The following is a 57,671-nucleotide window of genomic DNA, read 5'->3' as shown; positions in this document are numbered from 1 at the left end:
CGCCTTGATCGCGGCGGGCAGCGAGCCGGTATGGCCCACCATGTCCGGGTTGGCGAAATTCAGGACGATGAGGTCGAAGCGGCCGGATTCGATGGCGGCGACGACCTTGTCGGTCAGTTCCGGCGCCGACATTTCCGGCTGCAGGTCGTAGGTCGCGACCTTGGGCGAGGCGACGAGGATGCGTTCCTCGCCCTCGAACGGCGTCTCCCGCCCGCCGTTCAGGAAGTAGGTGACGTGCGGGTATTTCTCGGTTTCCGCCGCGCGCAGCTGGCGCTTGCCGGCGCGGGCGACCACCTCGCCGAGCAGGTCGTCCATCCGCTGCGGCGGGAACAGCGTGTGCATGAAATGCGCGAGATCGTCGGAATAGGTCACCATGCCGAGCGCGGCGGCGAACCGGATATGCCGGGCCTGCTCGAAGCCGTCGAAGCCAGGATCGAGCAGGGCGGAGAGGATCTCGCGCACGCGGTCGGCGCGGAAATTGGCGCAGAGCAGGCCGTCGCCGTCGCGCATGCCCTCGTAGTCGCCGATCACGACCGGCTTGACGAACTCGTCCGTCACCCCCTCCGCATGGCTTACCTTCACCGCGGCGACCGGATCGTCGGCATGGCTCCCCTTGCCCTCGGTGAACAGGTCGAAGGCGAGGCGGACGCGCTCCCAGCGGTTGTCACGGTCCATCGCGTAATATCGGCCGATCACGGTCGCGATTTCCGCCCCTTTCGGCAGCGCGTCGCGCAGCCAGGCGAGGCAGTCCGGCGCGCTTTCCGGCGCCGTGTCCCGCCCGTCGGTGATGGCGTGGACGAAGACGGGAATGCCGGCCTGCGCGACCGCGCCGGCAAGGGCTGCGACATGGCGCTGATGCGCGTGCACCCCGCCCGGAGAGACGAGGCCGAGCAGATGGCAAGCGCCACCCGATTCGCGCAGCGCGTCCACGAAGCGGCGCAGGTCGGCGTTCTCGGCCAGCGAGCCGTCCTCGATCGCGCTGTCGATCCGGGGCAGTTCCTGCATGACCACCCGGCCGGCGCCGATATTGGTGTGGCCCACCTCGGAATTGCCGATCTGACCCTCGGGCAGGCCGACATCGCGGCCGCAGGCGCTGAGGAAGGCGTGCGGCGACTCCCGCCAGAGACGGTCGAAATGCGGCGTGTTCGCCAGGGCCACGGCGTTGTCGGCGCGGTCCTCGCGCCAGCCGAACCCGTCGAGTATCGTCAGCATCACCGGCCTGGTCATCGCACTCTCCCTCATCTGCCGCCCGCAGATGGACAGAGGCGCTTGCGCGGGTCAAGCGCGGTTCCGATCCGGCGCCGGCACCTCTATATAGGCCGAATGCTGATCGATTCTCATTGCCATCTCGACTACTTCACCGAGGCCGAGCGTCCCGCCGTCATCGCCCGCGCGCACGAGGCCGGGGTCGGGCGGATGGTGACCATCGGCACCTCGATGCGCCAATCGGAAACCGCGATCGCCATCGCCGAGAGCGATCCCAGCGTGTTCGCCTGCATCGGCGTGCATCCGCACAATGCCGGCGGCGATGCGGGCGTGCCCAGCCCGGAGGCGATCGCCGAGATGACGCTGCATCCCCGGGTGATCGGCATCGGCGAATCCGGGCTCGACTATTTCTACGACAAGGCGCCGCGCGCGGTTCAGGCGGAGAATTTCCGCGCCCATATCCGCGCGGCGCAGATGACCGGCCTGCCTCTTGCCATCCATGCCCGCGACGCGGATGACGACGTCGCCACCATGCTGGAGGACGAGCACGCGAAGGCGCCATTCCTGTTCCTGCTGCATTGTTTTTCCTCGGGCCGGGGGCTGGCCGAGCGGGCGCTGGCGATTGGCGGGTTCCTTTCCTTCTCCGGCATCCTGACCTTCCCGAAATCGGCGGAACTGCGCGAGATCGCGCGCGACATTCCGCGCGAGCGGCTGCTGGTGGAAACCGACTCGCCCTATCTCGCCCCGGTGCCGTTCCGCGGCAAGCGCAACGAGCCGGCGCACACCGTCCACACCGCCAGGGTGCTGGCGGAGGTGAAGGGCATGGGAATGGCCGAGATGGCCGATCTCACCACCGCGAATTTTCGCCGCCTGTTCGTCAAGGCTTCATGAGGTTCACGCTCACGCTGCTCGGCACCGGCGGCTCGGCCGGGCTGCCGCAGATCGGCGGCCCGGATGGCGGCGGCGACTGGGGGCAATGCGATCCGGCGGAGACGCGCAACCGCCGCACCCGCGCGAGCGTGGTCTTCAGCGCCGCCGACGGGCAGCGCATCCTGGTCGATACCGCGCCGGAAATCCGCCTGCAGCTTACCGACAACCGGATCGACCGGATCGACGCGGTGATCATCACCCATCCGCACGCCGACCATATCGCCGGGCTGGACGACATCCGCATCCTCAACCGTCTCCGCGGCACGCCGATCGACGCCTATACGGACGAGCGCACCTGGGCGGAGCTGCGCCAGCGGTTCGACTACGCGTTCCGGCCCTGGGAGCCGCCCGGCTTCTTCCGCCCGGTGCTGCGCACCCACACGATCCTGCCCGGCGAGACCAGGACCATCGCCGGCCTGCCGGTGCGCTTTATCCGGCAGGATCACGGCTTCATTCCCTCGCTCGGGCTGCGCGTCGGCAATGTCGCCTACTGCCCGGACGTGGTGCGCTTCACGCCCGACCAGTTCGCCTTGCTGGAGGGGGTGGACACCTGGATCATCGACTGTTTCACACGGCGCGGACCGCACCCGACACATGCCCATCTCGACCAGGTGATCGAATGGGCGACGGCGCTGCGCCCGCGCCGCACCATCCTGACCCATATGGGGCTCGACATGGATTACCGCACGCTGTGCGACACGCTGCCCGCCGGCTTCGAGCCCGCGTTTGACGGCATGATCATCGAGGGAGACGCACCATGACGCATGAAGAGAAACTCGACCGGCTGGCCGAGGTCGCCGTCCGCATCGGCGTCAACGTGCAGACCGGCCAGGAGCTGATCGTCAACGCGCCGATCGAGGCGCGCGACCTGGTGGACCGGATCGCGACCCATGCCTATCGCGCCGGCGCGGCGCTGGTGATCCCCTTCTTCGCGGACGACCTGATCCAGCGTGCCCGGTTCCGCGAGGCGAGCGAGGACAGTTTCGATTTCGCGCCGGCCTGGCTGTACGAGGGGGTGGCGAAGTCGATCGACGAGGGCGCGGCGATGCTGACCGTGGTCGGCACCGACCCGATGCTGCTCGCGGATTGCGACCCGGCGCGGATCGGCCGCGCCCAGCGCGCGATGGCGCGGGCGATGAAGCCGGTGCGCGGCCTGATCAGCGGTTTCGCCACCAACTGGTCGATCCTGTCCTTCGCAACACCGGGCTGGGCGAAATCGGTCTTCCCCGGCGATCCCGACCCGGCCGCGCGTCTGTGGGATGCGATCTTCGAGGTCTGCCGAATCAACGAGGCCGATCCGGTTGCCGCCTGGCATGCCCATGTCGCGACCCTGCGGGCGCGGTGCGACGCGCTGAACGCCCGCCGCTTTGCCGCGCTGCACTTCAGCGGGCCCGGCACCGACCTGGAAGTCGGCCTGGCCGACGGGCATCTCTGGGCGGGCGGGTCCGCGACATCGAAGGATGGCACCGCCTGCATGCCGAACATGCCGACCGAGGAAGTGTTCACCATGCCGCATCGCGAGCGGGTGAACGGCAGGGTGCGGGCGAGCAAGCCGCTCGTGCATGGCGGCGCGCTGATCGAGGACATCGAGGTGCGGTTCGAGGCGGGGCGGATCGTCGAGGCGAAGGCGAGGCGGGGCGAGGACGTGTTCCGCGCCCTGATCGCGACCGACGAGGGGGCGAGCCGCCTCGGCGAGGTGGCGCTGGTGCCGGATGCCTCCCCGGTATCGCGCTCGGGGCTGATCTTCCGCAACACGCTATTCGACGAGAACGCGGCGAGCCACATCGCGCTCGGCCAGGCGCTGGCGCTCAACATGGAAGGCGGTTGCGATGCCGCCCGCGGCGCCAATGAAAGCCTCATCCATGTCGACTGGATGATCGGCTCGGCGCTGATGGACGTCGATGGCGTGAACGCCGACGGCACCATCACGCCGGTGATGCGCGGCGGCGCCTTCGTGATCTGAGCGCCGGCTGGCGCGATCAGAGCCGGCGGACGGTGTAGGCGGCTTCCAGCGCCTCGGTGATCGAGCGGCCATGGGCGGCGTCGCGCGCCTCGAACATCACTTCGAGATGCGCGGCCTGCACGGTCGGCGAGGCGAACTGGCGCTGGTGCACGACCTCGATGATGTTGCCGCCCTGATCGCCGATGCGGGCGGCGATGTCGGCCAGCACGCCGGGGCGGTCCGGGATTTCCATCAGCACCTTCACGATCCGCCCGTCGCGCATCAGGTTGCGCAGTAGCGTGTTGGCGAGGACGCGGGTGTCGATATTGCCGCCGCAGATCGGCAGGGCGAGCCGGCGGCCGGCGAAGCGCTGCGGGAAGGTCAGCACCGCGGCGAGGGCGGCGGCGCCGGCGCCCTCGGCGACGATCTTGCCGCTCTCGGCCAGCATCGCGATCGCCTGCTCGACCGCCGCTTCCGGCACGACCAGAACCTCGACCTCGTGTTCCTTCAGCAGCGCGAGCGGCAGCTGGCCGATATCGCGCACCGCGATGCCCTCGGCGATGGTCGCGCCGCCGACCTTGACCTCCTGGCCCGCGAGCGCCTGGGCAAAGCCGGCATAGCTTTCGACCTCGACGCCGAGGATCTCGACGCCGGGGCGCAGCGCCCGCGCCGCCACCGCGCAGCCGGAGATGAAACCGCCGCCGCCGGTCGGGATCACCAGCGCGTCGAGATCCGGCAGGTCATGGATCACCTCGAGGGCGAGCGTGCCCTGGCCGGCAATCACGTCCGCGTCGTCGTAGGGGTGGACGAAGACCAGGCCTTCGCGGGCGGCGAGTTCATGGGCGTGGGCGGCGGCCTCGGCGAGGGTTTCGCCGTGCAGCACCACCTGCGCGCCCCAGGCCCGGGTGCGGGTGACCTTCGTGGTCGGGGTGAAGCGCGGCATCACGATGGTGGCGCGGATGCCGGCGAGCTGGGCGTGGCGCGCCACCGCCTGGGCGTGATTGCCGGCCGACATCGCGATCACGCCGGACTTGCGCTCGGCCTCCGTCAGCAGGGCGATGCGGTTTGCCGCCCCCCGTTCCTTGAAGGCGCCGGTGGCCTGCAGGTTCTCGAGCTTGAGATGGATGTCAGCACCGGTCGCGCGCGAGAGCGCGTCGGCGCGGACCAGCGGCGTGCGCAGCACCGCGCCGGCGATCCGGCCGGCCGCCGCCTCGATATCGGCGAGGGTGACCAAGGCCTCAGCCGAACCGGACGGCGAGGATCTCGTAGCTGCGGTCGCCGCCGGGGGCGGGCACCGAAACGGTGTCTCCCGGCTTCTTGCCGATCAGCGACTTGGCCAGCGGCGAGGTGACGGAAATCCGCCCGGCCTTGATGTCCGCCTCGTGGACGCCAACGATCTGGTAGGTGACTTCCTTGTCGCTCTCCTCGTCGATGAGCTCGACATGGGCGCCGAACTTCACCGTGTCGCCCGACAGGGTGGACGGATCGATCACCTCGGCGGCGGAAATGATTTCCTCGAGTTCGGCGATCCGACCCTCGATGAAGGACTGGCGCTCGCGCGCGGAATGGTATTCCGCGTTTTCCGAAAGGTCGCCGTGGCTGCGGGCCTCGGCAATCGCCCGAATGATCGCCGGCCGCTCCTCGGACTTGAGGTGGCGCAGCTCGGCTTCGAGATTCTGCAGTCCGGGCCCGGTCATCGGGAATTTTTGCACGGCAGTTCCTTCAGTCAGGTTAAGCCAACAGGCGTAAGGATGAGCGAAAAAGTCGCGGGCCGGAGGACTCCGGCGCCACGATCATCGGAACGATTGCGGAAAATACGACTGAAGCGGCGCGACTTCAAGGCTGCCCGCGGCAAGGGCGGCAATGGCGTGCGAGGCCGCCCGCGCGCCGGCGATGGTCGTGTAGTGCGGCACGCCGTGGTTCAGCGCCTGGCGGCGGATGTCGAAACTGTCCGCCACGGTCTGCGCGCCGGAGGCGGTGTTGATCACCAGCTGAACCTCGCCGGAGCGGATCGAGTCGACGCAGTGCGGCCGGCCCTCCAGCACCTTGTTCACCGCCCGCGCGGCGATGCCGGCTTCGGAAAGATGCGCGGCGGTGCCACGGGTCGCCATGATCTCGAAGCCGAGATCGACGAAGCGGCGGGCGATCGCGAGGATCGCCGGCTTGTCGGAATCCCGCACCGAGAGGAACACCGTGCCCGCCTGCGGCAGCTTCACACCGGCGCCGAGCTGGGCCTTGGCGAAGGCGCGGGCGAAGCTGACATCCAGCCCCATCACCTCGCCGGTGGACTTCATCTCGGGGCCCAGCAGCACGTCGACGCCGGAGAAGCGGGCGAAGGGGAACACCGCTTCCTTCACCGCAACGTGACTGCGCATCACGCTGTCGTCCAGCCCGAAGGAGGCCAGCGCCTCGCCGGCCATCACCCGCGCGCCGATCTTTGCCACCGGCACACCGGTCGCCTTGGCGACGAAGGGCACGGTGCGCGAGGCGCGCGGATTGACCTCCAACACGTAGACGTTCTCGCCCTGGATCGCGAACTGCACGTTCATCAGCCCGATAACATTGAGCGCCTTCGCCATCGCCTCGGTCTCGGCGCGCAGTTCGGCGACGATGGCGGGCGAGAGCGAATAGGGCGGCAGCGAGCAGGCGGAGTCGCCGGAATGGATGCCGGCCTCCTCGATATGCTCCATCACGCCGGCGACGTAGACGCTCTGGCCGTCCGCGATGCAGTCGACATCGACCTCGATCGCATCGTTCAGGTAGCGGTCGATCAGCACCGGGTTGGTGCCGGAGACCACCACCGCCTCGCGCATGTAGCGGCGCAGGCTGGCGAGGTCGTAGACGATTTCCATCGCCCGGCCGCCGAGCACGTAGGAGGGGCGGATGACGACGGGGAAGCCGATCCGCTCGACGATCGCTTCCGCCTGCTCGGCCGAGCGGGCCAGCCCGTTTTCCGGCTGGCGCAGGCCGAGCGAGCGCAGCAGGTCGTGGAAGCGCTCGCGGTCCTCCGCGGCATCGATCGCGTCGGCCGAGGTGCCGAGGATCGGGATGCCGGCCTCGGCGAGGGCCTGGCTGAGCTTGAGCGGCGTCTGCCCGCCATACTGCACGATGCAGCCGAGCAGCGTGCCGCGCTCCTGCTCGCGGCGGAGCAGGGAGAGCACGTCCTCGGCGAAGAGAGGCTCGAAAAAGAGGCGGTCGGAGGTGTCGTAGTCGGTCGAGACGGTTTCGGGGTTGCAGTTGACCATGATGGTCTCGAACCCCGCCTCGCGCAGCGCATAGGCGGCGTGGACGCAGCAATAGTCGAACTCGATGCCCTGGCCGATCCGGTTCGGGCCGCCGCCGAGAATGACGACCTTGCGCCGCTCGCTCGGCTCCGCCTCGCAGACCGGCGCGCCGAAGCCGCCTTCATAGGTCGCGAACATATAAGAGGTCGCCGAGGCGAATTCGCCGCCGGTGCTGTCGATCCGGCGATAGACCGGGGTGACGCCGAGGGCGAGGCGCGCCTTGCTCACATCCGCCTCACTCCGGCCGGTAAGGGCGGCGAGGCGGCGGTCGGAGAATCCCAGCGCCTTGAGCGCGCGCATGCCGAGCTCGTCGCCGGGCAGGCCCTCCGCGGCGACGCGGCGTTCGGCCTCGACGATGTCCTCCATCTGGCGGAGGAACCAGGGGTCGAACTTGCAGGCGGCGTGGATTTCCTCGACCGAGAGGCCGGCGCGCAGCGCCTCGGCGGCGATCAGCAGCCGGTCGGGCCGCGGGGTGGAGAGCGCGGCGCGGAAGGCATCGCGCGTGCCGTCACCCGGCTTCTCGACCGGATCGAGCCCGGCGAGGCCGGTCTCCAGGCTGCGCAGCCCCTTTTGCAGCGCCTCGGGGAACGAGCGGCCGATCGCCATCGCCTCGCCGACCGACTTCATCGAGGTGGTCAGCAGCGCCGGCGTGCCGGGGAACTTCTCGAAGGTGAAGCGCGGGATCTTGATGACGACGTAGTCGATCGTCGGCTCGAAGCTCGCCGGGGTGACGCGGGTGATGTCGTTGCGCAGCTCGTCGAGCGTGTAGCCGACGGCGAGCTTCGCCGCGATCTTGGCGATGGGAAAGCCGGTCGCCTTCGAGGCCAGCGCCGAGGAGCGGGAGACGCGGGGGTTCATCTCGATGATGACCATGCGCCCGTCGGCCGGATTGATGCCGAACTGCACGTTCGAACCGCCGGTATCGACGCCGATCTTGCGCAGACAGGCGATCGAGGCGTCGCGCATCAGCTGGTATTCGCGGTCGGTCAGGGTCAGCGCGGGGGCGACCGTGACGGAGTCGCCGGTGTGCACGCCCATCGGGTCGATGTTCTCGATCGAGCAGACGATGATGCAGTTGTCCGCCTGGTCGCGGACCACCTCCATCTCGTATTCCTTCCAGCCGAGCACGCTTTCCTCGATCAGCACCTCGGTGGTCGGCGAGGCGTCGAGCCCGCCGGCGACGATTTCGAGGAATTCCTCGCGGTTGTAGGCGATGCCGCCGCCGGTGCCGCCGAGGGTGAAGGAGGGGCGGATCACCGCCGGCAGGCCAACCAGGTCGAGTGCTGCGCGCGCCTCGTCCATCGTATGGGCGATGGCGCTGCGCGGGCTTTCGATGCCGATCTCGGCCATCGCATCGCGGAATTTCAGCCGGTCCTCGGCGCGGTCGATCACCTCGGCGCGGGCGCCGATCAGCTCGACGCCGTGCTTCTCCAGCGTGCCGGCCTTGGCGAGCGCCATCGCGGTGTTCAGCGCCGTCTGCCCGCCCATGGTGGGCAGCACCGCATCCGGCCGTTCCTTGATGATGATCTTCTCGACCATCTCCGGCGTGATCGGCTCGATATAGGTGGCATCCGCCAGTTCGGGATCGGTCATGATCGTGGCGGGATTGGAGTTCACCAGGATCACCCGGTAGCCCTCCTCGCGCAGCGCCTTGCAGGCCTGGGCACCGGAGTAGTCGAACTCGCAGGCCTGGCCGATGACGATGGGCCCGGCGCCGATGATCAGGATCGATTTGATGTCTGTGCGTTTCGGCATGGTCAGCCCTCCATCATCGCGACAAAGCGCCGGAACAGGTGATTGGCATCCGACGGGCCAGGGCTGGCCTCGGGGTGATATTGCACGGAGAAGCAGTTCTTCGCCGGGCAGGCGATGCCCTCGTTCGAACCATCGAACAGGGAGCGATGGGTAACCGTCACGCCGTCGGGCAGGCTGGCCTCATCCACCGCAAAGCCATGATTCTGGCTGGTGATCTCGACCTTGCCGGTGGCAAGCTCCTGCACCGGCTGGTTGGCGCCGCGATGGCCGCGGGCGAGCTTGTAGGTCTTCGCGCCAAGCGTGTGGGCGAGGAGTTGGTGGCCGAGGCAGATGCCGAAGAGCGGCTTGCCGGCATCGAGCACGCCGCGGATCGCCGGCACGGCGTATTCGGCCGTCGCCGCAGGGTCGCCGGGGCCGTTGGAGAGGAACACGCCATCAGGCTGATGACGGAGGATATCCTCGGCCGAGGCGGTGGCGGGGACGACGATGACCCGGCAGCCGGCGCTCGCGAGGTTGCGAAGGATGTTGCGCTTCGCGCCGTAATCCACGGCAACTACAGTAAATTTCGGCGCGTTCTGCCGGCCGAACCCGTGCGCGCGGTCCCACAGCGTCTCGGTCCATTCGTAGCTCTGGGTGCAGGAGACCTCGCGCGCGAGGTCCATGCCCTCGAGCCCCGGCCAGGCGCGGGCCCGCTCGACCAGGGCGGGGATGTCGAAGCGGCCGTCCTCGGGATAGGCGATCAGCGCGTTGGGCGGGCCGTCGTCGCGGATGGTGCGGGTGAGGGCGCGGGTGTCGACTCCGGCGATGCCCGGCAGGCCCATGCGGCGGCACCAGGCGGCCAGCCCCTCGGCGGCGCGCCAGTTCGACGGACGGGTAATGTCGCGGTTGATCACGAGGCCGCGGGCGAAACTCGTGTTCGCCTCGATATCCTCGGGATTGGCGCCGACATTGCCGATATGCGGGAAGGTGAAGGTGATGATCTGCCCGGCGAAGGACGGATCGGTCAGGGTTTCCTGATAGCCGGTCATGCCGGTGGAGAAGCAGAGTTCCGCCGGCTCGCCGGTGGAATGCGCGCCGAAGCCGCGTCCCCAGAACACGCGGCCGTCGCCCAATACCAGCGCCGCGGTTGCGCCCTCCGGTTTCGTGGTTTCGGATTCCATTGCAATGTCTCCTGAAAGATCGGCCAGGGACAGGCCGGTCGCGGCAATCACCGCCGGCCAGTGCCGTGCCGGAATCGCCCCGGCGCTGCGCCACTTGCGCACGGCCTCGGTCGAAACCTGGGTCAGCCGGGCTGCCGCGTCGGCGCCGCCCAGCAGGTCGATGATCTCGTCTGTCGTCTTGGGCATGTCGGTCTCATGCCGGATTTTTTCTCCGAATTCAACCGGACTTCTCCTGATCGGAGGATGGTCGGAAATTATTTCCGCCACGATATTTTGCCGCGCTCTTCCGCGCGTGCCCGGTCCTCGGCTAGACAGATGGGATGAATTCCGACCGCGCCGCCGGCGCAACCCCCGCGATGGCGCAGTGGTTCCAGGCCAAGGCCGACTATCCGGACGCGCTGATCTTCTTCCGGATGGGCGATTTCTACGAACTGTTCTTCGAGGATGCCGAAGCGGCCTCGGCGGCGCTCGACATCGCGCTGACCGCGCGCGGCACCCATCAGGGCGAGCCGATCGCGATGTGCGGCGTGCCGGTCTCGCAGCGCGATACCTATCTGACCCGGCTGATCCGGCGGGGATTCCGTGTCGCGGTGGCCGAGCAGGTCGAGGCGCCGGAGGCGGCGAAGGCGCGGGGCGGCAAGGCGCTGATCGAGCGCGCCGTGGTCCGGCTCATCACCCCCGGCACGATCACCGAGGAGGCGCTGCTCGATCAGGGCCGCGCCAGCCTGCTGCTCGCGCTGGTGCCCCGGGCCGGGCGGATCGGCGCCGCCTGGCTCGATGTCTCGACCGCGTCGTTCGAGACCGCCGACCTGGCGGGGGGCGAACTGGCTGCGCTGCTCGGCCGGCTGGATCCGGCGGAAATTCTTTCCGGAGCGGATATCGAGCTTGGGGCGCATGAAGGCCGGCGCACCGATCCCGGCCCGGCGCCGGCGGCGGAGCTTGCCCGGCGCGATCTCGCCCGGCTGTTCGATGTTGCCTCGCTCGACGCCTTTGGCGCCTTCACCGATCAGGAGGCGCAGGCGGCGGCGGTGGCGCTGCGCTATGTCGAGCGCAGCCAGGCCGGGACGTTGCCACGCATCGCCCGCCCGGTGCGCGCGGGCGAGACCGGCCTGATGGCGATGGATGCCGCGACCCGCGCCAGCCTCGACCTGCTGCGCACGGCCGATGGCGGCGAGGCCGGCAGCCTGTTCGGCGCGGTGCGGCGCACGGTGACCGCCGCGGGCGCGCGGATGCTCGCCGGCTGGATCGCCGCGCCGCTGGATGCGATCGGCCCGCTGCGGGCACGGCAGGCCGGCTGGCAGAGCCTGCTCGACGCCCCGGGGACGCTCGCCGCCCTGCGAACGTCGCTGCGCGGCGCGCCGGATCTTGCCCGCGCGCTCGCGCGGCTCGGCCTGGCGGGGCGGAAGGCGGGCCGGCTGTCGCCGCGCGATCTGGGCCAGGTGCGGGATTCACTCGCCGCCGCGCGCGCGGTGGCCGAGGGGCTGGCGCCTGCGGTTGCCGCCGATCCCGCGCATCCGTTGGCGGATGACCTCGCGAAGCTCGCCGCCGGGCCGGAACTGGGGCCGCTGCTGGAGGCCGCGCTGGTCGAAACACCGCCGGCGCGGATTGGGGATGCGCCGGCGATCCGCGCGGGGTTCGACGGCGAACTCGACGGCGAGCGCCGGCTCCGCGACGATACGCGGCAGGTGATTGCGGCGCTGCAGACCGAGCTTGCGTCGCGCTATGGCGTCGCCAGCCTCAAGGTGCGGCATCACAGCCAGCTCGGCTATGTGCTGGAGGCGCCAGCCGCGGCGGTCGAGGCGCTGCGGGCGTTTCCGGAGCTGATCCTGCGGCAGGGGCTGGCCTCGGCGGCGCGGTTCACCCACCCCGAACTGTCGGACCTCGACCGGCGGATCGCCGAGGCGCATGAGCGGGCGGCGGCGCGGGAGGCGCTGGTGCTTGACCATCTGCTCGCCGCGGTGATGCGCGAGGAGGCGGCGCTGGCGGAATGCGCGGCGGCGCTGGCGCGGCTCGATGCGCTGCAATCGGCGGCGACGCTGGCCGAAAGCGGGCGCTGGTGCGCCCCTGAGCTTTCCGAGGATGCAGCGTTCAGCATCATCGCCGGGCGGCATCCGGTGGTCGAGGCGGCGCTGCCCGCGGGGACGCGCTTCATCGCCAACGATGCCGACCTCTCGCCCGAGCGGCGGCTGATGCTGCTGACCGGGCCGAACATGGCCGGAAAGTCCACCTTCCTGCGGCAGAACGCGCTGGTCATCATTCTCGCCCAGGCCGGGCTGCCGGTGCCGGCGGAGCAGGCGCGGATCGGGCTGGTGGACCGGCTGTTCTCCCGCGTGGGTGCTGCCGACGACCTCGCCGCCGGGCGCTCGACCTTCATGGTCGAGATGATCGAGACCGCGTCCATCCTCAACCAGGCGGGACCGCGCAGCTTCGTCATCATCGACGAGATCGGCCGCGGCACCGGCACGCGGGACGGGCTCGCGATCGCCCAGGCGGTGCTGGAGGCGCTGCACGGCTCCATTCGCTGCCGCAGCATCTTCGCCACGCATTTCCACGACCTGGTGCAGCTTGGCGCGGCGCTGCCGCGGCTGCGGCCCTGCACGATGCGGGTGAAGTCGTGGCGGGGCAGCGTCGTGTTCCTGCACGAGGTGATCGAGGGGGCGGCGGAGCGGAGCTGGGGCGTGCATGTCGCGAAGCTGGCCGGGCTGCCGGAGCCGGTGATCCGCCGGGCCGATGCGCTGCTGCGCGCGGCCGAGCGCGGCGGCGGCGAGGCGGGAGCGCTGCCGCTGTTCGCCGCGGCGGGCGAGGATCCGGCGCCGCCTGCGGAACTGCCGGCGGCGGATGGCTGGCATGCGGCGCTCGCGGAGGCCGATCCGGACCAGCTTTCGCCGCGCGCGGCACTGGAGCTGATTTATGCGTGGCGGCGAAAGTTCCTTGGCGACAGGGCGAATGGCGCGGTAGAGAAGCAGTAACATGTCGAACACCACCCAGCCGCCGCGCGACGTTCCGCCCGCCATGCCGGCAGCCGTGATCCCGCCACCGCCGAAGGAGGCGGTGATCGGCCGCCCCGATATCGGCGCCGAGCTGGCGCGCCTTTTGCCGCGCGGCGCGCCGCCGCCGCGGGAGACGGCGCTCGGCATCTTCCGCCGCCAGCTGGCGCGGCTGCAGACCCATGTGCAGACCCGGTTCGAACGCGGCGACATGTCTGGCCTCGCTGCCGCGCGCCTGCTCTCCGGCCTGATGGACGAGTTCATCGCGGCGCTGATCGGCTATTCGATCGACCTGCTGCCGGTGGAGCCCGGCGACCGGCTCGCCGTCGCGGCGACCGGCGGCTATGGCCGCGCCACGCTCGCGCCGTTCAGCGATATCGACCTGCTGTTCCTCACCGACAACGAACCCTCGGCGCGGATCCAGCGGGCTGTGGAGTTCATCCTGTATTTCCTCTGGGACCTCGGGCTGAAGGTGGGCCACGCCACGCGATCGACCGCCGATTGTCTGACCGAGGCGCAGGGTGACAGCACGATCCGCACCTCGCTGCTCGATGCCCGCTGCATCGCCGGCGACCGGCCGCTGTTCGCGCATTTCCAGCAGGCCTTCCGGCAGGATTGCGCCGCCGGCAGCCCGGCCGGCTATATCGCCGCGAAGCAGGCCGAACGCGCCGCCCGCCACAAGCGCTTCGGCGACACGCCGTTCATGGTCGAGCCCAACATCAAGGAGGGCAAGGGCGGGCTGCGCGACCTGCAGACGCTCTACTGGCTCGCCCGCTACGTGTTCGGCACCTTCGCGATGACCGAGCTGGTCGGCCCCGGCGCGCCCGGTGGCGGCATTCTCAGCGCCACCGAGGCGCGCGCCTGCAAGCGGGCCTGGGACTATCTCTGGACCGTGCGCTTTCACCTGCACTATGTCGCCGGCCGCGCCGAGGAGCGGCTGACCTTCGACCTGCAGCCGGTGATCGGCGCGCGCATGGGTTATACGCGGCATGGGCGGCAGGATGGCGTCGAGCGGTTCATGCGCCACTACTTCCTGGTGGTGCGCGAGGTCGCGCGGGTGACCGGCGTTCTCGAACCCGCCGTGGTGCGCGCGGCGCTCGGACCGCCCGCGATCGCGCCGGCGACCGACGCGGCGCTGCTGGACGCCGGTTTCGTGCTGGCGGACGGCAAGATCCTGTTCGTCGCCGGCCGCGAACCGATGGCCGAGCCGATCCAGTTGCTGCGCATCCTCCAGGTGGCGCGCGACCGGGGGCTGAAACTGCATCCGCTCGCGCTCCGCGCGATGATCCGCGGCGCGCGGCGCACCGCGGAGTTGCGCACGGATCCGCAGGCGGCCTCGCTGTTTCTCGACCTGCTCTGCGGCAACGACGATCCGCGGCAGGACGGCGCGCAATGGCTCGCGATCCTCAACGAAACCGGCGCGCTGGGGCGCTACCTGCCCGACTGGCGGCGGATCGTCGGCCAGATGCAGTTCGATTCCTATCATGTCTACACGGTCGACATGCACACGATCCACGCGATCGGGGTGCTGAATGCGATCGAGCGCGGCGAGCTTTCGGAAATCGTGCCGGTGGCCAGCGGATTGGCGCATCACGTGCAGTCGCGCCGGGCGCTCTATGTCGCGCTGCTTCTGCATGACATCGCGAAGGGCAGGGGGGGCGACCATTCGGAGATCGGCGCGGAACTGGCGCTGACCATCGGCCCCGCGCTCGGACTCGAACCGGAGGAGACCGAGATGGTCTCCTGGCTGGTGCTGCATCATCTGCTGCTCAGCCAGACGGCGTTTTCACGCGACATCGACGATCCGAAGACGATCCTCGACCTCGCCGACGTCGTGCAGTCGCCCGAGCGGCTGCGGCTGCTGCTGATCCTGACGGTGTCGGACATCCGCGCCGTCTCGCCCAAGGTGTGGAACGGCTGGAAGGCGACGCTGCTGCGCGAGATCTATGCCCGCGTCGCCGAGGTGCTGGAGGGCGGGCTTGCGACCACCGAGCGCGATGTCCGCGTTGCCCGCGTCAAGCAGATGGTCGCGGAGCTGCTCGCCGACTGGCCGGACGCCGACCGCGAGGAATTCCTCAACATGGGGTATCCGGGCTACTGGCTCGGCTTCGACCCCGAAAGCATCGCCCGCCACGGGCGGATGATCCGCGATGCCCGCCATCGCGACGTGCCGCTGACCGTCGCCGCCGAGCCGCTGCCGGCGCGGTCGGTCACCGAGGTCGTGGTCTATACCGCCGACCATGCGGGGCTGTTCAGCCGCATCGCCGGTGCCCTCGCGGTCGCCGGGGCGACGATCGTCGATGCGCGGATCCACACGCTGACCGATGGCATGGCGCTCGACACGTTCTGGATCCAGGACGCCGGCGGCGGTTCGCTAGAGGCGCCGCACCGGCTGGCGAAGATTTCCGCCGTGATCGAACAGGTGCTCTCGGGCCGGCTGCGGCTGGCGACCGAGATCGAGAAGGCGGCGAACAGCGTCGTCGGCGGGCGGATGCGGGCGATCCACGTGCCGCCGCGCGTCGTCGTCGACAACAGCGCCTCGAACCGGCACACCGTTATTGAAGTGAACGGCCGCGACCGGCCGGGCCTGCTGCACGACGTCACCGCCGCCATCACCTCGCAGGGGCTGCAGATCGCCTCGGCGCATATCACCACCTACGGGGTGCGCGCCGTCGACGTGTTCTACGTGAAGGATGTGTTCGGCCTGAAGGTGCAGAACGAGCGCAAGCTCGCGCAGCTTCGCAGCGCGCTGATCGAGGCGCTGGCCGGGCGGCCGCATGAGGTGACCGCCGCGTCCTGAACGGCAGCCCCAGCCACTTTATCCGCGACGGAATTATCTGGCTCACGAAAGCCTCGCACACGAGATTTTTGTTTGACCGGGTTGTTTCGTCTGCGGCATAGATACTCCCTATTGGGAAATATCCTGTCGAAACCGGCCTGAATGAGCCGGATGCGGGATGAACAATGGGGAGCGAAATGACATTCGAGACATGCGTTCGGAGACTGGCGATAGGCGCGCTCGCGGCCGGGTTCATCGGGCTGGCGCCGGCGAGGGCGCAGGCGCCGGGCAGTCTTTACGTGTTCGGCGACAGCCTGAGCGATAATGGCAACATTCCGCGGCTGACCGGCGTTCCCTATCCGGGGCCGCCCTATGTCGGCTTCCGGTTCTCGAACGGGCCGGTCTGGGCGGAATACCTGCCCGGGCTGACCGGGCTGAATTTCAAGCCCTCCAACGACTATGCGGTGGGCGGCGCCTTTGCCGGGCCGCTGGTGGTCAATGGCGTGACCTACAACAATCTCGTCAATTTCCCGTCGACCTTGCTTCCCGGCCTGCCGAACGAATTGCAGGAAATCCAGGGCTTTGCCGCATCGGGAGGGCATTTTTCGCCTTCCGATGTGGTGGGGATCTGGATCGGCGGGAATAATTATTTCGCCACCGAGACGCTGGTCGGGGCGGACCCGGCGAATGCGCAGCAGATCGTCAGCCAGAACGTGAGCACCGTGCTCGCCCAGACCGGGCAGGCGATCGGGCAGGTGGCCGCGCTCGGCGCGCGGCAGGTCGTGCTGCAGAATCTCGTGCCCTTCGGCAATGTGCCGACGGTGAACGGCACGCCGCAGCTCGTAGCCCTCGGCGACCAGATCATCGCCGCGCATAATGCGGGGCTCGCGACCCTGGCGGGGCAGCTGCATGCCTCGCTCGGGATCAACATCCTCCTGATCGACCAGCAGCAGATCTTCTCCGAGATCAGCGCCAATCCGGCTGCCTATGGCTTCACCAACGTGACCGACGCCTGCTTCGCCTCGGCAAGTTCCGCCTGCGCCTATGCGCCGGCCTCGGTGCAGAACCAGTATCTCTGGTGGAACGTGCACCCGACCACGCACGGGCACCAGGTGATCGCCGAATATGTCGCGAGCGCGCTGAACGGGTTCCAGTCGCTGTCCGTGCCGGCACGGCTGCTCGATGCCGGCGCCGCGGCCTTCGCGCAGACGATCGGCGCGAGGATGGACGCGCTGCGCCACGGCGCCGGGGGGCTGACAGTCGATCTCGCCGGCGGGCCGATGCTGGCCGATGCGGCGGCGGGCGATACCGGGCCGATGGAGATGCCGGGCAATGGGCACGCTCTGTCGGTTTTCGTGACCGGCGGCTACGGGTTCGGCGCGCGGGCGGCGGCGCCGGGCAGCCTCGGCTTCCATGACCAGATCGGCACGGTGACCGCCGGCGCGGATTACCGCTTCACCCGCCATCTCGCCGCCGGCCTCGCGTTCGGGTATGCGCGGGAAAGCGCGACGGTGAACGGGGGCGAGCGCCTGGATGCCGATGCCTACCAGTTTGCCGCCTATCTCGCCGCGCATAGCCGCCACCTCTATCTCGACGCCCAGCTCGATTACGGCCTCGACCGGTTCGGCCGGATCAGCCGGCCGGGCGTGCTGGCGCCGATCACCGCCTCGCCCCGCGGCCATACGCTCGGCGCCACAATACAGGCGGGCTATGTGCTGCATCGCGGTGTCGTAGCGTTCGGCCCGACAGTGGGGCTCGATGCGACCGAAGCGCATGTCGACCCGTATACCGAGCAGGGCGACCCGGCGTTGATCATGGCGGTCGGCGGCCAGGATTTCGGGCGCGTGCTGTTCGGCGCCGGGCTTGCGGCTTCGGCGCGGGTCAGGCTGGGCGGTGTCGCGATTCGGCCGCATGGCTCGATCGGCATGCAGGCCTCGATCGCCGGTGCGCCGGGGCAGTTCGCCAGCGTCTTCACCGACGAGCCGCTGGTCGGCCTGACTACGACCTATCCGCAGTTGTCGACGATGTGGGGCGTGGCCGATGCCGGTGTCACGGCGCGGCTCGCCGGCAGGCTTTCGGCAACGGTCGACCTTGCGACGACCTTCGCGCGCCGCGCCGGCGAGCAGCGGATGGTCAGCGCCGGGCTGCGCTGGCGCTTCTGAGCAACGGGCGCGCACGCAGTTTGCCGTCCTCGCTTGTCGCGGACGGCAAAGCGCGCTAGTCCGCGCCGACCGGCCATGCGCGGAATTGAACGCGCTTGGCCTGCTGGTCCGGTTCGGGCGGGCGTGGTGGAACTGGTAGACACGCCAGATTTAGGTTCTGGTGGCGCGAGCCATGGGGGTTCAAGTCCCTCCGCCCGCAGACGGGGTCGATCTGCCGTGCCCGCACGGCGCGTGGGAAATGGCGTAACGTAAGGATTGGTTTGGACATGCAGGTTACCGAAACCCTCACCGAGGGGCTGAAGCGCGGCTTTACCGTCGTCGTGCCGGGCAGCGATCTGAGCGAGAAGCGCGAGAAGCGCCTCGCCGAGCTGTCGAAGACGATGCAGATGCCGGGGTTCCGCCCGGGCAAGGTGCCGCTGTCGATGGTGCGCAAGCGCTTCGGCGACGCGGTGGCCGCCGAGGTGATGGAAGCTTCGGTGAACGAGGCGACCGAACGGATGATCAATGACCGCAGCCTGCGCCCGGCGGTGCAGCCGAAGGTCGAGGTCGTCCGTGCCGAACCCGATTCCGACCTCGAATTCACCGTCGAGCTCGAAGTGCTGCCGGAGGTGACGATTCCGGACCTGAAGGCGATCAGCCTGACCAGGCCGAAGGCGCCGGTGACCGAGGCGGAGATCGACGAGGCGATCGCGCGCTTCGCCGAGCAGCGCGCCGAGACCGAGGTGGTCACGGAAGACCGCCCGGCGGCAACCGGCGATATCCTCACCGTCGATTTCCTCGGCAAGCGCGATGGCGTGCCCTTCGAGGGCGGTGCCGGCACCGACACCGATATCGAGCTGGGCGGCTCGGGCTTCATTCCCGGCTTCGCCGAGCAGATGGAGGGCATGAAGGCCGGCGAGACGAAGGTAATCACCGTGACCTTCCCCGAGCAGTACCACGCCGCCGAGCTGGCCGGGAAGGAAGCGACGTTCGACATCACCGCCAAGGCGCTGAAGCGGCGCGTGGCGCCGGTGATCGACGACGCGTTCGCCGAGGCCAACGGCTTCGAGAACCTCGCCGAGTTCCGCAAGTTCTTCGCCGACCGGCTGGAACAGTCCCGCGCCGGCGCCTCGCGGCTGAAGGTCAAGCGCGCGCTGCTCGACAAGCTGGCCGAGCAGGCCGATTTCCCGGCGCCGGCCTCGCTGGTCGACGCCGAGTTCGCCGAGATCTGGCGGCAGGTCGAGGCCGAGAAGCAGGCTGGCCGCCTCGATGAGGAGGACGCCGGCAAGGACGAGGAGACGCTGCGCGCCGACTACCGCGCGATCGCGGAACGCCGTGTGCAGCTGGGCCTGCTGGTGGCCGAAATCGGCCGCACCAACAACGTGCAGATCACCGAGCAGGACATGCGCCGCGCAATGATCGCGGAGATGCAGCAGTTCCCCGGCCAGGAAAAGATGATCATGGAGTTCTACCAGAAGAACCCGCGCGCGCTGGACCGGCTGCGCGGGCCGATCTTCGAGGACAAGGTTGTCGACTACGCGCTGGAACTCGCGACCGTGACCGACGAGGAGGTTTCGGCCGAGGCCCTGTTCGCCGACACCGACGACTGATCTCTTTTTCACCCGGGGGTGGACGCCGCCCTGTTCCCGGCTCATCTTAGACGTCTGTGGGCGCGGCGCCGGCCGTGATTCGGCGGCGGCCGCGCCCGACAGGACACGATTTCATGCGGGTGCGGTGCGTCCGGCCCCGACTTGGAGACAGATGCCGATGGATCGCGATCCCACCGAGATCTACATGAACAGCCTCGTGCCCATGGTGGTCGAGCAGACCGCGCGGGGCGAGCGCTCCTATGACATCTTTTCGCGCTTGCTGAAGGAGCGGATCATCTTCCTTACCGGCCCGGTCTATGACCAGGTCGGCTCGCTGATCGCGGCCCAGCTGCTGTTCCTCGAAAGCGAGAACCCGTCGAAGGAGATCGCCTTCTACATCAACAGCCCCGGTGGCGTCGTCTCCGCCGGCCTCGCGATCTACGACACGATGCAATACATCAAGTCGCCGGTCTCGACCGTCTGCATCGGCCAGGCGGCCTCGATGGGCAGCCTGCTGCTCGCCGCCGGCGAGAAGGGCAAGCGCTTCGCCCTGCCGAATTCACGGATCATGGTGCACCAGCCCTCGGGCGGGGCGCAGGGCCAGGCTTCGGATATCGAAATCCAGGCCCGCGAGATCCTGACCTTGCGGCGGCGGCTGAACGATATCTATGTTACTCATACCGGCCAGTCGCTCGAGGCGATCGAGCAGGCGCTGGAGCGCGACCGCTTCATGTCGGCCAACGAGGCGCAGGAATTCGGCCTGGTCGACGAGGTTGTGGAAAAGAAGCCGGCCAAGGACTCGAAGTAAGGCAGGGTCTGGCGCCGCGTTCCCCGGAAGCCGACCCGGGAATGCGGCGCAATGACCGTAATGCTTGTGCCGGCGGGACATGGGGTTTAATCTCGGTCCCCTGATTGATGCGCCGCCGCCTCCGGCGGCGCGGCTGGAGCATAGATGAGCACGAAGTCCGGAGACTCGAAGAACACCCTGTATTGCTCGTTTTGCGGCAAGTCGCAGCACGAAGTGGTCAAGCTGATCGCGGGGCCGACGGTATTCATCTGCAATGAATGCGTCGAACTTTGCATGGACATCATTCGCGAGGATAACCGGACGCACCTCGTGAAAACGCGCGACGGCGTGCCGACGCCCCGCGAAATCTGCAAGGTGCTGGACGATTACGTGATCGGGCAGGATCACGCCAAGCGGATTCTCAGTGTTGCCGTGCACAACCACTACAAGCGGCTGGCGCACGCGCAGAAGAACAACGACATCGAGATCGCGAAGTCGAACATCATGCTGGTCGGGCCCACCGGCTCGGGCAAGACGCTGCTCGCCCAGACGCTGGCCCGGATTCTCGACGTGCCGTTCACCATGGCGGACGCGACGACCCTGACCGAGGCGGGATATGTCGGCGAGGATGTCGAGAACATCATCCTCAAACTGCTGCAGGCCGCGGATTACAATGTCGAGCGGGCGCAGCGCGGCATCGTCTATATCGACGAGGTCGACAAGATCAGCCGCAAGTCCGACAACCCCTCGATCACGCGCGACGTATCCGGCGAGGGCGTGCAGCAGGCGCTGCTCAAGATCATGGAAGGGACGGTGGCCTCGGTGCCGCCGCAGGGCGGGCGGAAGCATCCGCAACAGGAGTTCCTCCAGGTTGATACCACCAACATCCTCTTCATCTGCGGCGGCGCGTTCGCCGGGCTGGAGAAGATCATCGCACAGCGTGGCAAGGGGTCGGGAATCGGCTTCGGCGCCGATGTGCGCGACCCGACGGAGCAGCGCACCGGCGCGATCCTGCGCGAAGTCGAGCCCGAGGATCTGCTGAAGTTCGGCCTGATCCCCGAATTCATTGGCCGTCTGCCCGTCGTTGCGACGCTCGAGGACCTCGACGAGGCGGCGCTGATCGAGATCCTTACCAAGCCGAAGAACGCGCTTGTCAAGCAATACGGCCGCCTTTTCGAAATGGAGGGCGTGAAGCTCAACTTCACCGAAGACGCGCTGAAAGTGGTCGCCGCCCGTGCGATCCAGCGCAAGACCGGGGCGCGTGGCCTGCGGTCGATCATGGAAAACATCCTGCTCGAGACGATGTTCGACCTCCCGGGCCTCGACTCGGTCGAAGAGGTCGTGATCAACGGCGAAGTAGCCGAGGGGCGGGCAAATCCGCTTTTCCTGCATGGCAAGGAACGCGCTGAAACCGGCTCCTGAGGGAGCCGGCCCGGTCGTGCCGCGGGATTGCGGCGCACCGGGGGCCGCCCAATATACCGAACGTGGCCGGATCGCCCGGCACCGCGCCCTGTGCCGCTTTCGGGCAGGGCGCGCCGCTTATCGAAAGGTAGTCTGATGTCAGAGACCGACCCGAAGAAACCCAAAACCGCCCTTGTCGCGGTGCCGCAGGACGGCGAGACGCTGGCGGTGCTGCCGCTGCGCGATATCGTCGTGTTTCCGCACATGATCGTGCCGCTCTTCGTCGGCCGCGAGAAGTCGGTTCGCGCCCTCGAAGGGGTGATGAAGGACGACAAGCAGATCCTGCTGGTGGCCCAGAAGAACGCGCAGCAGGACGACCCGTCCGCCAACGATATCTATGATGTCGGCACGATTTCGACCGTGCTGCAACTGCTCAGGCTACCGGACGGAACGGTGAAGGTGCTGGTCGAAGGCGTGCGCCGGGCCCGAATCACGAAGTTCCACGAGGTGGACAGTCATTTCGAGGTGACGGCTCAGCCGCTGGACGAGATCGTGACCGGGGGCAAGGAACTCGAGGGTCTGGCCCGCGGGGTTGTGTCGCAGTTCGAGCAGTATATCAAGCTCAACAAGAAGATCGCACCGGAAGTTCTCGTTTCGATCAACCAGATCGACGACCCGTCGAAGCTTGCCGATACGATCGCCAGCCATCTCGGCCTGAAGATCGCCGACAAGCAGGAATTGCTGGAAACAGGATCCGTCACCGAGCGGCTGGAGCGCGTCTTCGCGCACATGGAAGCCGAAATCGGCGTGCTGCAGGTGGAAAAGCGCATCCGCAACCGCGTGAAGCGGCAGATGGAGAAGACGCAGCGCGAATACTACCTGAACGAGCAGCTCAAGGCGATTCAGAAGGAGTTGGGCGAGGGCGAGGAAGGCAAGGACGAGACCGCGGAACTCGAGGAGAAGATCCGCACCACCAAGCTCTCCAAGGAAGCGCGCGACAAGGCCATGGCCGAGCTCAAGAAGCTCAGGACGATGAGCCCGATGAGTGCCGAGGCGACGGTGGTGCGCAACTATCTCGACTGGCTGCTCGGCATTCCCTGGAAGAAGCGCGCCAAGATCAAGAACGACGTGATCGAGGCCGAGCGCGTGCTCGACGCCGACCATTATGGCCTCGACAAGGTCAAGGAGCGGATCATCGAGTATCTGGCCGTGCAGTCGCGTAGCCCGAAGCTCAAGGGGCCGATCCTCTGCCTCGTCGGCCCGCCCGGCGTGGGCAAGACCTCCCTCGGCAAGTCGATCGCTAAGGCGACGGGACGCAATTTCGTGCGGATGTCGCTCGGCGGAATGCGCGACGAGGCTGAAATCCGCGGCCACCGCCGGACCTATATCGGCTCGATGCCCGGCAAGATCATCCAGGGCATGAAGAAGGCGAAGACGTCGAATCCGCTATTCCTGCTCGACGAGATCGACAAGCTCGGTGCTGACTGGCGGGGCGATCCGACCTCGGCCCTGCTCGAAGTGCTGGACCCCGAGCAGAACGGCACGTTCAACGATCATTACCTCGAGGTCGATTACGACCTGTCGGACGTGATGTTCGTGACGACCGCGAACTCGCTGCGGATGCCGCAGCCGCTGCTTGACCGCATGGAGATCATTCGCATCCCCGGCTACACCGAGGACGAGAAGATCGAGATCGCGAAGCGGCACCTGATCGGCAAGCAGGCCGAGGCGCACGGGCTCAAGGACGGCGAGTGGAGCGTTTCGGACGATGCGGTTCGCGAGCTGATCCGCACCTATACCCGTGAGGCCGGGGTGCGTAACCTCGAGCGCGAGATCGCCAACCTTGCCCGCAAGGCGGTGAAGGAAATCGTCACGAAGAAGGTGACCAAGGTCGCGATCACCAAGAAGAACATCGAGAAGTTCGCCGGCGTGCCGCGGTTCCGCTTCGGCGAGACCGAGGCGGAGGATATGGTCGGCGTCGTCACCGGCCTGGCGTGGACCGAGGTGGGCGGCGAGATCCTGACCATCGAGAGCGTGCTGCTGCCCGGCAAGGGCAATGTGAAGCAGACCGGCAAGCTCGGCGACGTCATGCAGGAGAGCGTCTCGGCGGCGATTTCCTACATCCGCTCGCGGGCGATCAGTTTCGGCATCAAGCCGCCGATCTTCGAGAAGCGGGACATTCACGTCCACGTGCCCGAAGGCGCGACGCCGAAGGACGGTCCCTCGGCGGGCATCGCAATGGCGACCTCCATCGTCTCGGTGCTCACCGGAATCCCGGTGCGCAAGGATATCGCCATGACCGGCGAAATCACGCTGCGCGGCCGGGTGCTGCCGATCGGTGGGCTCAAGGAGAAGCTGCTGGCCGCGCTCAGGGCCGGCATCACCACCGTGCTGATCCCGAAGGACAACCAGAAGGATCTCGCGGAGATTCCCGAGAACGTGAAGAAATCGCTCAAGATCATTCCGGTCTCGCATGTCGACGAGGTGATCGCCGAGGCGCTGGTGCGCAAACCCGAGCCGATCGAGTGGGAGGAGCCGGTGGAAGCGGTCGCCGCCCGCCCGGCGGATGAGGCGGCGGGCGCCGTTCTGCCGCATTAAGGTGCCTCGCCGTCATCGTCGTGGCATGAATTGATGTTTCGGGGCCGGTTTTCCGCTTGTCTTCGTTGACGGGAGGAAACCGGCCCCTTTAGTGTGCGGCGCCTGACGGATTGCCCGGATGGAACCCGATTCGGATGGTTCCGGCCGTTTTTAATTCCGTTTTCACCAACTGGGAGACTGACCCGTGAACAAAATGGATCTCGTCGCAGACGTTGCGGAGAAGACCGACCTTTCGAAAGCCAAGGCCACCGAGGTAGTGGATGCGGTGTTCGCCGCCATCGAGGAGGCTCTGAAGCGCAAGGAAGAGGTGCGCCTGGTCGGTTTCGGCACGTTCGGCACGGCCGAGCGCAAGGCGGCAACCGGCCGCAACCCGCGCACCGGCGAGGAAATCCAGATCGCGGCCTCGACCTCGGTCCGGTTCAAGCCGGGCAAGAGCCTCAAGGATGCCGTGAACTGAAGCTGATTCGGGCCGGATTATCCGGCCCGATTGGATGACCGCAGGTCTGCCGGATGCCGGACCAGCCTGCGGATTCCGGGCGGTTAGCTCAGAGGTAGAGCGTCTCGTTTACACCGAGAGGGTCGGCGGTTCGATCCCGTCACCGCCCATTGGTTCCGCGACTTCCGCGAAGAACGCGAATCGGTCGCGCCGATTCGATCCCGGTGCCGCCGGTCGACTTAATCCAGACGCATAGCAGAATCGCGTAAATACCTGTCGGAGCGGAATTTTTCTTCCGCCGCCGCGCGCAGCCTTGGGCAGACGTCGACGGGAGGCCGCGCAGGACAGGTTTTGCCTCAATCCGGCCATCGTGTTGCCATCGCCGGCGGGTGGGATTTTTGCGCCGCCACACGTCCGTGGGCGGGCGATCTTCCGATGCGCGCGATCCGGGTGCTTGACGCATCCCGGCCGCCGCTATAGGGAGGTGCCCACAACGCGGGTGTAGCTCAGTTGGTTAGAGCGCCGGCCTGTCACGCCGGAGGTCGCGGGTTCGAGCCCCGTCACTCGCGCCATTGCGCTGATCGACACAGATATCCAGTGCCATCAGTCATGGAAGAACATGAGAGGATGCGCTCTTTGTCGTCCGGACCCGCATGGGGTCTCCGGCGATTTAGTCGCATCGTCTGGCACGCCGAGAGCAGGGCGGACGGTCTGCCGCCAGGTGGACAACACTGATGCGTAACGGGGGCAATCGCGATGCAGTCGGATCTGTCGGTCTACTTCCCCATCCTGGTGTTCATCGGTATCGCGGCTCTGCTCGGCGCGGCGTTCATCATCGGATCGCTCGTCGTCGCACGGCAAAATCCCTATGGCGAAAAGCTCAGCGCATATGAATGCGGTTTCGCACCGTTCAGCGACGCGAGGCGCAAGTTCGATGTGCGCTATTATCTCGTTGCGATCCTTTTCATCATTTTCGACGTCGAGATCGCGTTCCTGTTTCCCTGGGCGGTGAGCCTTTCACGAATCGGGGCGTTGGGGTTCTGGTCGATGATGGGGTTTCTGGCAATTCTGGTCGTCGGATTTATCTATGAATGGCGCAAGGGCGCGCTCGACTGGGAGTAGCCCGGACCACCGGCGCCCGACCCGGACGAAACGAGTGACAAACCGGCCGCAAGTGGCCCAAGCGGAAGGCATGACATGAACGCCGTGCAGCAACCCGACATTGCCTGGAATCGCGATCATCTGGACCCCGGCGCCGAACAGGAAGCGGTCATTCGCGGCATTACCGGCGAGATCGCCGGCAAGGGGTTCGTGGTCGCCAATCTCGACCGCCTGGTGAACTGGGCGCGAACCGGCAGCCTCTGGCCGATGACGTTCGGCCTTGCGTGCTGTGCCGTCGAGATGATCCACGCCTACATGCCGCGCTGGGATCTCGACCGATTCGGTATCATCCCCCGGAACTCCCCGCGGCAGAGCGATGTGATGATTGTCGCCGGCACGCTGACCAACAAGATGGCGCCGGCGCTGCGCAAGGTCTACGACCAGATGCCCGAGCCGCGCTGGGTCATCTCCATGGGAAGCTGCGCGAATGGCGGCGGGTACTATCACTACTCTTACTCCGTGGTGCGGGGGTGCGACCGGATCGTGCCGGTGGACATCTACGTGCCGGGCTGTCCTCCCACGGCGGAGGCGCTGGTCTATGGCATCACCCAGTTGCAGAAGAAGATCCGCCGGACGGGGACCATTTTCCGTGAGTGAAGACAACCAGACCGAAGCGCCCGCACCCGAGGCCCCGGCCGACCCGTTCGGCGACTTGCTGCGCGCCATCGACGGCGTCACTGATGTCGTGCTGGAACGCGATGAGCGGATCATTGCCGTCGACCGCGCTGCGCTGGCGGCGGTGATGCGCACCCTGCGCGACAACCCGCAATTCGCCTTCGAACAGTGCATGGATGTCTGCGGCGTCGACTGGCCGGAGCGGGCCGAGCGGTTCGACGTGGTCTATAACCTTCTGTCCGTGACCCGAAACGACCGGTTGCGCGTGATCGTCACCACGGACGAGACCGCGCCGGTGCCGAGCGTCAGCGACATCTGGCCCGGGGTGACCTGGTGGGAGCGCGAAGTGTTCGACCTGTTCGGCGTGAGCTTCGACGGGCTGGTCGATCACCGGCGGATTCTCACCGATAACGGTTTCGAGGGGCATCCGATGCGCAAGGATTTCCCGCTGACCGGCCATGTCGAACTCCGGTACGACGAGGAGCAGAAGCGCGTGGTCTACGACAAGGTTGCGTTGACGCAGGAATTCCGCAATTTCGATTTCCTCTCGCCCTGGGAGGCGATGACCACGCTCCCCGGCGACGAGAAGGCCACCCGCGGAGGGTCTGACGCATGAGCGGCGGGATGCAGAACGGCACACAGGAGACCGAGCGCCGTGTGATCGACATCAACGACCGTCATACGGTCAATGTCGGCCCGCAGCACCCGGCGACGCATGGCGTGCTGCGCCTGATCATGGAGCTTGAGGGCGAGACGGTGACGCGCGCCGATCCGCATATCGGCCTGCTGCATCGCGGCACAGAGAAGCTGATCGAATACAAGTCATACCTCCAGGCGGTGCCGTATTTCGACCGGCTCGATTACGTCAGCCCGATGTGCTGCGAGCACGCCTTCGCCCTCGCGACCGAGCGGCTGCTCGGCGTGAAGGTGCCGGAACGTGCGCAGTGGATCCGCGTGCTGTTTGCCGAGATTACCCGTATTCTCAATCATTTGCTGAACGCCGTTCACTTGGCGCTGGACATCGGCGCACAGTCTCCAAGCCTTTGGGGCTATGAGGAGCGGGAGAAACTGCTGACCTTTCACGAGGCGGTATCGGGCGCGCGCTTCCATGCGAACTATTTCCGTCCCGGCGGGGTTTCGAAGGACATGCCGACGGGTCTTGCCGAGCAGATCTGGGAATGGAGCGAGAAGTTTCCGAAATTCCTCGACGATCTGCAGAGCCTGCTGAACGAGAACCGGATTTTCCGCCAGCGCCTCGTCGATATCGGGGTGATTTCGGCGGAGGACGCGCTGGCGATGGGGTTCTCGGGTCCCAATCTGCGCGCCTCGGGGATTGCCTGGGACCTGCGGCGCGCGCAACCCTACGACAAGTACGACGAGGTGGATTTCGACATTCCCGTCGGCCGGCACGGCGATTCGTTCGACCGATATCTCGTGCGGATCCGCGAGATGGCCGAGAGCCTGAAGATCATCCGTCAGGCGCTGAAGGCGATGCCGGAAGGGCCGATCAAGGTGCAGGACCACAAGATCACGCCGCCGAAACGCGCCGAGATGAAGCGCTCGATGGAAGCGCTGATCCATCACTTCAAGCTCTATACCGAGGGCTATCATGTGCCAGCCGGCACGACCTACACCGCTGTGGAAGCTCCGAAGGGGGAATTCGGGGTCTATCTCGTTGCCGATGGCAGCAACCGGCCCTATCGGTGCAAGATCCGCGCGACCGGATTTTCCCACCTGCAGGCGATGAATCTGATGTCGAAAGGCCATCTCCTCGCCGATGCGATCGCCGTGCTCGGCTCGATCGACATTGTGTTCGGGGAAGTGGATCGCTGAAAGATGAACGACATGACGGAACCGGCTTTCAGCTTCGATGAGACGAGCGAGGCGCTGATCCCCTCGATCATCGCGAAATATCCCGAGGGCAGGCAGGCGAGTGCGGTAATGCCGCTGCTCGATCTCGCCCAGCGGCAGATGGCGCGGCAGACGGGACATGCCTGGGTGCCGCGCACGGCGATGGACGTGATTGCGGCGCGCCTCTCGATGCCGCCGATGCGGGTCTATGAAGTCGCCACATTCTACACGATGTTCCACACCAAGCCGGTGGGAAAATTCCATCTCCAGGTCTGCACCACGACGCCGTGCTGGCTGCGCGGGTCGGATGAGGTGATGTCGGCCTGCCGCAAGGCCGCCGAGGCGGATGGCGAGACGTTCAGCATCGAGGAGGTCGAGTGCCTCGGGTGCTGCGTGAACGCGCCGGTGGTGCAGGTGAATGACGACGTCTACGAGGATCTCGACGGGCCGCGCACCGAGGCGCTGCTGGAGCGGTTGCGCGCCGGCGACGTGCCGCCGGCGGGCTCGACGATCGGGCGGCAGGCCTCGGCGCCGGAAGGCGGACCGACCACGCTGTTCGGCGTCGGGGGCACCAAGCCCGTGAGCGGAGCGGAATGAGATGCTGAGCGATCGCGACCGGATCTATACCAATCTCTACGGCCTGCATGACTGGCGCCTCGCCGGCGCCCGGGCGCGCGGCGACTGGGACGGCACGAAGGACATCCTCGCCCGCGGGCGGGATGCGATCATCGAGGAAATCAAGTCCTCGGGCCTGCGCGGCCGCGGCGGCGCCGGCTTCCCGACCGGGATGAAATGGTCCTTCATGCCGAAGGAGACAGATGGACGGCCGAGCTATCTCGTCATCAACGCCGATGAGAGCGAACCCGGCACGTGCAAGGACCGCGACATCCTGCGCCACGAACCGCACAAGCTGGTGGAAGGCGCGCTGATCGCCGGATTCGCCATGGGCGCGCACCGGGCGTTCATCTATGTCCGTGGCGAATACTACAATGAATACAAGAATTTGCAGGCCGCCGTTGACGAGGCGCGCGAAGCCGGATTGCTCGGTGACGATGCTTGCGGGTCGGGCTGGGCCTTTGACATCACCGTGCATCGCGGGGCGGGCGCCTATATCTGCGGCGAGGAATCGGCGCTGATCGAGAGCATCGAGGGCAAGAAGGGCCTGCCGCGCATGAAGCCGCCCTTTCCGGCGGCGCTCGGCCTCTATGGCTGCCCGACCACTGTGAACAATGTCGAGACCATTGCAGGGGTCGCGACCATCATGCGGCGAGGGGCGGCCTGGTTTTCCGCGCTCGGCAGGCCGAAGAATTCCGGCACCAAGATCTTCTGCATTTCCGGCCATGTGAACAGGCCGTGCAATGTGGAAGAGGAACTCGGCATTCCGCTGCGCGAGTTGATCGAGAAGCATGCCGGCGGCGTGCGGGGCGGGTGGGACAACCTGCAGGCGGTGATACCCGGCGGATCGTCGGTGCACATGATTCCGAAATCGGTCTGCGACACGGTGCTGATGGATTACGACAGCCTGCGCGAGCAGCGCACCGGCCTCGGCACCGCGGCGGTGATCGTGATGGACAAGTCGACCGACCTGATCCGGGCGATCGCGCGGCTCGCGGCGTTCTACAAGCATGAGAGTTGCGGCCAGTGCACGCCCTGCCGCGAGGGCACCGGCTGGATGATGCGGATGATGTATCGCCTGGTCGAGGGGCGGGCGGAAATCGCCGATATCGACCTGCTGGAACAGGTCACGAAACAGGTGGAAGGCCATACGATCTGCCCGCTCGGCGACGCGGCGGCCTGGCCGATCCAGGGTCTGCTGCGGCATTTCCGGCCAGTGGTCGAGCAGCGGATCGCCGATTACAAGGCGCGCACGGCATCGCGCCTCGCGGCGGAATGACGGAGGGGACGATGCGGCACGAGACGATGGACGGCGCCGCGCGCGCCACGAGCGGGGTGCGGATCTGATGCCGAAAGTGACGGTGGACGGACTCGAGATCGAGGTTCCGAACGGATACACGGTGCTGCAGGCCTGCGAGGAAGCGGGCAAGGAAATCCCGCGCTTCTGCTACCATGAGCGGCTGTCGATCGCCGGCAACTGCCGCATGTGCCTCGTGGAAGTCGAGAAGATGCCGAAGCCGGTCGCCTCCTGCGGGCAGCCGGTGGGCGAGGGCATGGTCATCCATACCGACAGCGAGAAGGTCCGCGAGGCGCGGCGTGGGGTGATGGAGTTCCTGCTCATCAACCATCCGCTCGACTGCCCGATCTGCGATCAGGGCGGCGAGTGCGACCTGCAGGACGAGGCGATGGGCTATGGGCGCGACCATACCCGTTACGACGGCAACAAGCGGGCGGTGACCGACAAGTATCTCGGCCCGCTCGTCAAGACGGTGATGACGCGCTGCATTCACTGCACCCGCTGCGTCCGCTTCATGGCCGAGGTCGCCGGCGTGCCGGAACTCGGCGCGGTGCAGCGCGGCGAGCACATGGAAATCACCAACTATGTCGAGCGCGGCCTGTCGTCCGAGTTATCGGGCAATATCATCGATCTCTGCCCGGTCGGCGCGCTGACCTCGAAGCCCTATGCGTTCACCGCCCGCACCTGGGAGTTGCGCAAGACCGACAGCATCGACGTGTTCGACGCGGTCGGCACCAATATCCGCATCGATGCGCGCGGCAGCGAGGTGCTGCGCGTCCTGCCCCGGCTGAACGACGCGGTGAACGAGGAATGGCTCGCCGACAAGGGCCGTTTCTCGATCGACGGGCTAAAGCGCCGCCGGCTCGACCGGCCCTGGTTGCGTGAGGCGGGCAAGCTGCGCCCGGCGAGCTGGGACGAGGCGCTTGCCGCCATCGCCGGCCGGATCAGAGGAATCGACGGCAGCCGGATCGGCGCCATTGCCGGCAATCTCTGCGATGCGGAGAGCATGATGGCGCTGAAGGACCTGATGGGGGCGCTCGGCTCCACCAATCTTGACTGCCGGCAGGATGGCGCGGTGTTCGATGTGTCGAGCCGGGAATTCCACCGCTTCAACACGACGATCGAGGGAATCGACGAGGCCGACGCGCTGCTGATCGTCGGCGCCAATCCGCGACAGGAAGCGCCGGTCCTGAACGCACGGCTGCGGCGCCGCTGGGTCGAGACTCCCGGTTTCTTCGCCGGGCTGGTCGGCGCGCCGGCCGACCTGACCTATGAGCATGAACATCTCGGCGAGGGTGGCGATGCGCTGAAGGCGCTGCTCGATCCGGAGCATCACTTCACGAAGCGGCTGGCGGCGGCGAAACGGCCGATGCTGATCGTGGGCCCGCAGGCCTTCGCGCGGCCGGATGCCGGGGCCGTGCTCGCTTGCTGCTGGCAGATCGCGCTTCAGACCGGCATGCTGACCGCCGACTGGCACGGGTTCAACGTGCTGCACAACGCGGCGGCGCGGATGGGCGCGCTCGAACTCGGGTTCCTGCCGGGGGAGAACGGCAAGGACATCGCCGGCATGATGGGCGGTGGCGTGGATGTGCTGTGGCTGCTCGGCGCGGATGAATTCGACGTCTCGCAGATCGGCGCGGACACGTTCGTGATCTACCAGGGTCACCATGGCGACCGCGGTGCGGCGCGGGCCGACGTGATTCTTCCCGGTGCAGCCTATACCGAGAAATCCGGCACCTATGTGAATACGGAGGGCAGGGTGCAGCGCGCGCTGCGGGCGATTTTCCCGCCCGGCGAGGCGCGGGAGGACTGGGCGATCCTGCGCGCGGCGAGTGCCGCACTTGGCCAGGCGCTGCCCTATGACGATCTCGACACGTTGCGCACGCGCATGGTCGAGGCCAATCCGGTCTTCGGCGAGACGGGCGCGCTGCGCCGCATCGGCCATGCCGGGGGCGAGGCGCCGCGCGGCGATGCCGCCGCCGTGAGCGACGCGCCGTTCGGCCGCGCCTTCGCTACCTATTACCAGACCGATCCGATCAGCCGCGCGAGCCCGACCATGGCGAAATGCATCGAGGAAATCATCCTCCCGCGCCAGATGGCGGCGGAGTGAGCGCGATGGAGGCGGGTTTCTTCTCGACGGATTTCGGCATTCTCGTTCTCACCCTGCTGCGCACGCTGGCGCTGCTGGTGCCGCTGCTGATCGGTGTCGCGTATCTCACCTATGCGGAGCGCAAGGTGCTGGCGGCCATGCAACTGCGCAAGGGACCGAACGTGGTCGGCCCGTTCGGGCTGTGGCAGCCCTTCGCGGACGCGATCAAGATGCTGTTCAAGGAGACCATCATTCCCGACGGCGCCAACCGGATGCTGTTCCTGTTCGCGCCGATGATCACCTTCGGGCTCGCGATCATCGCCTGGGCGGTGATTCCGGTGAACGACCACTGGGGGATCGCGGACATCAATGTCGGACTGCTCTACCTGTTCGCGATTTCCTCGCTTGGCGTCTATGGCGTGATCATCGCGGGCTGGGCGAGCAACTCGAAATTCGCCTTTCTCGGCGCCATGCGCAGCGCGGCGCAGATGGTGAGCTACGAGGTCTCGATCGGCATCGTCATCCTCTCGGTGCTGGTCTGCGTCGGCAGTCTCAACCTGAACGACATCGTGACGGCGCAGCGGCATATCTGGTTCGCGATCCCGCTGCTGCCGATGCTGGTGGTGTTCTTCATCTCGGGCCTCGCCGAGACGAACCGCGCGCCGTTCGACCTGCCGGAAGGCGAGAGCGAGATCGTCGCCGGGTTCTTCGTCGAATACAGCGCGATGAGCTTCGCGCTGTTCTTCCTCGGCGAATACGCGAACATGATCCTGATGAGTGGGATGACGACCATCCTCTTCCTCGGCGGCTGGCTCTCGCCGATCCCGATCGCGCCGTTCACCTGGATCCCCGGACCGGTCTGGTTCCTGCTCAAGGTCATGCTGTGCCTGTTCGTTTTCCTCTGGGTGCGCGCGACGCTGCCGCGCTTCCGATACGACCAGCTGATGCAACTTGGCTGGAAGGTGTTCCTGCCGTTTTCGCTCGGCTGGCTGGTGCTGACGGCGAGCGTTCTCGAAATTTTCGGCTGGTTGCCGCATGCGTGACCGGGAGATCGGATGATGGCCAGACTTGATCGCATCGCGCACCGCTTCCTGCTGCTGGAGATTCTCTCCGGCCTGCGGCTGACCCTGCGTTATTTCTTCACGCGCAAGGCGACGCTGAACTACCCGTTCGAGAAGAACGCGATCAGCCCGCGTTTCAAGGGCGAACACGCGCTGCGCCGGTATCCGAACGGCGAGGAACGCTGCATCGCCTGCAAGCTGTGCGAGGCGATCTGCCCCGCGCAGGCGATCACGATCGAGGCGGAACCGCGCGAGGACGGCTCGCGCCGGACCACGCGCTACGACATCGACATGACAAAGTGCATCTATTGCGGCCTCTGCGAGGAAGCCTGCCCGGTCGATGCGATCGTCGAAGGACCGAACTTCGAATTCGCGACCGAGACGCGCGAGGAGCTGATGTATGACAAGGAAAGACTGCTCGCGAACGGCGACCGCTGGGAAAGCGAACTGGCCAAGCGCCTCGAACTCGACGCGCCTTACCGGTAACGCGCCATGATCGTCACGCTCGCATTCTACGTCTTCGCCGCGATCCTGCTGCTCTCGGCCTGCATGGTGATCACCGCGCGCAATCCGGTGCATTCTGTGCTGTTCCTCATCCTCGCCTTCATCAACGCGGGCGCGCTGTTCGTGCTCGCCGGCGCCGAATTCCTGGCGATGGTGCTTGTGATCGTCTATGTCGGCGCGGTTGCCGTGCTGTTCCTCTTCGTCGTGATGATGCTCGACGTCGATTTCGCGGCGCTACGCGAGGGCTTCCAGCGCTACGCGCCCCTCGGCCTGCTGATCGGGTTCATCCTGATGGTGGAAATCGGCGCCGTCGCCATCGGCTGGACCATCACCCCCGCCGCCCATCTCGCCAGCCAGGTGCCGATGCCGGCGCATCTTTCGAACACCGCGGCACTCGGCGACCTGATCTACACCCGTTACATGTTCGCCTTCGAACTGGTGGCGCTGCTGCTCCTCGTGGCGATGATCGGGGCGATCGTGCTGACCCATTCGGGCGAGCGCCGCTCGCGCCGTCAGGACATCTCGATGCAGCATCAGCGGCCGATCGACGAGACGCTGACGATGGTCAAACTCGGCATCGGCAAGGGAGCGAAGCAGATGACACAGGCAGCGCCCGCGAAACGGGAGACGATCCGATGAGCGCGGTCGGGCTCGGGCCCTATCTCGTCGTCGCCGGCCTGCTGCTGGTGATCGGGATTTTCGGGATCTTCCTCAACCGGAAGAACATCATCGTCATCATGATGTCGATCGAGCTGATCCTGCTCGCCGCCAACATCAATTTCGTCGCCTTCTCCTCGGCGCTGCACGACATGGCGGGGCAGGTCTTTACCATGTTCGTGCTCTCGGTCGCGGCGGCGGAGGCTGCGATCGGGCTGGCGATCCTGGTCGTGTATTTCCGCAACCGCGGCTCGATCGAAGTCGAAGACGTCACGCTGATGAAGGGCTGAGCCGACATGCTGCTTGCCATTGCCGTTCTCGCGCCGCTGGCCGGCGCGCTGCTCGCCGGGCTCGCGCGCCCCACCCTCGGCCGCGCTCCGGCCGTCGGGCTCAGCGTCGCCTCGCTGGTCATCGCCGCCATCGCCGCGATCGGCACGGTCTACCGCCATCTCGTGCTCGGGGCGGCGGACCATCTCATCGTGCTCGGGCAATGGATTTCGGTCGGCACCTTCGCGCCGCAATGGGCGCTGCGGATGGACACGCTGTCGCTCGTGATGGTGGGCATGGTCTGCGTGGTTTCGGCGCTGATCCATGTCTACAGCATCGGATACATGGCGGAGGACCGCACCGAGCCGCGCTTCTTCGTCTACATCTCTCTATTCACCTTCGCGATGCTGATGCTCGCCACGGCGAACAACCTGCTCCAGCTGTTCTTCGGCTGGGAAGGTGTTGGCCTGATGTCCTACCTGCTGATCGGCTACTGGTATGACCGCGCCAGCGCCAACGAGGCGGCGATCAAGGCCTTCATCGTCAACCGGGTGGGTGACCTGTTCTTCGCGGTCGGTATCGCGTTGACCTGGTATGAGTTCGGCAGCGTCAATTTCGATACGATCTTCGCCGGCGTGGCCAAGGTCGCGCCGCACGCCTACCATCTGTTCGGCACCGATATGCCGGTGCTCGAGGTGATCTCGATCCTTCTCTTCATCGGCGCGATGGGCAAGTCCGCCCAGCTGTTCCTGCACACCTGGCTGCCGGACGCGATGGAAGGCCCGACGCCGATTTCCGCCCTCATCCATGCCGCGACGATGGTGACCGCCGGCGTGTTCATGACCGCGCGGATGTCCCCGGTCATCGACGCGGCTCCCGTTGCCCTGGCGCTGATCACGGTAATCGGCGGCTTCACCGCCTTCTTCGCGGCAACGATCGGCTGCGTGCAGAACGACATCAAGCGCATCATCGCGTACTCGACCTGCTCGCAACTCGGCTACATGTTCCTCGCGGTCGGCGTGGGGGCGGCGCCGATCGGCATCTTCCACCTGATCAACCATGCCTTCTTCAAGGCGCTGCTGTTCCTCGGCGCCGGTTCGGTGATCCACGCGCTGGCCGACGAGCAGGATGTGCGCAAGATGGGCGGCCTGTGGCGCAAGCTGCCGGTCACCTATGTCACGATGTGGGCGGGAAGCCTGGCGCTGGTCGCGATCCCGCCGTTCTCGGGTTACTTCTCGAAGGATGCGATCCTGTCGGCCGCCTTTGCCGCACAGTCGCACACGGCGGTGTTCGGCTGGCTCTGTGGCACGCTCGGCGCCGGTCTGACCGCCTTCTACACGGTGCGGTTGATGCTGCTCACCTTCCACGGCAAGCCGCGCGCCTCCAGCGAAACGCTGGCCCACGCGCATGAAAGCCCGCTGGTGATGCTGTTGCCGCTGGTCGTGCTGGCCATCGGGGCGCTGACGACCGGCTTCCTGCTCGGGCCGACCTTCATCGGGGCACATTTCGCGAATTTCTGGGGGGCCAGCATCGCCTTGCCGCATGGTGGCGCGGTGATGGCGGCGCGCAACACGATTCCGGCCTGGGCGGAGAAGATGCCGCTGCTGCTGGCGATTGCCGGGATCGGCATCGCCTACTGGTTCTACGAGCTCGCTCCGGCGCTGCCGGCGCGGCTGGCCGAGGCCTGGCCCGGGCTCCACGCGTTCCTGCTCAACAAATGGTATTTCGACGAGTTGTATGACGCGATCTTCGTCCGCCCGGCGCTGCGCATCGCGCGCGCCATCTGGCGGATCGGCGATGAGGAGATGATCGACGGCGTGCCGGAAGGCCTGGCGCGGCTGACCGGCGATGCCTCCGGCGTTGCCAGCCGGCTACAGAGCGGATCGATCGCGGTTTACGGGTTCGTCATGCTGGTCGGGTTGATGGTGCTGGTGACCGTTTTCTTGGTCGCGCGGTGAGGGGGAGCGGCACATGAATTTCCATCTTCTCTCGCTGATGACCTGGCTGCCGCTCGCCGGCGCCGTGCTGATGTATTTCACCAGCGACTCGGCCAACCCGGCCACCGCCCGCAATGCGCGCTGGATCGCGCTGTGGACCAGCCTGCTCGTGCTCGTGCTCGCGGTGGTGATGGTCGTCGGCTTCAATCCGTCAGTGCATGGGTTCCAGTTCGTCGACTCTGCCGAATGGATCCCGGCCTACGGCATCGGCTACCGGATGGGCGTTGACGGCATCAGCCTGTTCTTCGTCGCCCTCAGCGCGCTGCTGACGCCGGTCGCTGTATTGGCGAGCTGGCGCGAGAGCCGGCGCGTGCGCGACTACATGGCCGCCTTCCTGCTGCTCGAGACCATGACGATCGGCATGTTCTCGGCCCTCGATTTCCTGCTGTTCTACATCTTCTTCGAGGGCGTGCTGATCCCGATGTATCTCATCATCGGCGTCTGGGGCGGGGAGCGGCGGATTCATGCCGCGGTGAAGTTCTTCCTCTTCACCCTCGCGGGCTCGCTGCCGATGCTGCTCGCCCTGGTCTGGATGTGGCACCACGCCGGCACGACCGACATGGTGCAGCTCATGCACACCGCGATCGCCCCGACCACGCAGGACTGGCTGTTCGTCGCCTTCCTGCTCTCCTTCGGCGTGAAGGCGGCGGTCTGGCCGATGCATACGTGGCTGCCCGACGCCTATGGCGAGGCGCCGCTGCCCGGCACGATCATGCTGGCCGCGGTGCTCTCGAAAATGGGGGCCTACGGTTTCCTGCGCTTCTCGCTGCCGATGCTGCCGCAGGCAACGGCCTATTTCGAGCCGTTCATGTTCGCGCTCGGTATCATCGGCATCGTCTACATTTCCTTCGCCGCCTTGGCGCAGACCGACATCAAGCGCATGATCGCCTATTCGTCGGTCGCGCATATGGGGCTGATCGTGGTCGGCATCTTCACCGTCACCGTCGCCGGAATCGAGGGCGCGCTGTTCCAGATGGTGTCGCACGGGCTCGTCATTGCCGCATTGTTCCTCTGTGTCGGCATCCTGCTGGCGCGCGGCCATTCGCTGCGGCTCGACCAGCTTGGCGGTCTGGCCTCGCGCATGCCGGTCTACGCCACCTTCCTGATGCTGTTCGTGATGGCGAATGTCGGCCTGCCCGGCACATCCGGCTTCGTCGGCGAGATCCTGGTCATGATCGGCGCGATCCAGGCGAATTTCTGGGTCGCCCTGCTTGTCGGCTCCGGCATGATCCTGAGCGTTATGTACATGCTGGTGATGATCCGCCGCGTGCTGTTCGACAAGGCGCGCAGCGTCGCCAACGCGGTGATGGCCGATATCGGGCCGCGCGAATGGCTCATGTTGGCGCCGCTGGCGGTGCTGGTCATCGTGCTCGGCTTCGTGCCCGGCGGCCTGACCCATATCTTTGACGGCGCGGTGCAGGACCTTGTCCATGCGCATGTCGCCGCCCTGTCGTCCGGCGCGCATGCCCGGCTGGCCATGATCAAGCAGTGAGCGAGGCAATGTCAACGTTCTATACCGTGCTGCCCATCCTGTTCCTCGCCATCGCGGGGATGATCATGCTGATGTCCGGCGTCTTCACCGACCGCGACCACAGTTTCGCGATCACCGCAGCATCGATCGTGGTGCTCGCGATTGCCGCCCGGCTGCTGGTCGCGGCGCCTGGCGGGACGATCTTTCACGGTCTCTACCAGACCAATGATTTCACCCGCTTCGCCGACGTGCTGGTGGCGCTGGGGGCGATCGGCGCACTCGCGCTCTCGGTCACGTTCAACCGCAATATCGGCATCACCCGCTTCGAGTTTCCGGTGCTCGTCCTCTTCGCGGTGACGGGCATGGTGGTTCTGGTCTCGGCGAGCGACCTGATCACGCTTTACATCGGCTTCGAGATCCAGTCGCTTGCGCTCTACGTGCTGGCGGCCTTCGCGCGGCACAATCTGCGCTCCTCGGAAGCGGGGCTGAAATATTTCGTGCTGGGCGCGCTGTCGTCTGGGCTGCTGCTCTACGGAATCTCGCTGGTCTACGGCTTCGCCGGAACCACGAATTTCGCCGGGATCGCCCACGCGCTCGCCGGCCATCCGACTGCGGCGGTGGGCTCGACGATCGGCCTCGTCTTCGTTCTCGTCGGCCTCGCCTTCAAGATTTCCGCTGCACCGTTCCATATGTGGACGCCCGACGTCTATGAGGGTGCGCCGACCTCGGTGACGGCCTTCTTCGCCACCGCGCCGAAAATTGCCGTCTTTGCGCTGCTGCTGCGGGTGATGCTGGGGCCGTTCGGGCCCGTGCTCGGGCAGTGGCGCGACCTCGTGCAGATCATCGCCGCGGCTTCGATGGTGATCGGCGCCATCGGCGCGATCCGGCAGACCAGCATCAAGCGCCTGATGGGCTATTCCTCGATCGGCCACATGGGTTACGCGCTGATGGGCCTTGCCGCCGGCACCGCCGCCGGGGTCAGCGGCGCGTTGATCTATCTCGCCATCTATCTCGTGATGTCGCTCGGCACCTTCGGGTGCATCATCGCGATGAGCCGTGGCCGCCAGCCGGTCGAGCGCATCGCCGATCTCGCCGGCATGGCCTCGGACGATCCGCGTTTTGCCTTCGTGCTCGCGGTCATGATGTGGTCGATGGCCGGCATTCCGCCGCTCGCGGGCTTTTTCGGCAAATTCTATGTCTTTGCCGCCGCGATCAATGCGGGGCTCGGCCCGCTCGCCGTGCTCGGCATCATCACCAGCGTGATCGCGGCCTTCTATTATCTGCGCGTCATCAAGGTGATGTATTTCGACGCCGGCGAACCGGGGCTCGACCGGCGCAGCGCCGGCGTCAGCCTGGTGATGGGGGCGGCCGCAGCGTTCACGGTGCTGTTCGTCTTCCATCCGTCGACGCTGACGACCCTGTCGACCATGGCGGCCCACGCGCTGATGACGAGCCAGGGATTTTGACAGCCGACCGCGCGCCCTGGCGGATCGAACACTACGACACGCTTGGCTCGACCTCGGATTTCTGCGCAAGACGCGCGGCTGAGGGAGAGCCCGAGCGGCTGATGGTCGTCGCGGCGCGGCAGACCGCGGGGCGAGGGCGCGCGGGACGGGCCTGGGAGTCGCCGGCAGGCAATTTCTGCGGCTCCGCCCTGCTGCGCCCGCGCGTTCCGGCGGGGCAGGGAGGATGGTTCGCGCTGCTCGCCGGCCTCGCGCTGATCGAGGTGCTCGATCCCGCGCTGCCGGCACCCGGCGCAGTCATGCTCAAATGGCCGAACGACCTGATGGCGGGCGCCGCCAAGCTCGCCGGCATCCTGCTGGATGCGACAATCGAAAACGGGATGATTACCGCGATGATCGTCGGCGTCGGCGTCAATCTGGCCGAGGCGCCGCCGGTGCCGGGTCGGGTAACGACGAGCCTTGCCGCGCTGGGTGGCGCGATGACGCCGGAGGCGCTGGCGCCGGCATTCTGCGCGCGGCTCGACCACTGGCTCGACGTTCTGGCGTCGGGCGCCGCGCCGCTGCGCGCCGCCTGGATGCGTCGGGCGCACCCCGAAGGCACGGCGATCACCGTCGATGGCGGGCGGCGTTCGGGCATCTATGCCGGGCTCGACGATGACGGCGCGCTGCTCCTCCGTGAAGGCGACCGGGTCACCGCATTGCGCGGCGGTGACGTCGCCCTGATCTGATCGCGCAGCAGGGCCTTGGGCATGAAACTGGTCATCGACGCGGGCAACACCAACATCGTCTTCGCGGTGCATGACGGGTCGCGCTGGCGCGGTACCTGGCGCATCGCGACCGACGCGCAGCGCACGTCCGACGAATATGGCGTCTGGCTCACCGTCCTGCTTGACCGGGCCGGAATTGCCGCCGGGGGGATCGATGGCGCGGTGATCGGCACCGTGGTGCCGGCCGCGCTCTACCATCTGCGCCGGCTCTGCCGCGACTGGTTCAGCCTGGAGCCGCTGATCGCGCGTGCCGAACTCGACTGGGGCTTTGCGATCGAGATGGACAATCCGGCCGAAATCGGTGCGGATCGCCTTCTCAACGCGTTGGCTGCCCATCATGGCTACGGTGGCCCGCTCATCGTGATCGATTTCGGCACCGCGACGACGTTCGACGTGGTGAACGGCGACGGCGCCTATGTCGGCGGCGTGATCGCGCCGGGGATCAATCTCTCGGTCGAGGCGCTGCACCAGGCCGCGGCTCGCCTGCCGCGAATCGGCATCGGCCGGCCGCAGCTTGTGATCGGCAAGTCGACTATTCCCGCCATGCGCTCGGGCATCTATTGGGGATATGTGGGGCTGGTCGAGGGACTCATCGCGCGGATCGAGGCGGATTTCGGGGCGCCGATGAAAACGATCGCAACCGGGGGGCTTGCGCCGCTGATCGCCGAGGGCACGTCCCGGATCGAACACACCGACCCCGACCTCACGCTCGAGGGGCTGCGCCTGCTGGCCCTGCGCAACCCGGCCCCCGTGCTGCGCCCGCGCGAGGCCGAACACGAATGAACGAGAACGAAGCGACTGAAAACAAGGTGACTTCATGAACGAGATCAGCAAGGGGCTGAGTTTCACCCCGCTCGGCGGCACCGGCGAGATCGGCATGAACCTGAACGTCTACGGGCTGGATGGTGATCTGCTGGTGGTCGATTGCGGCATGGGCTTCGCCGGACCAGAGGCGCCCGAAGCGGAGTTGCTGGTGCCCGACCCGGCGTTTCTGGCTGCCAACCGGGACCGCATCGCCGGCCTGGTTATCACCCATGCGCACGAAGACCATATCGGCGGCATTGCGCGGATCTGGGACGCGCTGCGCTGCCCGGTCTACGCAACGCCCTTCGCCGCGGCGCTGATCCGCTACCGGCTCGGCGAGGCCGGGCTGCTGCGCAGCGTGCGCATCACCGAAATCCAGCCTGGCGCGGCCTTCGAGGTTGGCCCCTTTGCGCTGCGCTATATCCGCATGTCGCACTCAACGCCGGAGTCGCAGGCACTCGTCCTCACCACGAAATACGGCACCGTGCTGCATACGGGTGACTGGAAACTCGATCCGGAGCCGCTGATCGGCCCACCGACCGACGAGGCGGCGCTCGAGGCGCTGGGCGATGCGGGCGTGCTGGCGATGATCTGCGATTCGACCAATGCGCTGGTCGAGGGACATTCCGGCTCGGAAGCGACCGTGCGACGCAGCCTGACGAGCCTGATCGCGGGGCTGCGCGGTCGCATCGTCGTCACCTGTTTCGCGAGCAACATCGCCCGGATCGATACGGTGGTGAAGGCCGCCGCCGCCGCCGGCCGGCATGTCGCGCTGGTGGGACGCAGCCTCGGCAAATATGTCGAGGCGGCGCAGGAAGCGGGCTATCTCGCCGACCTGCCGGATTTCGTTCCCGAGGACGAGGTCGGCGCCATTCCGGATGACAGCCTGCTGATCCTCGCCACCGGCAGCCAGGGCGAGAAGCGCTCGGCGCTGGCGCGGATCGCCGCCGATACGCATCGCAACGTCGCGCTGGGCGAGGGCGATACCGTGATCTTCTCCGCCCGCGTGATCCCCGGCAACGAACGGGCGATCGGCGCGGTGCAGGACGAGTTGGTCCGCGCCGGCGTGAACGTGATGACCGACGACGATCACATGGTGCATGTCTCCGGCCATCCGGCCCGCGACGAACTGCGCCGGCTCTACCGTCTGGTCCGTCCGAAATATCTGGTGCCGACCCATGGCGAATGGCGCCACATGGCGGCGCAGGCCGATCTGGCCGAGGCGGCCGGCATCAGCACGCTCCTTCTGGAGGATGGCGATGTGCTGCGCCTCGCGCCCGAACCGCCGCAGGTGGTCGACAGCGTTCCGGTCGGCCGGCTCGCGGTGGACGGAGACCGGCTGGTTCCGATGCAGGGCGGCGTAATGGCCGCGCGACGGCGGATGATGCTCAACGGCGTCGTGGTTGCCAGCATCGCGGTCGACCGCGCCGGCAAGGTGAAGGGCGGGGCGCAGATCGCCGCGCCAGGCCTGTTCGAAGCCGATGATCATGCGCTCGGCGCGCTGGCCGAAGACTTTGTCGCAACCTTCGAGGACCTGCCGGCCAACCTGCGGACCGACCGGAATGCGGTGAAGGAGGCAGCGCAAACGGCCCTGCGCCGCGCGCTCGGGCGGCGTTTCGGCAAACGGCCGATGGTCGAGGTGCATGTCCTGCACATATGATGGTTATTTTATAGTCAAATGTTCTTTTTCATTTCGATACAGATGAAAACTTTAGCAATATATGTCCAAATCCGTCATTTTCTTGTGCATAGGCGCGTGAATTCGCTTTACGCCCGGCATGCCGCAATGCAGTATCGTGTGCAGAGCGGAGATTGGTTCTTCGCTCTGCCGTGTGACTGGCGTTTCCTCCCTGAACTTGGCCCGCTGGCCCTGTGGCCGGCGGGTTTTTTTCCGTCCATGATCGGCCGCCGATGATGGGACGCCGCGAACTGACCGATCTGACCTCGTGCCGCGCGCTCTTCGCGCTCTGGGTCTTTGCCTATCACGTCAATCTGCAGGTGGAGTACGCGCACTGGCTCGGCCCGTTCGCGCCGGTCGTGGAACACGGTTATCTCGGCGTCGACGGTTTTTTCATTCTCTCCGGTCTGATTCTCACTCGGGTTGACGCCGACACGCCCTTCACCGTGCGCGGGGCCTTGCGGTTCTGGGGAAAGCGGCTGGCGCGGATCTATCCGGTGCATATCGCGGTAATCGCGCTGCTCGGCGGGCTGTTCCTTGCCGGTATCGCGGCCGGCATCCCCCCGCGCGAGCCGGCCCGCTTCGCGGGCTTCGCACTGCTCTGCCATCTCGCCCTCGTTCAGGGCTGGGGGACGCTTGATCACTGGGCGTGGAACTATCCCTCCTGGTCGATCAGCAGCGAATGGGCCGGTTATCTGCTGTTTCCGCTGCTGATCGCGTGCTACCGCGTCTTCTACAAGGGGGCGCTGGCGATCTCTCTGCCGCTCTGTTTCAGCATTCTCGCCACGGTCGCCGATATCCATGGCGGGCTGAACCTGACCTTCGGCGGCTCGTTGCTGCGCTTCTTTCCGGAATTCATCGCCGGAATGGCGACAACGGCGTTCATCCCCTTCATCGCCGACGAGGCGCCGAACCGCATCATCGCGCTTGCCGGCGCAGCGTTGGCGGTCGCCTTCGCCGCGACCGGGCACGACGCGATGACCGTGCTCGGCCTCTGGCTGATGCTTTATGGCCTCGCCATGCAGGGAGATGCCGAACGGCCGGCGAGCATCGGCGCCATCCGCCCGCTGCGCGCCATGGGCGTGATCTCCTATGCGTTCTACATGAGTTTTGCGCCGGCCGAACTCCTCACCACGCAGTTTTTCCGGCATCTGGGCATCGCGCGCGCGGCCGCGCCGCTGGCGGTCGCCTTCATGCTTGCGGCGCTCACGCTCGGCCTTGCCATGCTGCTGCACGTGCTCATCGAGAAGCCCGCGCGCATCGCCCTCAACCGCCGCTTCGATCCGTCCCGCGCCGCGGCTCTGGCCGCGGGCAGCGTGGCGCTGTAATCAGGCGACCGACCCAACCGATCAGGACCCATCATGCGCCTTTCCCGCTCGCTCATTCCCACCCTCAAGGAAACGCCCGCCGAAGCGCAGATCGTCTCGCACCGGCTGATGCTGCGCGCCGGGCTGATCCGCCAGCAATCGGCCGGAATCTACGCCTGGCTGCCGGCGGGGCTGCGGGTGCTGCACAACATCGCCAATATCGTCCGCGAGGAACAGGCGCGCGCCGGCTCCCAGGAAATCCTGATGCCGACGATCCAGTCCGCCGAGCTATGGCGCGAAAGCGGGCGCTACGACGCTTATGGCCCGGAAATGCTGCGCATCCGCGACCGTCATGATCGCGAGATGCTCTACGGCCCGACCAACGAGGAAATGCTCACCGCGATCATGCGCGATTCGGTGCAGTCCTACCGCGACCTGCCGCAGATGCTCTACCAGATCCAGTGGAAATTCCGCGACGAGGTCCGCCCGCGCTTCGGCGTGCTGCGCGGCCGCGAATTCTACATGAAGGACGGCTACAGCTTCGATCTCGACTATGAAGGCGCGGTCGAAAGCTATCGGCGGATGATGCTGGCCTATATGCGCACCTTCAAGCGCATGGGCGTGCGCGCGGTGCCGATGCGCGCCGATACCGGCCCGATCGGCGGCAATCTTTCGCACGAATTCCACATTCTGGCGCCGACCGGCGAGAGCGGCGTGTTCTACGATTCGAGCTTCGAGACGATCGAACTCGGCGACGATGCCTACGACTACGAGGCCCGCGCCGATCTCGACGCGTTTTTCGACCGCATGACCTCGCTTTACGCCGCGACCGACGAGAAGCACGACGAGGCCGCCTGGGCGAAGGTGCCCGAGGATCGCCGCCGCGAGGGCAGGGGGATCGAGGTCGGCCAGATCTTCTATTTCGGCACCAAATACAGCCAGGCGATGAATTTCACCGTGGTCGGGCCGGACGGTGCGCGCCTGCACCCCGAAATGGGCAGCTACGGCATCGGCGTCTCGCGGTTGACCGGCGCGATCATCGAGGCGAGCCATGACGAAGCGGGGATCATCTGGCCCAACGCGATCGCGCCGTTCCGTGCCTCGATCCTCAACCTCCGCCAGGGCGATCAGGTGACCGACGCGCTGTGCGAGCGGATCTACGACGCCCTCGGCCGCGATGCGCTCTATGACGACCGCGAGGCCCGCGCCGGCGAGAAATTCGCCGATGCCGACCTGATGGGCCATCCTTGGCAGGTCATCGTCGGCCCGCGCGGCGCGGCGAAGGGCCAGGTCGAGCTCAAGCACCGCCGCACCGGCGAGCGCGCCGAACTCGACATCGAGTCGGCACTCGCGAAAGTGCGCGTCTGATGTTCTCCGCCTTCGAGCGCCGGGTCGCCTTCCGTTACCTGCGCGCCCGCAAGGGTGAGCGGTTCGTCTCGATCATCGCCATCTTCTCGCTGGTCGGCATCGCCCTCGGGGTGGCGACGCTGATCATCGTGATGAGCGTGATGAACGGATTCCGCCAGGAATTGCTGGCGCAGATCCTCGGCCTCAACGGCGATATCGGTGTCTACGGCGCCGGCCACAACATCACCCAATACGACGCCGCGGCCGGGCGGCTCGAAAAGATCCCGGGCGTGATCAGCGCCATCCCGATCGTGCAGGGCGAGGTGCTGATGACCGGGCCGCATGGCGGCGCGATCGGCGGGGTGGCGCGGGGCATCCAGCCGGACGGGCTGGCAAAGCTGCGGACCGTTTCGCGGCATATCGTCGCCGGCTCACTGAAGGATTTCACCGGCCGCAACATCGCGGTCGGCGCCGGCGTGGCCAGCCAGCTCGGCATTTCGCTCGGCGGCACCATCACCCTCGTGCTGCCGCAGGGCGATGCCACCATCATCGGCACCATTCCGCGCATCCAGAGCTTTCATGTCAGCGCGATCTTCCGCACCGGCATGGCGCAATACGATTCGAGCTTCGTGTTCCTGCCGCTCACCTCGGCGCAGACGCTGTTCCGCGCAAAGGATGCCGCGACGCAGATCCAGCTTTTCGTGAAAAACCCCGACAATACCGGCCCGATCAAGGCGGCCATCCCGAAGGTGATGGGCAGCGCGCCAGTCAACGTGGTGGACTGGCAGGACAGCAACAACGCCTTCTTCGCGGCGGTCAATGTCGAGCGGAACGTGATGTTCCTGATCCTCACGCTGATCATCGTCGTTGCCGTGTTCAACGTTGTGTCCTCGATGATCATGATGGTGAAGGACAAGACCGCCGATATCGCCATCCTGCGCACGATGGGGGCGACCTCGGGCTCGATCATGCGGATCTTCTTCATGGTCGGCGCCTCGGTCGGCGTGATCGGCACGATCGCGGGCTTCGGCCTCGGCGTCGTCTTCTGCGCGCATATCGAGCAGATCCGGCAGTTCGTGCAGGGGCTGACCGGCACGCAGCTCTTCAACCCCACGGTCTATTACCTTGAATCCCTGCCGGCGAAGCTGGTCTGGAGCCAGGTGATCGAGGTCGTGGTGATCGCCATCGGCCTGTCCTTCGTCGCCACGCTCTATCCAAGCTGGCGGGCGGCGCGAACCGATCCGGTGGAGGCGCTGCGCCATGAGTGAGGTTCTGAAACTCGAAGGTGTTGTTCGCACCTTTCACAGCGAGGGCGAGGATCTGCACATCCTGCGCGGCGCCGATCTCTCGCTGCGCAGCGGCGAGATCGTCGCGCTGGTCGCCCCCTCCGGTTCCGGCAAATCCACCCTGCTCCATCTCGCCGGGCTTCTCGAAAAGCCGGATGGCGGCACCATCCGCATCGGCGGGATCGATACCGCGCGCCTTTCAGATTCCGAAAAGACCACGCTGCGCCTTAATGAAATCGGCTTCGTCTACCAGGCACATCATCTGCTGGCCGAATTCACGGCACTGGAAAACGCAGCCCTGCCGCAGCTCATCGCCGGAAGCACCCGCAAGGATGCCGAGGCCCGCGCCGCCCATCTGCTCGATGCGTTCGGCCTCGCCGCGCGCGCGCATCATCTGCCCGGCAAGCTCTCGGGCGGCGAGCGTCAGCGCGTTGCCATCGCGCGCGCCATGGCGAACGCGCCGAAGCTCCTGCTCGCCGACGAACCGACCGGCAATCTCGACGTCGCCACCGCCGATCTCGTGTTTGCCGAATTGCTGCGGGTAGTGCGGCACGAAAACATCGCGGCGCTGATCGCCACCCACAACCCCGATCTTGCCGCGCGCATGGATCGCGTGGTCATGCTGCGCGATGGCCATCTCGTGGATGGCTGAACAACAAGGGGAGACTCCGTCGATGGCAGAACTCGACAGTAGCGCCGCCACAGCGCTTGAACTCATCCGTGCCGCGGGCCGCCCGCCGGCCGACCAGCTGAGCCCGGCCGAAGCGCGGATCGGCTATCTGCAGGCGCGCGGCGCCCTTTCGCCGCAGCCGCCAGCGATCACGCATGTGCGCGATCTTGACGCCCAGGGCCGCAACGGCGCCATTCCGCTTCGCCTTTATCGCGATGGGGATGATGAAGCGGCGCGCGGCTGTCTCGTCTATTTCCATGGTGGTGGCTGGGTGATCGGTGATCGCGACACGCATGATGTCGTCTGCCGGCAGATCGCGCAGCGCAGCCGCGCGGTGGTGATTTCCGTCGATTACCGGCTCGGCCCCGAGCACAAATTCCCCGCCGCCGTCGAGGATGCGATCGACGCCACCGCCTGGGTCGCCAAACACGCCGATGAACTCGGCATCGATGCGAAGCGCCTCGCCGTCGGCGGCGACAGCGCGGGCGGCAACCTCGCCGCCGTCATCGCGATCGATGCGCGCGACAATGCCGGCCCCGCCATCGCGATGCAGGCGCTGGTCTATCCCTCGACCGACATGCTCGGCTCGACCGAAAGTCACGAGGCCTTCGCCGAGAACTATATGCTGACGAAGTCTATGATGACCTATTTCCGCGCCCACTACCTGCGCTCGGCGGATGACAAGGCGGACTGGCGCGCCTCGCCGATGCGCGCTGCGCGGCATGACGGGCTGCCGCCGGCCCTGGTCATCACCGCCGGCTTCGATCCGCTGCGCGACGAGGGCGAGGCCTATGCGCGGCGGCTCGCGGAACGCGGCGTTGCGGTCACGCTGCGGCGCTTTCCGGGGCAGATCCACGGCTTCCTGACGATGGGCCGGGTGATTCCCGAAGCCGGCGAGGCGGTTGACGAAATCGTCGCGACGATGGCGGCCCGTGGCGTCTGACGGAACCGAGAGGCCGCGCGGACGCTGGCGCGGCCTCGTCTTCCGCGGCTACGACATCGCGGTGGACGCGGTGATCCTCGGCGTCATCCCGCTGATGCTCGTCGCCCTCGCCTTCGCCTTTCTCGAGGCGGTTGCCAGCACGATCCATCTCTTTCCGGATTTCCGGCCACAGACGATGGACACCTTCACCCTGCGGGTGCTGGTGGAGCAGATTCTCGACGTCGTCATCCTCATCGAGCTGTTCAACACCTTCATGGATTATGCCCGCACGAGGCGCATCCGGCTGTCGACGCTGCTCGACGTGACGATCGTCTTTTCCCTCCGTGAGGTGCTGATCAAGCTCTACGGCCAGAAATTCTCGGCGGAAGACATCATCACGCTGGTCGTCGTCATCATCGTGCTGGTCATCGCGCGCAGCATCACGATGAGGTTTTCCCCTCATCCGCCGTCTCGCGCCTGAGTTCGAGGTCGAGCCATTCGGCCTCGAGCGCGGCGAGCCGCTCCTGGAGTCCGCCTACCGTTTCACTGGCCTTGCGGAACCCATCGGCATCGCGGGTGAAGAAATCGGGGTCGGCGAGGCGGGCCTCGTGCCGGGCGATGCCGGCCTGAAGCGTTTCCATCTCGCTTTCGAGTTCCTTGAGCCGGTGACGGTCGCGGAAGGAGAACGCCGAGGCCGCGGCCCTGGGTTTCGGCGGCGGCGCGGCCGGCTTGCGCGGCCCTGCCTCGCGCGTCTCGCGCGGGCCGCGCTGGGCCAGCATGTCCGCATAGCCGCCGGCATACTCCACCCATCGCCCGTCGCCCTCCGCCGCGAGCGTGGAGGTCGCGATGCGGTCGAGAAAGTCGCGGTCATGGCTGACCAGCAGCACCGTGCCGGCATAGTCCGACAGCATATCCTGCAGGATGTCGAGCGTTTCGAGATCGAGATCGTTGGTCGGTTCGTCGAGGATCAGCAGGTTCGACGGCCGTGCCATCGCGCAGGCCAGCAGCAGCCGGCCACGCTCGCCGCCCGACAGCGTGCCGACCGGCGTGCGCGCCTGTTCGGGGCGGAACAGGAAATCCTTCATGTAGCCGACGACATGGCGAAACTGCCCGCCGACCTCGACCATGTCGCTCCCCCCTCCGGTCAGCGTGTCGGCGAGGGTGCGGGCCGGGTCGAGGGCGGCGCGCTGCTGGTCAAGGGTCGCCACGGCAAGGTTGGTGCCCTGGGTGATCGTGCCTGAGTCCGGCTCGATCTGCCCGGTCAGCAGCCGCAGCAGGGTGGTCTTGCCGGCACCGTTCGGCCCGACGATGCCAAGCCGGTCGCCACGCAGTACCCGTAGCGTCAGGTCGCGGATCACGCAGCGCTCGCCGAATGTTTTCGAGACGTGCTCGGCATCGACGACGATCTTGCCGGAGAGTGCGGCGGCACTTGTCGTCACGTTCATCTCCCGCGCCTCGCGTCGCTCCTCGCGCTTGCGCGCGCGCAGGGCGGCGAGTTCGGCAACGCGGCGGACATTGCGCTTGCGCCGCGCCGTCACGCCATAGCGCATCCAGTCCTCCTCGCGCGCGATGGCGCGGGAGAGCTTCTGCGCGTCACGCTCCTCCTGCTCGAACACCTCGTCGCGCCAGGCTTCGAAATGCGAGAAGCCGCGATCGATCCGGCTGGTGCGGCCGCGATCGAGCCAGACGATGCTGCGCGTCACCGTCTCCAGCAGCCGCCGGTCATGGCTGATCAGCACGATGCCGGCGCGCGAGGCCTTCAACTCGGCCTCCAGCCATTCGATCGCCGGCAGGTCGAGATGGTTCGTCGGCTCGTCGAGCAGCAGCACATCGGGCTCCGGCGCCAGCACCTTGGCCAGCGCGGCCCGCCGCGCCTCGCCGCCGGAGAGGCGGGCGGTACTCTCGGCGCCGGTCAGCCCAAGCCGGTCGAGGCAGGCACGGGCGTGGTGCCCGTCCACTTCCGGATCGAGACCGTCGAACACGTAATCGAGCACGGTCGGGAAGCGGGTGAGGTCCGGCTCCTGCGGCAGGTAGCGCAGGGTGGCGCCAGGCTGCAGGAACCGCGTGCCGGAATCGGCCTCGGCGAGCCCCGCCGCGATCTTCAGCAGGGTGGACTTGCCCGATCCGTTCCGCCCGACGAGGCAGATCCGCTCGCCCGCGGCAATGCCGATTTCCGCCCCGTCGAGCAGCGGCGCGCCGCCGAGCGAGAGCCTTATGTCTTGCAGGTTGAGCAGGGGAGGAGCCATGCGCGCCTTGTGGCCAATCGCGGATCGCATGGCAAGCGAGCGCCGATCGGGGTATGAGAGCGCTGCCATGATCCGCCTGACCGAAATCCGTCTGCCGCTTGACCACACCCCCGACGCCCTGCGCGATGCGGTGCTCGCCCGCCTCGGCATTGGCGAGGCCGCGCTGCGGGGCTTCACCGTCTTCCGCCGCGCCGTCGATGCCCGCCGCAAGGCCGCGATCGTCCTCACCTACACGATCGATGTCGAGGCGGAGGACGAGGCGGGGCTTCTCGCCCGCCATGCTGCGAGCCGCCATGTCGGCCCGACGCCAGACATGACCTACCGGTTTCCGGACTCCCCTCCGCCGGCGCGCCGGCCCGTCGTCGTCGGCACCGGCCCCTGCGGCCTCTTCGCCGCCCTCATCCTCGCCCAGGCAGGGCTCCGCCCGCTGATCCTGGAACGCGGCAAGGTGGTGCGCGAGCGCACGAAGGATACCTGGGCGCTCTGGCGGCGCGGCGTGCTGACGCCCGAATCCAACGTCCAGTTCGGCGAGGGCGGGGCAGGGACGTTCTCCGACGGCAAGCTCTACAGCCAGATCAGCGATCCCAACCATCTCGGCCGCAAGGTGCTGACCGAATTCGTCGCCGCCGGCGCGCCGGAGGAAATCCTCTACGTCGCGCATCCGCATATCGGCACCTTCCGCCTCGTCGGCATGGTCGAGACCATGCGCGCGACGATCGAGCGGCTCGGCGGGGAATACCGCTTCGGCGCCAGGGTGACCGACCTTGCCATCGACACCACCGGCGCAGCCCGGCAGGTCCGCGGCGTGGTGCTGGACTCCGGCGAGACGATCGAGACCGACCACGTCATTCTCGCCATCGGCCATTCCTCTCGCGACACCTTCGCCATGCTGCGCGACCGCGGCGTGCATCTCGACAAGAAGCCCTTCGCCATCGGGTTCCGCATCGAGCATCCGCAATCGATGATCGATCGCGCCCGCTACGGCGATCATGCCGGCCACAAGCTGCTCGGCGCCGCCGACTACAAGCTGGTGCATCACGCGCGGAACGGCCGCAGCGCCTACAGCTTCTGCATGTGCCCCGGCGGCACCGTGGTCGCCGCCACGTCCGAGCCGGGCCGCGTGGTCACCAACGGCATGAGCCAGTATTCGCGCAACGAGCGCAATGCCAATGCCGGGATCGTGGTCGGGATATCGCCGGAGGATTTTCCGGGCGACGTTCTGGCCGGCGTCGAACTGCAGCGCCGCCTCGAAGAAGCGGCCTATGTGGCGGGCGGGTCGAGCTACAACGCGCCCGGACAACTGGTCGGTGATTTTCTCGCCGGCCGCGCCTCGACGGATTTCGGCGCCGTGATCCCGTCCTACCGCCCCGGCGTCACCCTCACCGATCTTTCGCAGTCACTCCCGGACTACGCCATCGAGGCGATCCGCGAGGCGCTGCCGGCATTCGGGCGGAAAATCAAGGGCTTCGATCGCGAGGATGCGGTGCTGACAGGTGTCGAAACCCGCACCTCGGCACCGATCCGCATCACCCGCGGGGCGGATGGGCAGAGCCTGAACACGCGCGGTCTGTTCCCCGCCGGCGAGGGTGCGGGCTATGCCGGTGGCATTCTCTCGGCGGGGGTCGATGGCATCCGCGCCGCCGAGGCCGTTGCCCGCAGCCTCGCCGCCTAATCGCGGAGCGAAACAATCACCGGCACATGGTCGGAAGGCTGCGGCTTGTCCCGCTCCTCGCGTGCGACGCGCACCGTGTCGAGCCGCTCCGCCACGCGCGGCGAGAGCAACGCATGGTCGATCCGCAGCCCCCGGTCGCGCTGCCAGGCGCCGGCCTGATAGTCCCAGAACGTATAGAGCGTTTCATCCGGATGGAGCGCCCGCAGCGCATCGGTCAGGCCGAGCCAGATTAGTGCGCGGAACGCCGCCCGGCTTTCCGGCCGCACCAGCGCGTCATCCGCCGGCAGCGCGCCTTTGGCCAGATCCGCATCGGTGGGGCAGACATTGTAATCGCCGGCCAGGATGAAGTCGCGGTCATGATCCAGCAGCGAGGCGGCATGCCGGCGCAGCTTCTCCATCCAGTCGAGCTTGGCCGCGAAGCCGTCGCCGCCGCCGGAATTGCCGTTCGGCAGGTAGAGATTGCCAACCAGCAGGCCGCCGGCCTCGATCTCGATGAACCGCGCCGCCGCGTCTTCCTCCTCGCCGGGCAGGCGCCGGTGGGTCACCGTCACCGCCCCGCGCGAGAGCACCGCGACGCCGTTATACGCCCTCTGCCCGACGACCTCGGCGCGGTATCCCTCCGCCTCGAAGGCGGCAGCCGGAAACTGCTGAGTCTCGCACTTGATTTCCTGCAGCAGCAGCAGATCGGGCTGCTCGCGCTTGAGAAAATCCGCGATCAGCCCGGCCCGCGTGCGTGCCGAATTGACGTTCCAGGTCGCGATTCGCACGCCGCGCTCAGTCGACCGAGAAGGACGAGCCGCAGCCGCAGGACGAGGTCGCGTTCGGGTTGCCCACGGCGAAATAGGCACCCATCAGCGTGTCCTTGAAATCGAGTTCGGCGCCGTCCAGCAGGTCGAGGCTCGCAGGATCGACGACCACTTTCGCGCCGCCACGCTCGAACACCACGTCATCGGCCGCCATCTCGCGGGTGAGGTCGAACCTGTATTGAAACCCGTTGCAGCCGCCCGCCAGAACCTCGACCCGCAGGGCCGCGTCGGGGCTTTCCGCCGCCACGATGGCGGCGATCCGCGCCGCCGCCGCCTCACTGATCCGGAACCGGTCCATCGTCTCGCTCATGAGGCTGAATATAAGCGCTCATCCGCCGGATCGCCAGCGTCGCTTGGACAAGCCTGCGCTCTCCTAGTAAGCCGGGGCCATGTCACTCGCCCCCTACGCTGCCCGCGCCGAGGCCTCGCGCGGCCGCCAGCATCCCGAGCCCGAAAGCGCGACCCGTTCCCCCTTCGCGCGCGACCGCGACCGTGTGCTCCATTCGGCCGCCTTCCGCACATTGCAATACAAGACCCAGGTCTTCGTGATCCACGAGGGCGACTTCTACCGCACCCGGCTGACCCACAGCCTCGAAGTGGCGCAGATCGCCCGCAGCATCGCCCGTGGCCTCGGGCTCGACGAGGATCTGACCGAAACCCTCGCCCTCGCGCACGATCTCGGCCACCCGCCCTTCGGCCATGCCGGCGAGGCCGGGCTGAACGATGCGCTCGGCGAGCATGGCGGCTTCGACCACAACGCCCAGAGCCTGCGCACCGTCACCCTGCTGGAACGCCGCTATGCCGGGTTCGACGGGCTGAACCTCACCTGGGAATCGCTGGAGGGGCTGGCCAAGCATAACGGCCCGCTGACCGCGCCACCCGCCTATATCGCCGCCTTCGATGCCGCCTATCCGCTCGATCTCGCCCGCCAGGCCTCGGCCGAGGCGCAGGTCGCCGCCCTTGCGGACGACATCGCCTATCATGCCCACGACATCGACGACGGGCTGCGCGCCGGCCTGTTCACGCCGGACGATCTCGCCGCCGTGCCGATCATCGGTGCCACCCTGGCGGAGGCTCGCGCTCTGACGGCCGATCCAGTCCGCATCCGTGCCCATGCCGTGCGGCAGATGATCGGCGTGTTGGTCAGCGGCGCGCTGGCCGAGAGCCGCCGCCGGCTGGCTGCCCTCGCGCCCGCCGATTCCGATGCGGTGCGCGCCTGCCCGGACGCGGTGATCGGCTTCGCGCCGGAGCTTGCCGCGGAGAATGCCGAAATCCGCCGCTTCCTCTACGCGCGGATGTATCGCCAATGGCGCGTCAACCGCATGACCCACAAGGTCGAGCTCGTGGTGCGCGACATGGCCCGCCTGCTGCTCGCCCGGCCGGACCTGCTGCCCGATGACTGGCGCAACGCCGCCGGCGCGCCGCGCAGCATGACGGCGGCCGAGGCGGTGCGCGACTATATCGCCGGCATGACCGACCGCGCCGCGCTCGACGAGCATCGCCGCCTGACCGACCCCCATTCTCCCGCCTGAGGTTTCCGCATGTCCCACAACATCTTCACTGCCCTGCGCCGGCTGATCCTTGCCGAAATGGCGCGCCTGTTCCCGGCCCTCGATGCGGAAGTGCAGGCGCGGATCGAGGTATCGCCGACACGAGAGGCAGCGCATGGCGACATGGCGACCAATGCCGCGCTGATCGCCGCCAAGCCGCTCGGCCGTCCGCCGCGCGAGATCGCCACCGCCCTCGCCGCAGCACTTTCGGCCCTGCCGGATATCGCGAAGGCCGAGCCGGCCGGGCCGGGCTTCGTCAACCTCACTCTGGCCGATCCGGTCTGGCACGCCGAGATCGCCGCCATCCTGCGCGCCGGCGAAGCCTTCGGCGCGAGCGCGATGGGGCAGGGGCGGCGGGTCAATGTCGAATACGTCTCCGCCAACCCGACCGGCCCGCTCACCGTCGGCCATTGCCGCGGCGCCGTGGTGGGCGACGCGCTGGCCTCGCTGCTGGCCAAGGCCGGGTATGACGTGACCCGCGAATACTACATCAATGATGCCGGCGCGCAGGTCACCGCACTCGCCTGGTCGGTCTACTGGCGCTATTTGCAGGCCCTCGGCACGCAGCTCACCGAGCACGATTTCGCGGCGGCCACGCCGACCGGCCTGCAATATCCGGGTGATTACCTGATCCCGGTGGCCGAGGCGCTGGTCGCCGCCCATGGCGACGCGCTTGCCGGCCCCGGCCTGTCCATCGCCCCCGCCGAGGCCTGGCTCGACACGGTCCGCCGCCACGCGATCGAGTCGATGATGGCGCTGATCCGCGAGGATCTCGCCGCCCTCAACGTCCGCCAGGACGTCTTCACCAGCGAAGCGGCGCTGATCGCCGCAGGCGGCGTCGAGCGCGCCGAGGCGATCCTGCGCGGCCAGGACCTGCTCTATGAAGGCGTGCTGGAGCCGCCCAAGGGCAAGACGCCGGAGGACTGGGAGCCACGCGAGCAGACGCTGTTCCGCGCCACCGGCTTCGGCGACGATGTCGACCGCCCGGTTCGCAAGTCGGACGGCTCGAATACCTATTTCTTCAACGACATCGCCAACCACGCTGACAAGATGGCCCGCGGTTTCGACACGATGATCGATGTCTGGGGCGCCGATCACGGCGGCTACGTCAAGCGGATGCAGGCGGCGGTGAAGGCGCTCGCCGCCGGGCGCGACGCCTCGCTCGACATCGTGCTCTGCCAGATCGTCCGCGTCATGAAGGACGGCACGCCAATGCGCATGTCGAAACGCGCCGGCACCTATATCGAGCTGCGCGACCTCATCGACGCGGTCGGGCCGGATGTCGTCCGCTTCATCATGCTGATGCGCAAGTCCGACGCGCAGATGGAGTTCGACCTCGATGCCGCGGTGGCGCAGACACGGGAAAACCCGGTCTTCTACGTGCAGTATGCCCATGCCCGCTGCCGCTCGGTGCTGCGCGCCGCGGCCGAGATGCCCGAACTCGGCGACACCGTCGATGCCGCCCTCGCGGAGGCCGCGCTCGCCAGCCTGACCGCGCCCGAGGAACTGGCGCTGGTCCGCCGCCTCGCCGCCTGGCCACGCCTCGTCGAATCCGCCGCCCAGGCGCGCGAGCCGCACCGAATCGGATTTTTCCTGTATGATCTGGCGGGCGACTTCCATGCGCTGTGGAATGCCGGCCGCGCCGATGCCACGCTGCGGTTCATCCAGGCCGATGCCGTCGAAGCCAGCCGGGCGCGGCTCGCGCTGGTGGCGGCGACCGCGGTGGTCATCCGCTCCGGCCTTGCGGTGATGGGGGTCGCCCCGGTCGAGGAGATGCGCTGAGCGGCGCCGGCTGCCCGGAGAGATGATGGACCGACAGGATTACGACGACGAGATCGACATTCCGCCCTATGCCGTGCGGCGTCCGCCCACGCGCGGGTTCGATCCGGAAATGCGCCGGATCGCGCTCATCGCCGGCGGGTTCGCAGGGGCGATCGTCCTTGTCGCGCTGATCTGGGGCGGTGTGCATCCGCGCCTCGGCCCGCCGCCGGTGATCAAGCCGCCGCCGGGGCCGATGCGCACGGCACCCGCCAATCCCGGCGGCCTGCAGGTGCCTGGGGCTAACGAGCAGATCATGTCCGGCACCACGGCCTCGGGGCCGCCCCGGCTCGCACCGCCGCCGCCCCAGCCGGATTTCTCCAAGCTCGCCGCCGAGGCGAACTCGGCGCAGCCCAAGCCGAAGATGCCCACAGCCGCCGCCGTGCAGACCCAACCGCCCGGTGCGGGCCCGGTGACAACCCTGCCGCCGCCGCCCGTGCTGCCGCCATCCGCAGCAGCCCCGGCATCCGGCGCATCGGCCTCCGCCTCGGCCGCGCCGGCGGCACCGGCCACGACGCCAGCCACGGCCGCAGCCGCCGCGCCCAACCCGCAGGTCGGCAAGGCCATGCCCACGATCATCCCGCCCACGCAAGCCGCGAGTGCCGGACCGCATGACATCCAGCTCGGCGCCCTCGTCTCGATGGCGAAAGCCAATGAGGCCTGGCAGATCCTGCTTGCCCGCGTGCCCGACCTGCTGGCCGGGCGCACCCCCGTCGTTGTGCCGGGCACGGTGAACGGGCAGACCTTCTACCGGC

The 57,671-nt window shown here is 67.2% G+C and carries 46 protein-coding genes and 3 tRNA genes (1 of these 49 running past the window's edge); 41 read left to right on the top strand and 8 right to left on the bottom strand.

Annotation, left to right across the window (positions count from 1 at the left end):
* On the bottom strand, nt 1–1,227 hold the 5' portion of the coding sequence (gpmI, locus tag RT91_RS05770; protein WP_035186156.1) for a 2,3-bisphosphoglycerate-independent phosphoglycerate mutase. Its footprint begins 291 nt before the window's first position; 1,227 of the gene's 1,518 nt are visible here — the first part of the coding sequence; it begins with the start codon at nt 1,225–1,227; its stop codon lies off the left edge, out of view.
* A 96-nt stretch (nt 1,228–1,323) separates the two neighbouring features.
* Between gpmI and RT91_RS05765 the strand changes: the two genes are divergently transcribed.
* The 3 genes from RT91_RS05765 to RT91_RS05755 are packed head-to-tail and all read left to right on the top strand — an operon-like array spanning nt 1,324 to nt 4,099.
* Complete coding sequence (locus tag RT91_RS05765; RefSeq protein ID WP_013639715.1) at nt 1,324–2,097, top strand: TatD family hydrolase; 774 nt, start codon at nt 1,324–1,326, stop codon at nt 2,095–2,097.
* On the top strand, nt 2,094–2,897 hold the full coding sequence (locus tag RT91_RS05760) for an MBL fold metallo-hydrolase (protein WP_035186154.1): 804 nt from the start codon (nt 2,094–2,096) through the stop codon (nt 2,895–2,897). Before RT91_RS05765 ends, RT91_RS05760 begins: the two co-directional genes overlap by 4 nt.
* Nucleotides 2,894–4,099, top strand: coding sequence for an aminopeptidase (locus RT91_RS05755; protein WP_035186152.1), 1,206 nt, complete (start codon nt 2,894–2,896; stop codon nt 4,097–4,099). The genes RT91_RS05760 and RT91_RS05755 overlap by 4 nt, the downstream gene beginning before the upstream one ends.
* Nucleotides 4,100–4,115: 16 nt before the next feature.
* Here the strand turns inward: RT91_RS05755 and RT91_RS05750 are convergent, their stop codons facing one another.
* The 4 genes from RT91_RS05750 to carA form a co-directional block, all read right to left on the bottom strand.
* The gene (locus tag RT91_RS05750; protein WP_007422524.1) at nt 4,116–5,312 is read right to left on the bottom strand and encodes a threonine ammonia-lyase; all 1,197 of its coding nucleotides are present in this window, start codon (nt 5,310–5,312) and stop codon (nt 4,116–4,118) included.
* A gap of 4 nt (nt 5,313–5,316) precedes the next feature.
* Nucleotides 5,317–5,790: a transcription elongation factor GreA gene (greA, locus tag RT91_RS05745; RefSeq protein ID WP_007422523.1), complete on the bottom strand. Its 474-nt coding sequence runs from the start codon at nt 5,788–5,790 to the stop codon at nt 5,317–5,319.
* Nucleotides 5,791–5,871: 81 nt separating this feature from the next.
* The gene (carB, locus tag RT91_RS05740) at nt 5,872–9,117 is read right to left on the bottom strand and encodes a carbamoyl-phosphate synthase large subunit (protein ID WP_035186150.1); all 3,246 of its coding nucleotides are present in this window, start codon (nt 9,115–9,117) and stop codon (nt 5,872–5,874) included.
* Nucleotides 9,118–9,119: 2 nt separating this feature from the next.
* On the bottom strand, nt 9,120–10,463 hold the full coding sequence (carA, locus tag RT91_RS05735; protein ID WP_011941867.1) for a glutamine-hydrolyzing carbamoyl-phosphate synthase small subunit: 1,344 nt from the start codon (nt 10,461–10,463) through the stop codon (nt 9,120–9,122).
* Nucleotides 10,464–10,597: 134 nt separating this feature from the next.
* Between carA and mutS the strand changes: the two genes are divergently transcribed.
* The 34 genes from mutS (at nt 10,598) to RT91_RS05565 (ending at nt 49,305) form a co-directional block, all read left to right on the top strand.
* Nucleotides 10,598–13,246, top strand: a complete 2,649-nt coding sequence (gene mutS / locus RT91_RS05730) for a DNA mismatch repair protein MutS (protein ID WP_035186149.1) — start codon at nt 10,598–10,600, stop codon at nt 13,244–13,246.
* 1 nt (nt 13,247) lies between these two features.
* Nucleotides 13,248–16,064 (top strand): [protein-PII] uridylyltransferase, encoded by a 2,817-nt coding sequence (locus RT91_RS05725; protein ID WP_007422422.1) that lies wholly within the window; start codon nt 13,248–13,250, stop codon nt 16,062–16,064.
* Nucleotides 16,065–16,240: 176 nt separating this feature from the next.
* On the top strand, nt 16,241–18,205 hold the full coding sequence (locus RT91_RS05720; RefSeq protein ID WP_240314208.1) for an autotransporter domain-containing protein: 1,965 nt from the start codon (nt 16,241–16,243) through the stop codon (nt 18,203–18,205).
* A 117-nt stretch (nt 18,206–18,322) separates the two neighbouring features.
* Nucleotides 18,323–18,404 (top strand) — tRNA-Leu (locus tag RT91_RS05715).
* A gap of 67 nt (nt 18,405–18,471) precedes the next feature.
* Nucleotides 18,472–19,794, top strand: coding sequence for a trigger factor (tig, locus tag RT91_RS05710; RefSeq protein WP_035186145.1), 1,323 nt, complete (start codon nt 18,472–18,474; stop codon nt 19,792–19,794).
* 157 nt (nt 19,795–19,951) lie between these two features.
* Nucleotides 19,952–20,581: an ATP-dependent Clp endopeptidase proteolytic subunit ClpP gene (gene clpP / locus RT91_RS05705; RefSeq protein WP_007422419.1), complete on the top strand. Its 630-nt coding sequence runs from the start codon at nt 19,952–19,954 to the stop codon at nt 20,579–20,581.
* 144 nt (nt 20,582–20,725) lie between these two features.
* Complete coding sequence (gene clpX / locus RT91_RS05700; protein WP_011941871.1) at nt 20,726–21,982, top strand: ATP-dependent Clp protease ATP-binding subunit ClpX; 1,257 nt, start codon at nt 20,726–20,728, stop codon at nt 21,980–21,982.
* Between the two features lie 135 nt (nt 21,983–22,117).
* Entirely contained in the window at nt 22,118–24,559 is a 2,442-nt protein-coding gene (gene lon, locus RT91_RS05695; RefSeq protein WP_035186143.1) for an endopeptidase La, read from the top strand.
* Between the two features lie 193 nt (nt 24,560–24,752).
* The gene (locus RT91_RS05690) at nt 24,753–25,016 is read left to right on the top strand and encodes an HU family DNA-binding protein (RefSeq protein WP_007422416.1); all 264 of its coding nucleotides are present in this window, start codon (nt 24,753–24,755) and stop codon (nt 25,014–25,016) included.
* Nucleotides 25,017–25,093: 77 nt separating this feature from the next.
* Nucleotides 25,094–25,165: transfer RNA gene (locus RT91_RS05685), tRNA-Val, on the top strand.
* Between the two features lie 325 nt (nt 25,166–25,490).
* Nucleotides 25,491–25,567, top strand: a tRNA-Asp gene (locus RT91_RS05680).
* A gap of 184 nt (nt 25,568–25,751) precedes the next feature.
* Nucleotides 25,752–26,117, top strand: coding sequence for an NADH-quinone oxidoreductase subunit A (locus RT91_RS05675; protein ID WP_007422415.1), 366 nt, complete (start codon nt 25,752–25,754; stop codon nt 26,115–26,117).
* A 75-nt stretch (nt 26,118–26,192) separates the two neighbouring features.
* Nucleotides 26,193–26,753 (top strand): NADH-quinone oxidoreductase subunit B family protein, encoded by a 561-nt coding sequence (locus RT91_RS05670; RefSeq protein WP_007422414.1) that lies wholly within the window; start codon nt 26,193–26,195, stop codon nt 26,751–26,753.
* Complete coding sequence (locus RT91_RS05665) at nt 26,746–27,387, top strand: NADH-quinone oxidoreductase subunit C (RefSeq protein WP_007422413.1); 642 nt, start codon at nt 26,746–26,748, stop codon at nt 27,385–27,387. The genes RT91_RS05670 and RT91_RS05665 overlap by 8 nt, the downstream gene beginning before the upstream one ends.
* The gene (locus RT91_RS05660) at nt 27,384–28,604 is read left to right on the top strand and encodes an NADH-quinone oxidoreductase subunit D (protein ID WP_011941872.1); all 1,221 of its coding nucleotides are present in this window, start codon (nt 27,384–27,386) and stop codon (nt 28,602–28,604) included. The genes RT91_RS05665 and RT91_RS05660 overlap by 4 nt, the downstream gene beginning before the upstream one ends.
* Nucleotides 28,605–28,607: 3 nt before the next feature.
* Nucleotides 28,608–29,219, top strand: coding sequence for an NAD(P)H-dependent oxidoreductase subunit E (locus tag RT91_RS05655; RefSeq protein ID WP_007422411.1), 612 nt, complete (start codon nt 28,608–28,610; stop codon nt 29,217–29,219).
* A 1-nt stretch (nt 29,220) separates the two neighbouring features.
* The gene (nuoF, locus tag RT91_RS05650; RefSeq protein ID WP_007422410.1) at nt 29,221–30,516 is read left to right on the top strand and encodes an NADH-quinone oxidoreductase subunit NuoF; all 1,296 of its coding nucleotides are present in this window, start codon (nt 29,221–29,223) and stop codon (nt 30,514–30,516) included.
* Nucleotides 30,517–30,583: 67 nt separating this feature from the next.
* Entirely contained in the window at nt 30,584–32,644 is a 2,061-nt protein-coding gene (gene nuoG, locus RT91_RS05645) for an NADH-quinone oxidoreductase subunit NuoG (RefSeq protein WP_035186142.1), read from the top strand.
* A gap of 5 nt (nt 32,645–32,649) precedes the next feature.
* The gene (nuoH, locus tag RT91_RS05640) at nt 32,650–33,666 is read left to right on the top strand and encodes an NADH-quinone oxidoreductase subunit NuoH (protein WP_007422408.1); all 1,017 of its coding nucleotides are present in this window, start codon (nt 32,650–32,652) and stop codon (nt 33,664–33,666) included.
* A gap of 15 nt (nt 33,667–33,681) precedes the next feature.
* Entirely contained in the window at nt 33,682–34,170 is a 489-nt protein-coding gene (gene nuoI, locus RT91_RS05635) for an NADH-quinone oxidoreductase subunit NuoI (protein ID WP_035186180.1), read from the top strand.
* Between the two features lie 6 nt (nt 34,171–34,176).
* Nucleotides 34,177–34,827: an NADH-quinone oxidoreductase subunit J gene (locus tag RT91_RS05630; RefSeq protein ID WP_007422406.1), complete on the top strand. Its 651-nt coding sequence runs from the start codon at nt 34,177–34,179 to the stop codon at nt 34,825–34,827.
* Entirely contained in the window at nt 34,824–35,135 is a 312-nt protein-coding gene (gene nuoK / locus RT91_RS22295; RefSeq protein WP_011941875.1) for an NADH-quinone oxidoreductase subunit NuoK, read from the top strand. The genes RT91_RS05630 and nuoK overlap by 4 nt, the downstream gene beginning before the upstream one ends.
* 6 nt (nt 35,136–35,141) lie before the next feature.
* Nucleotides 35,142–37,070, top strand: coding sequence for an NADH-quinone oxidoreductase subunit L (nuoL, locus tag RT91_RS05620; RefSeq protein WP_035186141.1), 1,929 nt, complete (start codon nt 35,142–35,144; stop codon nt 37,068–37,070).
* A gap of 13 nt (nt 37,071–37,083) precedes the next feature.
* A complete protein-coding gene (locus RT91_RS05615; RefSeq protein ID WP_035186139.1) occupies nt 37,084–38,601 on the top strand; it encodes an NADH-quinone oxidoreductase subunit M in 1,518 nt (505 codons plus the stop codon).
* Between the two features lie 8 nt (nt 38,602–38,609).
* Nucleotides 38,610–40,046: an NADH-quinone oxidoreductase subunit NuoN gene (gene nuoN, locus RT91_RS05610; protein ID WP_011941877.1), complete on the top strand. Its 1,437-nt coding sequence runs from the start codon at nt 38,610–38,612 to the stop codon at nt 40,044–40,046.
* A complete protein-coding gene (locus RT91_RS05605) occupies nt 40,043–40,771 on the top strand; it encodes a biotin--[acetyl-CoA-carboxylase] ligase (protein ID WP_011941878.1) in 729 nt (242 codons plus the stop codon). Before nuoN ends, RT91_RS05605 begins: the two co-directional genes overlap by 4 nt.
* A gap of 21 nt (nt 40,772–40,792) precedes the next feature.
* The gene (locus RT91_RS05600; RefSeq protein ID WP_035186136.1) at nt 40,793–41,593 is read left to right on the top strand and encodes a type III pantothenate kinase; all 801 of its coding nucleotides are present in this window, start codon (nt 40,793–40,795) and stop codon (nt 41,591–41,593) included.
* A 34-nt stretch (nt 41,594–41,627) separates the two neighbouring features.
* Nucleotides 41,628–43,274 (top strand): ribonuclease J, encoded by a 1,647-nt coding sequence (locus RT91_RS05595; protein ID WP_007422399.1) that lies wholly within the window; start codon nt 41,628–41,630, stop codon nt 43,272–43,274.
* 251 nt (nt 43,275–43,525) lie between these two features.
* Nucleotides 43,526–44,620, top strand: a complete 1,095-nt coding sequence (locus RT91_RS05590) for an acyltransferase (RefSeq protein WP_035186179.1) — start codon at nt 43,526–43,528, stop codon at nt 44,618–44,620.
* A 33-nt stretch (nt 44,621–44,653) separates the two neighbouring features.
* A complete protein-coding gene (proS, locus tag RT91_RS05585) occupies nt 44,654–45,967 on the top strand; it encodes a proline--tRNA ligase (RefSeq protein WP_035186133.1) in 1,314 nt (437 codons plus the stop codon).
* A complete protein-coding gene (locus RT91_RS05580; RefSeq protein WP_007422396.1) occupies nt 45,967–47,214 on the top strand; it encodes a lipoprotein-releasing ABC transporter permease subunit in 1,248 nt (415 codons plus the stop codon). The genes proS and RT91_RS05580 overlap by 1 nt, the downstream gene beginning before the upstream one ends.
* Nucleotides 47,207–47,884 (top strand): ABC transporter ATP-binding protein, encoded by a 678-nt coding sequence (locus tag RT91_RS05575; RefSeq protein WP_007422395.1) that lies wholly within the window; start codon nt 47,207–47,209, stop codon nt 47,882–47,884. The genes RT91_RS05580 and RT91_RS05575 overlap by 8 nt, the downstream gene beginning before the upstream one ends.
* A gap of 22 nt (nt 47,885–47,906) precedes the next feature.
* Complete coding sequence (locus RT91_RS05570) at nt 47,907–48,845, top strand: alpha/beta hydrolase (protein WP_035186131.1); 939 nt, start codon at nt 47,907–47,909, stop codon at nt 48,843–48,845.
* Nucleotides 48,835–49,305, top strand: a complete 471-nt coding sequence (locus tag RT91_RS05565; protein WP_007422393.1) for a phosphate-starvation-inducible PsiE family protein — start codon at nt 48,835–48,837, stop codon at nt 49,303–49,305. The genes RT91_RS05570 and RT91_RS05565 overlap by 11 nt, the downstream gene beginning before the upstream one ends.
* On the opposite strand, the gene RT91_RS05560 is transcribed toward RT91_RS05565, so the two are convergent.
* On the bottom strand, nt 49,265–51,070 hold the full coding sequence (locus RT91_RS05560; RefSeq protein WP_011941884.1) for an ABC-F family ATP-binding cassette domain-containing protein: 1,806 nt from the start codon (nt 51,068–51,070) through the stop codon (nt 49,265–49,267). The two genes, RT91_RS05565 and RT91_RS05560, sit on opposite strands and share 41 nt — an antisense overlap.
* A gap of 67 nt (nt 51,071–51,137) precedes the next feature.
* Here RT91_RS05560 and RT91_RS05555 point away from each other — a divergent pair, with 67 nt between their 5' ends.
* Complete coding sequence (locus tag RT91_RS05555; protein ID WP_035186128.1) at nt 51,138–52,742, top strand: NAD(P)/FAD-dependent oxidoreductase; 1,605 nt, start codon at nt 51,138–51,140, stop codon at nt 52,740–52,742.
* Here RT91_RS05555 and RT91_RS05550 read toward each other — a convergent pair.
* Together RT91_RS05550 and RT91_RS05545 are read right to left on the bottom strand one after the other, a co-directional pair.
* Nucleotides 52,739–53,509, bottom strand: coding sequence for an exodeoxyribonuclease III (locus RT91_RS05550; protein ID WP_035186125.1), 771 nt, complete (start codon nt 53,507–53,509; stop codon nt 52,739–52,741). The genes RT91_RS05555 and RT91_RS05550 overlap by 4 nt on opposite strands.
* A gap of 7 nt (nt 53,510–53,516) precedes the next feature.
* Nucleotides 53,517–53,846, bottom strand: coding sequence for an iron-sulfur cluster assembly accessory protein (locus RT91_RS05545; RefSeq protein WP_007422649.1), 330 nt, complete (start codon nt 53,844–53,846; stop codon nt 53,517–53,519).
* A gap of 91 nt (nt 53,847–53,937) precedes the next feature.
* On the opposite strand from RT91_RS05545, the gene RT91_RS05540 reads away from it, so the two are divergent.
* From RT91_RS05540 to RT91_RS05530, 3 genes are all read left to right on the top strand, one after another.
* A complete protein-coding gene (locus tag RT91_RS05540; protein WP_007422648.1) occupies nt 53,938–55,080 on the top strand; it encodes a deoxyguanosinetriphosphate triphosphohydrolase in 1,143 nt (380 codons plus the stop codon).
* A gap of 9 nt (nt 55,081–55,089) precedes the next feature.
* Nucleotides 55,090–56,880: an arginine--tRNA ligase gene (locus tag RT91_RS05535; protein ID WP_035186122.1), complete on the top strand. Its 1,791-nt coding sequence runs from the start codon at nt 55,090–55,092 to the stop codon at nt 56,878–56,880.
* A 25-nt stretch (nt 56,881–56,905) separates the two neighbouring features.
* On the top strand, nt 56,906–57,671 hold a 766-nt coding region (locus RT91_RS05530), incomplete at its 3' end, for an SPOR domain-containing protein (RefSeq protein ID WP_240314207.1).

The sequence above is a fragment of the Acidiphilium sp. JA12-A1 genome, assembly GCF_000724705.2.
GTDB classification, from domain to species: Bacteria; Pseudomonadota; Alphaproteobacteria; order Acetobacterales; family Acetobacteraceae; genus Acidiphilium; species Acidiphilium multivorum.
Note: the sequence above shows the minus strand (reverse complement) of the source record. Positions and strands in the feature narration are given on the sequence as shown.

What these genes read in the sequence shown, in the direction of transcription:
- RT91_RS05560 (WP_011941884.1), bottom strand. Translation starts at nt 51,070, where the DNA reads ATGGCTCCTCCCCTGCTCAACCTGCAAGACATAAGGCTCTCGCTCGGC.
- nuoF (WP_007422410.1), top strand. Translation starts at nt 29,221, where the DNA reads ATGCTGAGCGATCGCGACCGGATCTATACCAATCTCTACGGCCTGCAT.
- nuoL (WP_035186141.1), top strand. Translation starts at nt 35,142, where the DNA reads ATGCTGCTTGCCATTGCCGTTCTCGCGCCGCTGGCCGGCGCGCTGCTC.
- carA (WP_011941867.1), bottom strand. Translation starts at nt 10,463, where the DNA reads ATGCCCAAGACGACAGACGAGATCATCGACCTGCTGGGCGGCGCCGAC.
- proS (WP_035186133.1), top strand. Translation starts at nt 44,654, where the DNA reads ATGCGCCTTTCCCGCTCGCTCATTCCCACCCTCAAGGAAACGCCCGCC.
- RT91_RS05690 (WP_007422416.1), top strand. Translation starts at nt 24,753, where the DNA reads ATGGATCTCGTCGCAGACGTTGCGGAGAAGACCGACCTTTCGAAAGCC.
- RT91_RS05655 (WP_007422411.1), top strand. Translation starts at nt 28,608, where the DNA reads ATGAACGACATGACGGAACCGGCTTTCAGCTTCGATGAGACGAGCGAG.
- tig (WP_035186145.1), top strand. Translation starts at nt 18,472, where the DNA reads ATGCAGGTTACCGAAACCCTCACCGAGGGGCTGAAGCGCGGCTTTACC.
- RT91_RS05630 (WP_007422406.1), top strand. Translation starts at nt 34,177, where the DNA reads ATGATCGTCACGCTCGCATTCTACGTCTTCGCCGCGATCCTGCTGCTC.
- RT91_RS05615 (WP_035186139.1), top strand. Translation starts at nt 37,084, where the DNA reads ATGAATTTCCATCTTCTCTCGCTGATGACCTGGCTGCCGCTCGCCGGC.
- RT91_RS05760 (WP_035186154.1), top strand. Translation starts at nt 2,094, where the DNA reads ATGAGGTTCACGCTCACGCTGCTCGGCACCGGCGGCTCGGCCGGGCTG.
- RT91_RS05595 (WP_007422399.1), top strand. Translation starts at nt 41,628, where the DNA reads ATGAACGAGATCAGCAAGGGGCTGAGTTTCACCCCGCTCGGCGGCACC.
- RT91_RS05575 (WP_007422395.1), top strand. Translation starts at nt 47,207, where the DNA reads ATGAGTGAGGTTCTGAAACTCGAAGGTGTTGTTCGCACCTTTCACAGC.
- clpP (WP_007422419.1), top strand. Translation starts at nt 19,952, where the DNA reads ATGGATCGCGATCCCACCGAGATCTACATGAACAGCCTCGTGCCCATG.
- carB (WP_035186150.1), bottom strand. Translation starts at nt 9,117, where the DNA reads ATGCCGAAACGCACAGACATCAAATCGATCCTGATCATCGGCGCCGGG.
- RT91_RS05580 (WP_007422396.1), top strand. Translation starts at nt 45,967, where the DNA reads ATGTTCTCCGCCTTCGAGCGCCGGGTCGCCTTCCGTTACCTGCGCGCC.
- RT91_RS05555 (WP_035186128.1), top strand. Translation starts at nt 51,138, where the DNA reads ATGATCCGCCTGACCGAAATCCGTCTGCCGCTTGACCACACCCCCGAC.
- RT91_RS05765 (WP_013639715.1), top strand. Translation starts at nt 1,324, where the DNA reads ATGCTGATCGATTCTCATTGCCATCTCGACTACTTCACCGAGGCCGAG.
- nuoK (WP_011941875.1), top strand. Translation starts at nt 34,824, where the DNA reads ATGAGCGCGGTCGGGCTCGGGCCCTATCTCGTCGTCGCCGGCCTGCTG.
- RT91_RS05755 (WP_035186152.1), top strand. Translation starts at nt 2,894, where the DNA reads ATGACGCATGAAGAGAAACTCGACCGGCTGGCCGAGGTCGCCGTCCGC.
- nuoH (WP_007422408.1), top strand. Translation starts at nt 32,650, where the DNA reads ATGGAGGCGGGTTTCTTCTCGACGGATTTCGGCATTCTCGTTCTCACC.
- nuoI (WP_035186180.1), top strand. Translation starts at nt 33,682, where the DNA reads ATGGCCAGACTTGATCGCATCGCGCACCGCTTCCTGCTGCTGGAGATT.
- nuoG (WP_035186142.1), top strand. Translation starts at nt 30,584, where the DNA reads ATGCCGAAAGTGACGGTGGACGGACTCGAGATCGAGGTTCCGAACGGA.
- RT91_RS05545 (WP_007422649.1), bottom strand. Translation starts at nt 53,846, where the DNA reads ATGGACCGGTTCCGGATCAGTGAGGCGGCGGCGGCGCGGATCGCCGCC.
- clpX (WP_011941871.1), top strand. Translation starts at nt 20,726, where the DNA reads ATGAGCACGAAGTCCGGAGACTCGAAGAACACCCTGTATTGCTCGTTT.
- lon (WP_035186143.1), top strand. Translation starts at nt 22,118, where the DNA reads ATGTCAGAGACCGACCCGAAGAAACCCAAAACCGCCCTTGTCGCGGTG.
- RT91_RS05590 (WP_035186179.1), top strand. Translation starts at nt 43,526, where the DNA reads ATGATGGGACGCCGCGAACTGACCGATCTGACCTCGTGCCGCGCGCTC.
- RT91_RS05535 (WP_035186122.1), top strand. Translation starts at nt 55,090, where the DNA reads ATGTCCCACAACATCTTCACTGCCCTGCGCCGGCTGATCCTTGCCGAA.
- RT91_RS05675 (WP_007422415.1), top strand. Translation starts at nt 25,752, where the DNA reads ATGCAGTCGGATCTGTCGGTCTACTTCCCCATCCTGGTGTTCATCGGT.
- RT91_RS05725 (WP_007422422.1), top strand. Translation starts at nt 13,248, where the DNA reads ATGTCGAACACCACCCAGCCGCCGCGCGACGTTCCGCCCGCCATGCCG.
- RT91_RS05600 (WP_035186136.1), top strand. Translation starts at nt 40,793, where the DNA reads ATGAAACTGGTCATCGACGCGGGCAACACCAACATCGTCTTCGCGGTG.
- RT91_RS05720 (WP_240314208.1), top strand. Translation starts at nt 16,241, where the DNA reads ATGACATTCGAGACATGCGTTCGGAGACTGGCGATAGGCGCGCTCGCG.
- RT91_RS05570 (WP_035186131.1), top strand. Translation starts at nt 47,907, where the DNA reads ATGGCAGAACTCGACAGTAGCGCCGCCACAGCGCTTGAACTCATCCGT.
- nuoN (WP_011941877.1), top strand. Translation starts at nt 38,610, where the DNA reads ATGTCAACGTTCTATACCGTGCTGCCCATCCTGTTCCTCGCCATCGCG.
- RT91_RS05540 (WP_007422648.1), top strand. Translation starts at nt 53,938, where the DNA reads ATGTCACTCGCCCCCTACGCTGCCCGCGCCGAGGCCTCGCGCGGCCGC.
- RT91_RS05660 (WP_011941872.1), top strand. Translation starts at nt 27,384, where the DNA reads ATGAGCGGCGGGATGCAGAACGGCACACAGGAGACCGAGCGCCGTGTG.
- mutS (WP_035186149.1), top strand. Translation starts at nt 10,598, where the DNA reads ATGAATTCCGACCGCGCCGCCGGCGCAACCCCCGCGATGGCGCAGTGG.
- RT91_RS05670 (WP_007422414.1), top strand. Translation starts at nt 26,193, where the DNA reads ATGAACGCCGTGCAGCAACCCGACATTGCCTGGAATCGCGATCATCTG.